This window comes from Ochrobactrum sp. AP1BH01-1 (assembly GCF_018066705.1).
Lineage (GTDB): Bacteria > Pseudomonadota > Alphaproteobacteria > Rhizobiales > Rhizobiaceae > Brucella.
Genome location: NZ_JAGPOU010000001.1, coordinates 401,058 through 458,085, shown reverse-complemented (window position 1 = coordinate 458,085; position 57,028 = coordinate 401,058). Strand labels below are relative to the sequence as shown.

The window sequence follows — 57,028 nt, the reverse complement described above, 5'->3', positions numbered from 1 at the left end:
CCCACTCGCTGAAAACGCTTACAAGCTGCCCTACTTCACGCAAGTTATCCGATTGTCGTGCAATTTGCTAACGAAAATAATGGAATAGCAAGAACCAATTGTTGTTTCATCCGTTTGGAAGCAACCGAAACAGCTGCGCATCGCCAGTTAAAAATTGGGAGCGAGTATAATTTTCAGGCAATGTTCAGCGGGCATTCATAAACGTACGGCAATGATGGCATCATTGAAAGGGAGAAGCACAGGATGAACACCTTCAAAAAGATGATGGTTGGCCTTGTCGGTGCAAGCTTTTTGATCGGCGCGATGGTTCCGGTCTCGGCTGCGCCTCTCGCGCCAACCGCCCCTGCGGAGAGCAACGAAAATGTTCAGCAGGTTCGTGATGACCGCTGGCGTCGCGGCCCGGGGCATGGACATTGGGGCGGCTACCGGCCGGGACCTCGTCCGGGCTGGCACGGTCGTCCGTACCGTCCGGGGCCAGGTTACTGGAATGGATATCGCGGTAACCGCTATTACCGCCACGGCTATCGTCGGCATAATGACGGTTGGTGGTATCCGCTCGCCGCATTCGGCGCCGGTGCAATCATTGGTGGTGCGATTGCCGCTCCGCCGCCACCGCCCGTCTATCGCGCGCCGGCTTATGGATACAGCAATTCGCACGTCCAGTGGTGCTATAATCGTTATCGGTCATATAGGGCCTCGGACAATACTTTTCAGCCGTATAACGGCCCCCGCCAGCAGTGTTATTCGCCATACTGATAGTTGAAGACTGATGAACACAATGAAGCCGCCCTTGAAGGGCGGCTTTGTTTTGTGGACTAGGCCTATCAACTGTACCACCAGTAATTGTCATTCATGGCGGTGCACCCTAAAAGGCGATCGGGGCGAATTCCGGCAGCGCAGTTGTTGAAAGGCTTTCGGTTTCCCCCTGTTACAACCGAGCGCCAAAGGAGACGGGATGCGCGAGATTTTACCCAAAGCATTAGCCGGTATAATTGTACTCGGTATATTGAGCGTAGTACTTGGTTCCTGGTACACGGTTGACGAAGGTGAGCGCGGTGTTGTTTTGCGCTATGGTGCTGTTTCCGGTGTTGCCCAGCCCGGCCTCGGTTTCAAAATTCCGGTGATCGATTCGATTGTGCGAATATCGGTGCAATCCAAAGCTGCGATCTACAACAGCATGGAAGCCTATAGCCGCGACCAGCAGCCAGCCACGATGAACCTCTCGGTCAACTATCGCATTCCGCCAGACCGCGTGGAAGAAGTCTACGCGACCTATGGCGGTGAAGATGGTCTCTTGTCCCGCCTTGTAGAACGGCGCGTTTTCGAGGAAAGCAAGACTGTTTTCGGCAAGTTCAATGCCGTGGAGGCTATCCAGGAACGAAGCCGTCTCAACCAGGAAATTGCGCAGGCGATTCAGAACAGTGTACGCGGTCCCGTTATCATCGATACGGTGCAGATCGAGAATATCGATTTTTCGGACTCCTATGAGCAGTCAATCGAACAGCGCATGTTGGCGGAAGTTGAAGTGCAGCGTCTTCGTCAGAACGCCGAGCGCGAAAAGGTCCAAGCCGAAATCACGGTAACACAGGCAAAAGCGCAGGCAGATGCTCGCCGCGCCGAAGCAGAGGCCCAGGCGGACGCCGTTCGTCTTCAGGCAGAGGCCGAAGCTGACGCGATTAGGCTGAAGGGCGAGGCGGAAGCAACCGCCATCAAGGCGCGTGGCGATGCACTTCGCGATAATCCGGGTCTTGTTGCGTTGACGCAGGCGGAAAAATGGGATGGCCAACTACCGACCACGATGCTGCCGAACGGGGCGATTCCCATGCTCAACCTGAACAGCGCCCAGACGCAGCAGAAATCGCCTGATTATTGACCCCGATTACAAAAAACAGCGTGGCCCCGAGGGGTTGGCTTGACTTGCATCCTAACCGAAAATGGTTTCCGTTTTTCGAGATGTGCTCTCACCCGCCACGCTGTTCATAGCCCTCAACATTTGCCCTATCCATTTTCTGGCGCAGGTACTGCTTGAGCCCGGCGATCTTTTCCTTATCCCAGCCCGTTACGCCGGTAACTTCCAGCCATGCGTCGACATAGTGCTCCGGAGCATACACATGCCCATGTCCTATCGGTGCGGTTGTTCCAAAGGCTATATCAAGGGCGAGTTGAAGCATCGTCACGACAGGATACCACCGCAAATCGGGTGACACATCGGGTCCGCGCGGTGCCTGCATCCAGTCGGGCTGCCGATAGAACGACAATGTGTCGAAGAAGGTCACGGGGTCGCTTGCATATTGCAGATAGACCACGCGCATCGGCCCCCAGCGTGTTCCGTTTCCGGGCGCTTCACCATTCTGGTTCATGAAACGCGCAAAGGAGCCGTCCCGGAATACCGGCAACCATTCCGGTGTTCCCGGATTTCTCCGTCTGGTCATGGCTTTCCAATCGCGGCTCGGGAAAGGGGGGCCGCTCCAAAGGGCGCCGTTAATCGGGTCATCGAGCATTTCGAAAAGCTCGGACGAAATTTCCGAGTTCATGGCACCGAGGCTCAAGCCATAGAGATACAGGCGAGGGCGCCTGTCCCGCGGCAGGTTTTTCCAGTAGTTATAAACGGCGATAAACAGTGCCCGCGACGCTTCCGCTCCATATTCGGGTTGAAAGAGCAACGACAAGGGGCTGGAAAGATAAGAATACTGCACGGCGATACTGGCCACATCTCCATGATGCAGAAATTCCAGACCGTCCATCGCGGCGGGGTCGACCCAGCCGGTGCCGGTGGGCGTGATGACGACCAGTACTGACCGGTCAAAGCCGTGTTGCCGCTTCAGTTCCTCCAGCGCAAGTTCGGCTCGTTGTTCCGGTGTGTCAGCGACGTGCAGGCCGGCATAGACCCGTATGGGGTCGATTGCTTTTTCACCGGTCATTGCCGTGATGTCGGCGGCCGCAGGGCCGGAAGAGACAAATTCACGTCCAGCCCGCCCAAGCTCGTTCCAGTGCAAAAGCGATGCGGCGCTGCCGGTTTTGTTCGTTGCCATCGGCTGGGGGCGGTCCGGCTCGATCAGAGCGTCATACTCACGAAATGAGCGGTCCAGAACCTTGAAAGCAGATTGGATGAGCAGCCCGTTGGCAATCGTCCAGACGAGTACGACCGTAATCGTGACGCCGAGGACATTGGCTACTCGGCGGGGCATGACGAGTTGTACTTTTGCCGAGACGAATCGCCCAAATCGGATGAGAAGGCGGACCAACACCAACAGAATCAGGAATGTCAGTACGGCCAAAGCCGACACGCTCATTGGATAGGCGCTTGGCACCGGCTCCATGTTCATGACAGCACGAACTGAATTCTGCCAGCTCGCGGCGAAATAAAGCGCGACGACCGCCACCGCGAGACAGATGATGCCGACAGCTAGATTGACTTGACTGCGCAGGCGGTCCCGGGGTTCCGGTAATTCGAGATAATGCCATAGCCAGCGCCACAGCACGCCGATACCATAACCTGCTCCGAAGGCGACGCCTCCGAGAATTCCCTGCATGATATGGGTACGCGGGATGAGGCTCGGCGTAAGCGCGGCGGCAAAAAACAGGGTGCCTAGTGCTATGCCGACACCGGACAAGGAGCGTCGGAAATGAAAAAGTGCCTTGGTGGCCAGAGACATCAAATACCGTGCTGTTGGGTCATTGTTATGGGCTAGCTATAGCATGACCAGGCAGCAAGGTCCCATCATGGAAGGCTCGGCGGGCTTGTTTCTATCGTCGCATGTTCAGAATCGCTATCCTGTTGAGGGTATAGAGTGCGTGGAAGAGGCATGTTCACAGGCATCTGGATGCCGCAGCGTGACGTTGAGTATCCGCGACCTGTGATTTTTTTGAATTTATGTTGGAGAAACCTGATTTTATGGTGTTGACCAATCCGTAAGCCGCCCTTATGTTCCGCCGCACTTCCGGGGGCGATTTGCTCCGACAGGGAGCGCGTAGCTCAGCCGGTAGAGCAACTGACTTTTAATCAGTAGGTCCAGGGTTCGAATCCCTGCGCGCTCACCAAAAACTCCAATAAAAACAAATAATTACAGCCAGTTGTGAGATTGCGGACACAGGCCTAATTTTCGTGTCCGCAGAATGTCCGCAAACTACGGACACGGATTCGGATAGGCGGGTTTGCGAAGCCGAGAGACAGGTGGGGATCGCGACGGGCAATCGACGCACTGCGCTGCCCAGCTTAAGTTTCTGAGGGATAGAGCGCCAAATATTGGTAGATTCCTTTGGCGCACTATAATCTCTGCCTCACCCATTGTTGAAAACGGATTACGCTGAATGGTGTTTGAAACTCAGGAGCATTGAACTTGGTTACTGCCAACGGTGGTCCGCACATACCAGCATAGGCCGTCGATTTCTAATCAACAATAATGTGTTCAGCAATAATGCCGGTTTCAAACAAGACGCCGCCTACCTTGCCTTGAATGGTAACCACGCACCCTTGTGTGCAGTTCTCTAGCAATTTTCGGCGGTCATCACGTGAAAGCTTTGAGGTTTCAACCATGATCTGAAGTGTCGAGAATTGTTTCTCGCTGATCATGGAAATATCACCAATGGACATAAAATGTCCATTAATTTCTACTTTCTTTCCTCCCAATTGTTTTAAGTCAAGCTTTAGATCTGTCAAAGAAATCTGTTCGTAATTATCATTTTTCTTTGGTTTCTTTGTGGTTGGCTTCAAATCCTGAGCAGATTTAGTGACAATTTCAAGGAAACTGGCGTCAGGTGTCTTTTTACACTGAGCGCTGATTTTGGATTCGAATGATGCAACGCCGTTGCGATCTGTGGGATCGTCCTTTTCCAATGTCTTTGCGTAATAAGCGCCTAGAATTGTTCCGAGCGCTAATTGAAGCCTCGGACTGGATTGATCCTGAGTGATTTCACCGCTCGCGAGCTTGCCATACTCGGTTGAGTACTGCTCGCAAGTGTATGTGTTAGCAACAGCAGGTGAAGCGGCTAAAAACCCAGCTGCAAAAACTAAATACTTCATATTGCCCTCCGTAGAGGGTCGATCTTGCATGACTTCTTCAGAAAGTCGAGCCGGATGATGGAGTAACATTCGACATGAGCGATTGGGCAAACCCCGACAGGCAATCGACCCGCTTGCGCCCCACGGTGGGTTGAACTTGACATTCGTTTGTTGTGTGCAAATTTCCTATACAAATGGGGGAGCGGGAAATGAGCAGACGTGGATTGGTAATCTCAAATCCGATGGCGGTTACAAACAATGGCCTGCACATAAAAAACACGAATCTTGATCGTCAGGAGTTAAGAGCAAATCTTCTGTTTTGGGATGTACTCGATTTTCCCAAGAATAATTTACTTGGAATCGGTCCTGATGACGACACAGCATTTCTCATCTCAGCGGGTGTAATTCAGCAAACTACGATCAGCTTAAATGGCTCATTTGAGATGGGCCAAGCAGCTTTAACCACTTACTTGAATGCCTTTAGGTATCGGGAAAGCCAAGAGCCGGGCGCGTGGAGTATATCCACAGGTGAAAACTCTCTGAATTTTCCATCCGATCAGGTTGATGATGGTCGCGGAGTTTTAGTGAAATTGTTTCACGCGATTCCGGTTCCGGACAAGGAAGTACCGTTGGCGGATATTCTGGAGTTTCGGACAAAACGTCGAGCGGAACTGATCGCACTGAGGCATCATTTGGAAGAAACTTATCAACGAATAATTATCTCTGGCGACGGACCTCTAGCATTGACAACTGAGCTAGAAAAACTTCAGCAAGCAATTAGCGATCACATTAAGGTATCGCGTGAAACAGGGTTCAAGCTACGATTGCAAGATTTGAGCGCTGATCTAAATCTCACAGGATTTGCTGGAACTGCTCTGACTTCATATCACTTGGGCTTACCTGTCCTTGAATCTTTGTTAGCCGGAGCCGCAAGTTCTTTGTCAATCAATATTGGCCGATCACTAAAGGGACGTGCCGTATCTTCAAACCCTTATCGGTATGTAACTTCATTTCACCAGCAATTATTTGTCTGAGTAATTCCCTATGACGCCTACGCCGCTATTTCTTAGGCGGCGTGACGACTGTTCGCTCGATTACTTGGAACTGCAACGGTTCGCCATCTGCGCCCGTTTGCTCCTGCCTTGTGACGTAGCCGCGGCCCCTTCCTTTGCGCTCAAGGTACCATCGCGTGGTTTTGAGGTCGCCTGCCAGAATGGCTTGAACAACCCGGTATTCGGCAAGATCGATAGTTTCATTTTCGATTTCGAGCCGGAGATTCTGCATTGCCGGGTGCTTTTTCATGAAACGATAGAGAGCAAGGCGGGACACGCCTAGCTTCTCGGCGGCATTTGCAATGATCGCGCCGGTGTCACGCAGCGCAAGGGCAACTCGCTCTTCTGTTAGTATCGTCATGCTGAATACCTCACAATCGATGCTCAGGACAGGATAGGGAGTCAGCGAATCCCGCCCTGAGCCAAGCGCCTTGGGACGACGCCACATCCCAAGGCGCTTTTTAAGCCGCTATAATTTTCTCGTCCGCCGCGACTGCTTCATCCCTTGCCGCCATTAGGTCGTCGGGAATGCTTTCAAGCCGGGTTTGCGGTGCGGGTTCGCCATCCTCACTAAGCCAGTTGAAGCGATGTGCGGGAACGAACGTCACCTCCCGCACGGGTAAGAGAAACGCCCTACCGCCCATGTGAATGCCGCAAATGCGCTGTGCGCGAGCCTTTTCGATGCCTTGGAAACAGTGCAGCATCTTTTCGGCAACGGGCTTGCGTGTTTTCTCATCAATCCAGACTTGAATGATCCGTTCCGAGATAACGCGCTCGGGCTGCTGGGCAAGTCGAGAGAGCATAGGGAGCGCGGTCAACTGCTCGTTCTGCGGTAGAGCCGCATTGGCTGCATTCATTGCGTCTAGAACGATCTCGCCATCTGCGAGCAGTTGGCGCAACTCAGCGGCGAGCGGAATCGCCGAATTGGCAAGTAAAGCATCCATTGCCGCCATGCTGGCTGTCACTTCATCCGCGACCACGCGCGCTTTGGTTTCGCGAAGCTTCGCTTCGGCGAGATCGGCGGTAAGTTTGTTAAGCTGCATTTTCAGGCGCTGGATATCGCGATCCTGAACGGCAAGGTCTGTGGTCAATTTTTCAACAACAGTCTTTACGTTGTAAACGCGCCCGGTCTGCGCATTTACCGCACCAATCTGCTCTTTCGGGTCTTTGTTTAGCAGCGCATCGATCTGGTCGCGCTTATCCGTGCTCAACTTGAGGTCCGCAAGCGCTTTCTGAATGGTGTTTTCAATCTCATACGTAAACATTAGCGCGCTCCCTTCCATGCATCGGCAATTCGGCGCTCGTATGCTGCCTGCCCATTGGCGTCGTCGCCCGTCCGTGCAACTGGGTCGGATTTCTGTTCATTCTTCCAAGAATCAGACACCCGATTTTCATAAGCTGCCTGTGAAAGGCTGACACCGCGCTCATGGGCACGCAGTTCGTCGGCGTCCGCAATTGTGCTCTGATCTTTCATCATCGCACGAGTACGGGTGCCATACCCGTCACGTAATACGCCATTCAACAGCGCTTCGGATGCATCGACTGTGCGACCGTCAGCCATAGAGAAATACGTTGGGCGCATTTAGGGTCTCCTTTGCAGTTTGAATTCTCTGGACAGCAACCCGGGCCAAGGTGCGAATGCCTTCTTCATTAATCATCACCGGCGCGCGTCTACCGCCGACGTTCTCTGGCAACGATCTTCGTTGGCCGGGCTTGATTTTCTGTAGTTCGGAGAAAATGCCGCTTTGATTGATACGAAAACCGAGAATTCGACATACATCTGTGCCTGTATACCAAGTTTCTGAACCACAGATGAGGCTTCGAGCATTTGTCTTTGCGACAATAACAAAGTATTCAATCTTCTTATCCATTTGTTTTTCTCTAAATGAACAACTCTGATGTAAATACATTCGCAATATATTTTCAGAGGAACACCATAAATTATAGGTTCTTCTATGGTATTGTTTGGATTATTGGAGGTGAGGTCCGAGAGACAGGTGGGGCGGCAAGGGGCAAGCAAACGCAGACGCGGCGAACAATATCAAGCCGTATCGCAATCTCGCTTATTCTCGCTCGTGACGCGGGAAACCGGTGTCAACCGTGCGATGCTAAGGCCATTCGAAGAAACGCCGTATTCGGCGAACGTGCGCGGTCGGGCAGGCGATTTAATTGCGGGTTGCGGACGTCCTGCGGACACGACAATCGCTACCGGCGTCAAAAAGCAATAAAGTGAATTAGTTAGCTGACAAGCGAGACTGACTATGGATCAGTTTCGCGAGAAAGAGGCAGGCTGCGCACCCCCACCATTCTGCTCAAGAGGATTTCCCCCACCTGTCTCTCGGATCACCTATCGTCTGACCAGCACGCGCGCGAGGCACTTTTGGAACTCTCAACCCATCGTGCGTCGGCTACTGCGCTGATGCAATCCGCAATGATCACCACAGGCGTAGGTTTTCATGCGCCAGTGAAGAATTTGCGCCAGTCCCTAAAATCCCCCCCCCCCCCAATATCCTGCGCTAGCCCCTGCTTGTCGCCCCCCTAAAGGGGGGTACGACTGGCGCAAGCAAGCAGGGGGCTGACGCATAGGGATATTGCGCCAGTTGCGCCAGTCAATTTGCGCCAATGGCGCACTGGCGCAAAGGTAGTCATTTGACCAGAGTGCCAACGACAATAAACTCACGAGGTTTGCGCTGCCCATCAGGTCGTCGTTCTTTTTTGAGCCATCCAAATTCGACCCATCGCTTGATAAGTCCAATGATCTGTTGACGGTCATCTTTTATGTCAAGTTTGAGAGTGTCGGCGATAAGGTTTCCGACCCATGTGTCCTGGGATCTCCAATCAGACCTGTAATTTCGTTCGGTTCCGATTAAATCTTGCACTTTGCGAATTGCGTTACTTTCTTCTTCTTCGCTAACCCCTGTGGACGCTTTTTCCGGCCACTCCCATGCTGTGATGACGCCTACGGCATCACCGTTGGGCAACCAAATACTTTCTAATTTATACCAGTCTGAGTTTGCAGCAGGAGGTGCTAGGTTTGCTTTGTCGGAATAAGCGCGAAAATAATGCCTACGCATCTCTGTTTCGATACCGGCTTTTTTTGCTTCTTGGTCTGTCATCCGGTTCAACGCCCGGACATCACGGGCGGCGTCAATCACCGCTTTCGCTCCCCGTCCACTCTCGGCAGTTACTTCGTCCCCGTTCTGTTTGCGGGTGTGATGCACAAGGACAATTGCCGCGTTGGTTTTATCCGCCACTTTGGCCCACTGCTTCGCCACGGCATCCATAGCTGAGTTGTCGTTCTCTGAAACGTTGTGCGAGGAAATGAACGGATCCACAATAAGTACGTCAATCTGGCGCTCGAGCATTTCGGCCGCTAAATCCTTCACTACCGGTTCGATTATTTGAAATCCATGCCCATTGCTCTTGGCTATGCAAAGTTCCTGCTCGCGTCCGGTGTCGATAAAGAGTCGGTCTCCCAATTCGGTGGGCGCAATGCAATGGTGTAGACACGCTGCCTGAATCCTCCGCTCTATCTCATCGCGAGGGTCTTCCAAATTCCAAGACCAAACGCGCAGCGGCTCCCGCACCGTTTTCCCAAGCAATTCCCTGCCTGTTACCATTGCTAGTGCTTCAGCAATCAGGAGAGACGATTTGCCAACGCCGCCGGGCGCCACAGTTACTGAAACCTGTTTGCGGATCAAATTTCGTCCATAAAGCCATTGTCGTGCTTGGATGGTCGCTGGATCGCGCCAAATATATGGTGTCGCACGCAAGTTAGAGTTGCCGTTTTGAGGCCCTTTGCTTTCCTCCCATGATCGGTATGCTTTGATCCGTTCCCACGTGCGGCGACCAAAATCAACATGATAAAGAAAGGCCGTATTGTTGTCGCGCACTCGACCGAGCACGTGATTGAAATTGCGCTCGGCCTTTGCCAAGCGCGGTTCGCCTGCCGCAGATGGCGGGGCTTTCTGCACCATGGGTGATTGCATAACGAGCCGTCGAACCTGTGTTACCGAACCCGTCACGGTATCCAATCTGCCGACGACTGCCATAAATGTCTCGGACCAGCGGCCCGGTTCACATCCAACCTGTGCATTGAAACGAGATTCAAAATCGGAATACCGTTCGGCCCTCACAAGCACTTCAACGTCATCAAGGTCGAGACGGCGGTATTTGTCAGTATCCTCCACAGGGGCATTGGTGTTTGCCAGTTGCCTCCTGCTCAATCTGGCAAACAGATCATCGATAACCCCTTGTGCGTGGGCAATGGTATTCCGTTCTTCATGAATGTTGCCGGTCATAGTGAAGAAGCGCTTGTTGTCATATATTTCGATTTGAGCCGATGTGGATTTTTTACCTCCCTTTTCCGGCAACTTGCCACGACCAATAAGATGCAGCCCTTTGCCCGATGGCGAAACCTCTGCGTAAGTATCGGTTGAAGCTAGAAGCTGTTTTAACAACTTTTGCCGCTCTTCGATGTGTTCCTGCGAGACTTTTTCCTCGCTATCAATATCGATGCCGAAGAATTCGTCCTGCTCGGTGAAAACAAACCCGATGCCGTCAGCCTTACCTTCCTTTACAACAGCGGTAGCACAATCGAACGATCCCCATGTGGTGGGGTCGGACACATTTGCGGGACTATTTGGAAAATTTGGGTAGTAAGGTGGTTTGGTCTTCATGCCACCGCGATCAACATATCGCCAGACGACCCACTGCTCCAACTCGCGCAGTTCTTGAGGGATATTCTCGAAGTTGTTCGCGGTCTGCATAGTCAGCGTCCTTTCATTCTGCGAGCGGACGCTGAAATATTCAGTGACGAATTCTGGTTTTTCCCATAATTTCATCATTGCATGTTTCGCGTCTACTTTGATTTAACCCGATAAGGACCACTAATCCTTGTCGGGTTTATTTTTATTTGTTAAAATCAACGAACTGTAACGTTCCCGCAAATATAGAAGATTATTCAAGCAATATTTGCGATAGAAGCTGTCGCCGTTATTGCGGGTGAGGGGTGCTGAGCGTTAAACTATTGCTCACCTTCGATTTCCGAGGCTGTGACGCATGACAAGGACGTCGCCCCTGTCATTGGGCGTCAGCCGCAAAGCATCGCATATGCGCTGGGGAAATTTCGAAATACGGCAATCAATCGAAATCTGCCCGCGCTCGAACTATTGAGTATTCCTTCCAACTGATGGTTCATCAGTCGCTAGATAAGTATATCTTGTTGTTTTTGTTGGATAACGAATGACTGCGTTGGGGTCAGACCCGCAATGTGTCCGCACACACCGCTAAGCGCGGCTGCTGCGGCGTGGGTTCGGACGCAGTTCATTGGCTTGTAGCCACGCCAAGACCGATGCACGGCGATAGAGGATGCGACCGCCCATCTTGGTATATGGCAAACCGTTCGGCTGATTTTGGTAGCGGATGATGGTGCGAGAGGCGACACGCAGTTCGCGCGCCAGTTCCTGTCTCGTTAGATATTCGTCAAGTATGGCCGACATGGTTTCGTTCCGTTTGTAATGGTGACAAACGAAACGTAATTGCTGACAGGCGGGAGGCGTGAGCCGGAATGGGTTGCAATGGGCAGGAATCAGGTTTCCACCCTTTTGGCAGAATATTCCCGCATGAAGTCACGGGCATAGGTCTTAATTGCTGTATCGCGCGGATCGGCTTTTATCCCCTCAAGCTCCTCAATCTGCACAACCAACCAGCGCTGAACGTCCGCTTGCCGTTGCCAACCCTTTTCGTTGTTCAAACTGGGGAAGCCAACCGTGTCGCAATACCGATTGAATGCCTTTTGCAGTTCCGGCTTCTGATATTTAGGCGGAGCGCCAGGTTCCCCTGCTGTGGCTTGTGATGCAGCGCGGCGGATGAACCGAGATGTACTTTTATCGATCAGATATTCGCCAAGGTTTTGTGCGCCATCGTTCCAACGCCCGTCATAGGCGCTATTCCGCCAATAATCGGCGGACACGTCAACGCGTTCATGTTTGGCGTTGGTAGTGATTGCCACGGCGCGACCTGCTTCTAGTTCTTGTGTAAGATGCGTCACAACTGCCACGCAACGGTCGAAGGCAGCGCGCTGACCTGCCGCGAAAGCGTCACGAGCGTCAACGGTTGGCCAGTTATCGAGAATGGCGATTTCTTCGCCGCTCCATTCGGTGGGGAACTGTTCGCGCCCGATCTGCTCGAAAGCTTCGCGAATAGGGATCATGACGCCTTACCTTTCATCGGTACGATCTCAGCGCCTTCTGTGGTCGACATGACGATTGCGCCCACGCGCTCGGTCGCCTGCCGCAGCGGGTCATCCATCAAATGCGAATAGCGGGCGGTGGTTGCAGGCTGAGAATGTCCGAGCAATGCCCCGATGACGGGCAAGGACAAGCCCGCGCTCGCCAAAACGCTGGCATAGGTATGGCGCAAGTCATGGAGCCGCGCGTTTGGCGTCACGATTACCCGTTCCTGCCCCTTGGCGTCGATTTCCGTTTTCGTGTCCACCAGATCGGCGGCAATACACAGTTCCCGCCAGTCCTTTTTCAGTTCAAGGCGATGATTTTTGTTTCCGCGACCGGGGAAGACATATTCGGAAGCAACCTTGGCTTTGTCCGCTTTGGCACGCAACGCGACAAGCAGTTGCAGGGCGGGCGCGGAAAGCGGTACGCGGTGGGTTGTCTTCTGCTTGGTCGTGCTGCCGGGCTTCGTCCAAACTCCGGCCTCAAAATCAATGTCTGCCCATTTAGCGCTCTGCACTTCATTACGCCGCGCGCCGGTCAGCAACAGCAAGCGAATGATGTTCGCCGCTTGCACATCATCGTGCTGCGCAAGCGCGCCTGTCAGTCTGGCCAGCTCTTTCGGCGTCAAATAGCGATGCCGCTTTGCCTCCTGATTCCGCTCAATGCCTTTCGCCGGGTTGCCCGATGCATTGTCTCGCCAGCCCCATTTCATGGCGAGTGAGAACATTTTGGATAGGACGGCGACAGTACGGTTAGCGAGATAGGCAGCGCCGCGCTTTGTGATTTTTCGATGCAGATCGTCAACATCGCTGAATGTGACCTCAGCGACTTTCAGATGCTTCATTGCCGGTAGAATTTCGCGCCGAATGAGCGCTTCATAATCGCGCTTGGTGGTAGGCCGCACCTTCGTCAAATGGCGCTGCTCGAACTCGTCACAAAGATCGGCCACAGTTTTCGCATTGCGATCCGCTTCGACCTCGGCCATCGGATCTTCGCCGCGGTCGATGCGCATTTTTAGCTCCGACGCCTCAGTGCGCGCGGCGGAGGCCTTCCAATCGGGAAAAGAACCTATCGTGTAGCGCCGCTCCCTGCCTGAGCGGGTGCGGTAATTCAAAATGAAAGAGCGAGCGCCCGCTGCTGTCACACGGACGCCGAAGCCTTTCACGTCCGTGTCATAGGTGATCCGCTGCCCCTTGTCGGGGGCAGGCAGGGTTTTAATTAGCGTGTCCGTTAATTTCTCAGCCATGTCCGTGTCCGCACTGTGTCCGTAACTTTACTAACACATTATGACGTGCTATGTCACGTTTTGTCACTGATGAAACGAGTTTTTTCACAATAAAAACAGTACGATATGTGCGGACACGACGAAAATGCTATGGATTTGAAGGCCTTCTAAAAGCCATTTGAAATGAACTTTTAATCAGTAGGTCCAGGGTTCGAATCCCTGCGCGCTCACCAAAAACAAGCACTTAGCTGAAATCGTTGATCTCCCGTTTTACAGTTGGGCGAATTATTGGATATGCGCCGGTTTCGTCCTTGGCGACCAATCGTCAACTGGCTGGTCGCGGCGGCAATCCGGCTCGGCTGCGCATCTTTTCCAGAAGGCTCGCGGCAATGGGCGTATAATTTTCATCGAAATGATGACCGCCAGCCAGTTTTATCACTTCCATCCCTTTCAGTTCGGCAGCAGTGCAGGCGGTGTCTTCTTCTTCCTCGCCATAGACGCAGACCACCCGGTCCAGCGGAATGGTCGAAATGGCCGGAACGACATCCTTGTCCCCGTTCATTCCAAGCCAGCCTTCAATGGAAACCTGAAAGGTGGTTGTAGTTTCAACCCCGAGAAGGCCGATCATTTTCGTCCGGTCCTGTATGGCCGCGGGTAGATATTTCCAGGCAAATGGAAATGTATCCGCGCCAAAAGAATAGCCCAGAACCGCCACCGGCAATTTATTTGTCGGATCGGCCTTCTTGATCATTGCCGTTGTATCATTGGCAATTTCCTCCGGCGTGCGTTCCGACCAGAAATAACGCAGCGAATCCACTCCGATCACGTGGACGCCATTGGCCTGCAGCCATTCGCCAATGGATTTATCGAGATCGCGCCAGCCGCCGTCTCCCGAATAGAAGACCGCAACCATATCGGCTTTCCCGCCCTTGGCTGGAAGGTCCACGACAGGCAGCGCTTCGTTCTTGGCATCCTGGTCTGCCATGGCGATGACATTGTCGACAGCCATTTTCAGTCGGGCCGGAAACGCAGGAGCAGATTGAAGTACAGCAAAGTTTTCCTGACGCGCTGTAACCGGATTGTTCGTCGGCGATCCGGCCGGTCCGATCACGAGAGCAGGGGCCGGAACTGGAACATTGAAACCATAGGTGAAGCCTCCATCGGGGGCCTTGGTTGCTTGCGCTTTCTCCGTGCAGGAAGGGAGGCGGGTCTTTGCCGGAACCGGATCGAGCGCAACGGCACCTGCAATCGTCGCATCCGGCGAGTCCGAGGCAGCAGCATAGGCAATGGTCGCGCCCTGTCCGATGCCGGTCAGAACGGGGTGAAAATAGACGCCAAGGTCAAGCCCGCGCAGAGCTTCCTTCGCTATGGCTTCAAAATCCGAGTCCAGATAGTTACACTCGCCGTCCTCCTTATCGAGGGCAGCCCGCCACGGGCCAAGGTCGACCGGCAGAACAATCATATTCCGGGCAAGCATGGCATCCATGAATTGTTTTTCCCGGTCGCCTATGCCGCCGTCGTCGCTCAACAGGATAGCAAGACCCACCGGGTCGTTCTCCGGCATATAGACAGGGATGTTGGATAGCCGTTCAGCACTGGCGTGGATGACCGGTTCGTCGGAATCGATGATTTTCGTCCAGAGCCGGGCGATTTTACCCGTGTGCACTGTGCCGTACACGCCTGCTGCTGCCAAGAGCGCCAGCCCGAGCACAATAAAGAGAACGCGTCTTTTCGTCATTTTCGGATGAACTCCAGTGGGCTGCCATTGATGAGGGTCGTGGCATCGAGAAGGGCGCGCGGCGTCTCAAGTCCGCCAGGACAAACCATGTAATGCGGGGTCCAGACAGGATCGAATTTTTCCTTGAAGGCTTTCAATCCGCCGAAATGATAGAGATCGGCGCCACGCTTGTAGATGAAGGAGCCGAAACGGTTCCATCGGGAGGCCAGTCTGCTGCCGCTTAAGCCGGAAAGCGGGGCAGCGCCAAGATTGAACCACTTGTAGCCTTCCTCCTTGCCGGCCATCAGCAGTTTCGCGAAGAGCGCGTCCATCAGGAGCTTATGCACATTGGGCATGTAGCGCATGAGGTCGACAGTGATTTCATGTTTATCCGCGCCGCGCCATATATTGGCGAAAGCCACGATTTCTCCGCCGCTTTTCAACACTGCGACATCGAAACGCGTCATGTATTCGTCGTCGAAGTACCCCAACGAGAATCCCTTTTCGCTGCCCGATTTAAAATCCAGCCAAGCGTCCGAAATCTCGCGCAGGCGTGGAATGAGCGGCGGCACATTAGCTGCCGGGATGATTTCAAAGGTCAGCCCGTCCTTGTCGATCTTCCGGTCGGCATAGCGGAACGGCTGACGACGCGGGCCATCCAGAGAGAAATCGGTGAGGTCAACGCGGGCGACTTCGCCGAGCTTCAAGGCGACAAGCCCCATGTCCAGAAACAGGGGGAGGCTTTGCGGACCGACACCGTAGAATACGGTGCGCAGGGCGAGCTTGTCGGCCAGCCCATGAAAAGACCAAGCGAGCTCTCTGCCCGTTTGTTCGTTGCCGATGGGTTCGCCAAGCGCGATCAGACTGCCTCCAGACTGGGAATACATGATGAAGGAGCTGTTGTCGGGGGCGAGAAGAAATTGCTTGTCGCCAAGCAGCGCCAGGGCGGCATCCGTGTGAGGCCATTGGGCGACGAGATCGGGCACCGCGTCGGGTATCGAATAATCAACTTTCCGCCTGCGATGACCGTTTCGGTTGATGATCGAGTAAAGGCCGACCGCAGCAACCACGGCGAAGACAAGTACGGTCGCCCGCAGGAAACGGGGTGCATTGCCGTTCCAGGCGAAATCCCACCAGAGAGTGTTGGAATATTCCACGTGTCGATAAACGAAAAATCCGAGCCATGTGGAAACGAGCACAGTCGTGCCCACTGTCGCGATCCAGTTCCAGCTGAGGTCGAACGGCCCTGAAATGGGGCGGCGATAGAACGAATCCCGGAAACCCCACAGGGTGAAAGCGAAAAGGCAGAGGGTGATGGCTTCTTCCCAATCGAGCCCTTTGGTCAGAGAAAAGGCCGCGCCGCAGAGAAGCAGGATTTGCGCGGCCACCCAAGCTCGTGCAAGCCTCTTCGAGAGGCCGCGAGCAACGATGAGCAGCGCGACGCCGACGAGACTGGCGGCGAGATGCGACATTTCCATGAAGGATTCTGGAACGATATCGGAGAGCACTTCGACGCGGTAGCGAAGGTCCGGCGTTGCGCCGGATACGAGAAGAATGATCCCGCCCAGAAAGATGATGCTGGCAGACAGGCCCGGGATGAGCGGCTCGACCAGACGCTTGGCGAAGCGGGCCTGCTTGCCGAGCATATGACGGCGGCGCATGATCTCCCATATGAGAATGCCCGCTGTAGCCACAACAAGCGGCATAATCGTGTAGATAAGCCGGTACGCAAGAAGGCCCGCAATCGCGTCCGGCTTTCCGCCAAGGCCAAGACCCGCAATGATCGTCGCCTCGAAGGCGCCCAGGCCACCGGGCGCATGGCTGGCGATGCCCAGCACGATGGCGATCACATAGACCAGTGCGAAAACCGCAAAGCTTGGCACTGCGTCGGCAGGCATGAGGACATAGAGCGTAGCGGCGGCTGCGCCGACATCCACGAGCCCGGCAAATATCTGGGTCAGCGCGCCTTTGGAATTGGGCAGGCGCAGGCTGAACGAACCTATCGTGAAGCTGCGCTGTCCATGCGACAGCCAGTAGATCAGCCAGCCGATGCCGCCCAGAATGGCGATACCGGCAACAATGTCGATACGGGAATCAATGGCAGAGAGCCAGGGAACATCCCCCGGATCGATGAGAAGCGCGGCACCGACCATGATGATCAGCGCGAACCAGATTGCGAACCATGATGTTCCAACAATCTTGCCTATGTCGGCAAGGCTCACGCCTTCCGCCGCATAGATGCGATAACGAAGAGCGCCACCGGTCAAAAGGGAAAAGCCGAGCGCATTGGAGATTGCGTAGCCGGCGGCACCTGCAACGGCTGCAATGCGTCGCGGGATCTGGTTGGGGGCAATCGTATCGACAGCCACTACATCATAGAGCGCGACAGCGGCATAGCTGAGAGCCGTGAAGAACACGGCAAGGCCCAGCGTTGCCCACGATATGTTGTGCAGCGCGGCGAGCGTGTCCTTGCGGGAGGTATGCTGGAGGAGATTCTCCAGCACATAGACTGCAAGCAAAGCAATGGCGATACCGGCTATCGGAAACAGAAAATGCTGGTAGCGCTTGAAACGTCCGCTGGTGGACGTTGCAGATGATGTTGCAGGCGCTTTATCATCAATAAGGCTCATAGGAACGTCGTCCGGTTGGAGCAATATATTATAAATCGCGCAATGATCTCGATTTAGGGCGAACTTGTGTTCGAGCGAGATGCCGCATTGAAAATATTCTAAGTAAAGCCGAAGTTGGTCTATATAAGCCTGCCGTCGGGCCGGATCGCAAGTGATTTGATGAATTGAAAGAGGTATTGGTGCTCGATATTTCCTATATGACCGCAGCGGGAGCTGGCGCCCTGTCGTTTCTTTCACCCTGCGTCCTGCCTCTCGTGCCGCCCTATCTGTGCTACATGGCAGGCGTGAGCGTCGAGGATTTCCGCGCGGAGAAGGCGACGACCGTTGCGACAGCACCTTCGGCGCGCCGTTCGCTGGCCTTTGCAGCAATCTGTTTTGTTCTCGGTTTCACGACTGTTTTTGTGGCGCTTGGCGCCGGAGCCTCCTCCATCGGCGCTTTCCTGCGCGCCTGGCAGCAGGAAATTGCGATCGTCGCGGGCGTCGTCATCATATTGATGGGACTGAATTTCCTCGGCGTTCTGCGTTTGTCGTTCTTGTCCCGGGAAGCGCGTTTTCAGGCGCGCAACGCTCCAGCGTCCCCGCTTGGGGCTTATGTCATGGGGCTGGCTTTCGCCTTTGGCTGGACCCCGTGCATCGGGCCCGTTCTCGGGCCGATCCTGACGCTCGCAGGCGGCAGCAGCACGGTCGGTGAGGGTGCGCTCTTGCTGGCAACCTATTCGCTCGGCCTCGGCATTCCTTTTTTGATTGCCGCTCTTTTTTCTGGCGCATTCATGCGATTTCTTTCGCGCTTCCGGGTGCATCTCGGCAAGGTGGAAAAAGCGATGGGCGCGCTTCTGGTTGCAGCGGGAGTCCTGTTCCTGACCGGCGGGATGCAATCGTTTTCTTTCTGGCTGCTTGAGAATTTCCCTGCGCTTGGCCGATTGGGCTAAAGGCCCGTAAGTTTTCATAGACGCTTTGATGTTATGAGCGAAGATCATCTCAATTTTCTGGACGACACCATGACAGACCGTACCTGCCTTTCCATCGTGCTTGCTGCTGGCGAAGGCACACGCATGAAATCCAGCCTCCCGAAAGTGCTGCACCAGGTGGCGGGCTTGCCGCTGGTCTCGCACGTGGTCAAGGCAGTTCAGGGCACCGGCAAAAGCGATGTTGCGCTGGTCGTTGGACGTGGTGCCGACGAAGTGCGTGCGGCGGTGGAGAAAAACGCAGGTCCCGTCTCGGCCTTTGAGCAGAAGGAACGCCTCGGTACGGCACACGCCGTTCTGGCAGCACGCGAAGCAATTGAGCGCGGCTATGACGACCTACTCATCGTTTTCGGTGATACGCCGCTGATCGAGGCGTCATCTTTGCAAAAAGCCCGCGAGCGGCTGGCCGATGGCGCCGATGTCGTTGTTATCGGTTTCCGTCCGGACAATCCGCACGGCTATGGCCGCCTGATCGAAGAGGGCGACAAGCTTGTCGCCATCGTTGAGGAAAAAGAAGCAAGCGAAGAGCAGAAGCAGATCGGTTTTTGCAATGGCGGGCTGATGGCTGTTCGCGGCCAACATGCTCTGGCGCTTCTGGATGCTGTCGATAATAACAACGCCAAAGGCGAATATTATCTGACCGATATCGTGGCCATAGCGCACGGCAAAAGCATGCGTGTGACGGCGATTGAAGTGCCGGTCGATAATGTCATCGGCATCAACAACCGTGTTGAACTGGCTGAAGCCGAAGCCATCTGGCAGGATCGCAAGCGCCGGGAAATGATGCTTGCAGGCGTGACGCTGATTGCGCCTGAAACAGTGTTCTTCTCGCACGACACGCTAATCGAGGCGGATGTGATCGTTGAACCGAATGTCTTCTTCGGTCCCCACGTGCATGTTGCGTCGGGTGCGCTCATCCATTCCTTCTCGCATCTGGAAGGTGCAGAAGTTGGGCCGAAGGCGGAGATCGGGCCGTTTGCGCGCCTGCGTCCTGGCGCAAATCTGGGGGAAAAGACCAAGGTCGGCAATTTCTGCGAAGTGAAGAATGCCACCGTGCATAAAGGCGCGAAGATCAATCACCTGACCTATGTTGGCGATGCAACTGTCGGTGCAGGGAGCAATATCGGCGCTGGCACAATCACCTGCAACTACGATGGCTACAACAAGTACAAGACGGTGATCGGCGAAAACGCGTTTATCGGGTCGAACAGTTCGCTGGTTGCACCGGTGGAAATCGGCGACAATGCCTATATCGCATCGGGCAGCACGATTACCGACAATGTTCCTGCCGATGCGTTGGCCTTTGGTCGTGCGCGGCAAGAAACAAAGGAAGGCCGGGGGAAAATCCTGCGAGAGAAGTATGCCGCCATCAAAGCGGCTAAAACCTCGGCGAAATAAATCGTCCAATAGGTTAGAGCATTTCCAGCAAAAGTGTGAAACGGTTTTGCGTTCGGAAATGCGGCAGAAACAGTGAGTTAGAGCGGTTCCAACGATTCCATTAAAACAGGAACCGCTCTAAGCGAGCGACAATCCGCTGGGTTGCCGATCTGCGTTAGAATCTTTAAACCGCGAAGCACACGTCTCAACCTCGGATCTGGAGCAGCCTATGTGTGGAATTATCGGCATAATCGGAAATAACGAAGTCGCTCCGCTTCTCGTGGATGCACTGAAGCGGCTTGAGTATCGCGGCTACGATTCTGCCGGTATCGCCACACTGCAGAACGGCAAGCTTGACCGCCGCCGTGCTGAAGGCAAGTTGGTCAATCTGGAAAAGCGACTGGCTGGCGAGCCGCTTCCCGGCGTCATCGGCATCGGACATACGCGCTGGGCGACGCATGGCAAGCCGGTGGAGCGCAATGCGCATCCGCACATCACCGAGCGCCTCGCGGTCGTTCATAACGGCATCATTGAGAACTTCGCCGAGCTTCGCGCCATGCTTGAGGCCGAAGGCTACAAATTCCAGACGGAAACCGACACCGAAGCTGTTGCCCATCTGGTGACGCGTGAACTGGCAAAGGGCAAGTCTCCGGTCGAGGCTGTCCGCGATAGCCTGCCGCTGCTGCACGGCGCCTTTGCGCTCGCGTTTCTGTTCGAAGGCGACGAAGAACTCCTGATCGGCGCACGTCAGGGACCGCCGCTGGCTGTCGGCTATGGTGAAGGTGAAATGTTCCTCGGTTCGGACGCCATCGCACTCTCGCCTTTCACCGATACCATCGCCTATCTCGAAGACGGCGATTGGGCCGTGCTGACGCGCAAGGGTGTGACCGTTTACGACGAAAACAACAACCAGGTAGAGCGTCCGATCCAGAAGACACAGACGGCAAACATGCTCGTCTCCAAGGGTAATCATCGTCACTTCATGCAGAAGGAGATGTTCGAGCAGCCTGAGGTGATTTCCCACACGCTTGCGAACTATCTTGATTTCACCACCGGCAAGGTGCGTCAGGAAGCAATCGGCATCGATTTCAGCAAGATCGACCGCCTTACGATCTCTGCCTGCGGTACGGCTTACTATGCGGCGTCCGTCGGCAAGTACTGGTTCGAGCAGATTGCGCGCCTGCCGGTCGACAGTGATATCGCTTCCGAATTCCGCTATCGCGAAATGCCGCTCTCGAAGGACTCGCTGGCGATGTTCGTGTCCCAGTCGGGCGAAACGGCTGACACGTTGGCTTCGCTGCGCTACTGCAAGTCGCAGGGGCTGAAAATCGCTGCTGTTGTCAACGTGACGGGCTCGACCATTGCGCGTGAATCGGATGCTGTTTTCCCGACGCTCGCTGGACCGGAAATCGGTGTGGCGTCCACAAAGGCTTTTACCTGCCAGCTTTCGGCCATGGCCTCGCTTGCAATCGCGGCTGCGAAATCGCGCGGCGCAATCGATGACAAGCGCGAACAGGAACTGGTGCGTCAGCTTTCCGAAGCTCCGCGTTTCATCAACCAGGTGCTGAAGCTGGAAGACCAGATCGCAGCAGTCTGCCATGAACTGGCCAAGGTCAATCATGTGCTTTATCTCGGTCGCGGCACATCCTTCCCGCTTGCCATGGAAGGCGCGCTGAAGCTCAAGGAAATTTCCTATATCCACGCCGAAGGCTACGCTGCCGGCGAGTTGAAGCATGGCCCGATTGCGCTGATCGATGAAACCATGCCGGTTATCGTCATTGCGCCGTCTGATCGTCTTTATGAGAAGACCGTTTCCAACATGCAGGAAGTTGCCGCACGCGGCGGTCGGATCATTCTTATCACCGACAAAAAAGGCGCAGAAGCTGCCAGCATCGACACGATGGCGACCATCGTCCTGCCGGACGTGCCCGAATTCATCACGCCGCTGGTCTATGCGCTGCCGATCCAGATGCTGGCCTATCACACAGCCATTCTGATGGGCACCGACGTTGACCAGCCGCGCAATCTCGCGAAGTCGGTCACTGTCGAGTAAATTCAGCTCACTATAGAAAAGACTTTATAAGTTGATAGAAATGGCGGCAGATTGCCGCCATTTTGCTATCCTGCTCGCAAGAGCCTGATCGCTTCGTCGCGCCCAAAGAGATAGAGCAATATTCGCAGCGCCTGTCCGCGCTCGGACTCCAGATCGGGATCGCTCGTCAGAATGTAGCGGGCATCCTTGCGGGCGATTTCCAGAAGATCGCCATGCGATTCGATGGAAGCCAGACGGAAACCCGGTGTTCCTGATTGCCGCGTGCCAAGCAGTTCACCTTCGCCACGCAGTTTCAGGTCCTCCTCGGCAATGCGGAACCCGTCTTCCGTCTCCCGCATGACCTTCAATCGGGCTTGCGCGATTTCACCCAGCGGCCCCTTGTAAAGCAGAAGGCAGGTCGACGGTTTATCGCCGCGGCCTACGCGCCCGCGCAACTGGTGCAACTGCGACAGGCCGAAACGTTCGGCATGTTCAATGACGATGATCGTGGCGTCCGGAACATCCACGCCGACCTCGATCACGGTCGTCGCGACCAGAACCCGCGTTTCGCCCTGTTTGAATGCCCGCATGGCCTCGTCTTTTTCTGCTCCGCTCATGCGGCCATGGATAAGGCCAATGCGCTCTCCAAAAACGGGTTTGAGGCTCTCAAAGCGCTCTTCGGCGGAAGTCAGTTCTACGACTTCGGATTCTTCGACAAGCGGACAAATCCAGTAGATTTTCTGTCCTTCTCCGACAGCTTTTCGGATGCGTTCGACAAGTTCACCCATGCGCTCCATTGGCACGATAGCTGTTGTGATGGGTTGCCGTCCGGCTGGCTTTTCGGTCAGTTTCGACACGTCCATATCGCCAAAGGCGGTGAGGACAAGGGTGCGTGGAATGGGTGTCGCCGTCATGACCAGCATATCCGGTGCTGAACCCTTGGCAGTCAGCATCAGGCGCTGATGCACACCGAAGCGATGCTGTTCATCAATGATAACCAGAACAAGGTCGTGATACTCAACCTTTTCCTGAAACAACGCGTGGGTGCCGATGACAATATGGATCTCGCCGCTTTTCAAACCTTCAAGCACGGCATTCCGGTCGCGCCCCTTTTCGCGGCCAGTCAGAAGGGCGGCTTTCAGTCCCGCCTTCTCTGCAAGCGGCGCGATGGTCGCAAAATGCTGGCGGGCAAGAACTTCCGTTGGCGCCATCAGTGCGGATTGGCCGCCGGATTCGGCTGCGTGCGCCATGGAAAGCAAGCCCACCACCGTTTTGCCGGACCCGACATCGCCCTGCAAAAGCCGCAACATGCGCTCAGGCGATTTGAGGTCTGCAATGATCTCGCGAACCGCCTGATCCTGGCCTTTGGTCAGGCGATAGGGCAGGTCGCGCATGATCTCAGTGACGATACGCCCCGTGCCCTCCAATGGGCGACCGGAAAGCCGCCGCGTCTTGGCGCGCACGAGAGCCAGCGCCAATTGTCCGGCCAGAAATTCGTCATAGGCAAGCCTGCTCCGCGAAATGCTTTCAAGTGCGATGTCGGATGGGTCGTCGGGGAGGTGAAGCGTGTTGAGCGATTGCTGGAAACTGGTGAAACGCTCGCGCGCCAGCAAGGGTGCGTCGATCCATTCAGGCAGCGGCGGCACGCGGGTCAATGCTTCCTTGACGGCACGCGCCAGCGTCTTGGGCGACAAGCCCGCCGTCAGCGGATAGACGGGCTCTACCATCGGTAGATTGGCCGCATCTTCCAGGCTCGCAATATAGTCCGGATGAACCATGGAGGCGCGCCCGTTGAACCACTCCACCTTTCCGGAGACAATGACGGTCTCGCCTTCGGGCAGCATTTTTTGCAGCCATGGCAATTGTGCGTGGAAGAAGGTCAGCGCGATTTCGCCGGTGTCGTCATGAGCGAAAACGCGATGCGGAACATTGCCGCGTCCGGGCGGCGCCGGTTGGTGCTGGTCGACGGTGACTTCCAGCGTGACGATCGCACCCTCCGGCGCGTTGACGATGCCGGGACGGTTTCGCCGGTCGATCACGCTATGCGGCGCCAGAAACAGAAGCTGGCCGACTTTCGGCTCCGCGCCTGGTATGTCAGTGCCGAGCAGTTTGCCAAGCAGGGCGGCGACCTTCGGGCCAATGCCTGAAAGCGAACGAACGGAGGCGAAAAATGGATCGAGAACGGATGGACGCATGGCGGGAGCATTAACTGCTTCGTCCCGCCGTGCAAGGGCGATGCGCAATCTTTCTGTGCTCTTTTTGTTCCTGTTGGATAAACGGGTTCCCGTTTGCGGCGCAGATGCTATATACCAGCAGCAATTTGGAACTGACTGGAGCTTACCGAGGATGACTGGCAGCACATTGGCGACGGAAAATCTGGATGTAAGACGCCGCAAGCTTCTGTTTCGCGCGTGGCATCGCGGTATGCGCGAGATGGATCTGATCCTTGGGCAATATGCGGATGAGTATATAGTCGGCTTCACCGATCCGCAGCTTGATGAATTCGAGCATATTCTCGAAGTGCTCGACCGCGATCTTCTCAAATGGGTGACGGGCGAAAGCCAGATCCCGGCAGATTACGACACACCATTGTTTCGCGATATTGTCGCCTTCCGCGACCGCATAGAATTCTGAGTTCAAGGTTCCCATGCCCGTTTTCAGCAAACTAGGTCTCAAGTCCTCCGACGCGCTCGGGGCAAATCGTCATATCGTGATCGACGGCGTTGCCGACGGTTACGAGGCGTTCTGTCTCGCCCGGCTGGTGGAAGAGATCGGCGAACGCGGGCCGATCATGTATATCGTGCGCGACGGGCAGCGCATTGCCGATCTGGAACAGGTGTTGAGCTTCGTGGCGCCAGATATGCCGGTTCTGCATCTGCCTGCATGGGACTGCCTGCCTTATGATCGCGTGTCACCGGGGGCGGATGCGGCTGCGCGCAGGCTGACAGCGCTTGGCGCATTGGCCGCGCTAAGGAAAGCGCCGCATCCAGCGATCATTCTGACGACTGCCAACGCCGTTCTGCAAAAACTGCCGCCGCAAGCGGCGATTGCCGAACAGGTGATTTCCGCGCGTCCCGGCAATCAGCTCGACATGAACGACCTGGCATCCCGGCTGGAGCGCAACGGTTTCGAACGTGTGTCGACCGTGCGCGATATTGGTGAATTTGCGGTGCGCGGCGGCATTCTCGATCTTTATGCGCCGGGCGCGGAAGAACCACTGCGACTGGATTTTTTCGGCGACACGCTGGAAACAATCCGCGCTTTCGATCCCGCTTCGCAGCGCACCACCGGGACCCGCAAGGAATTTGTCCTACAGCCGATGAGCGAAATCACGCTCTCGCCGGACATGATCAGCCGTTTCCGCAAGAATTACGTCGCTATGTTCGGTGCGCCGCAACGCGACGACGCGCTTTATCAGGCGATCAGCGAAGGCCGTCGCTTTGCCGGCATGGAACACTGGCTGCCGCTGTTCTACGATACACTCGATACCGTATTCGACCATGCGGGCAATATGCCGGTGGTCTTCGATCATCTGGTCCATGAGGCACTGACCGAACGCCACACCATGGTCGTCGACCATTACGAGGCGCGGCTGAGACAGGCGGAAGGCAAGGAGCCCGGAAGCGATGCCGTGCCCTACAAGCCGGTCAAGCCGGAGACGCTTTATCTCACACCGTCAGAGGTTGAGAAGCACGCCGAAGCCGGTGGCATGCGCATCGACTTGACGCCATTCGGTGCGCCGGAAGTTACGGGGCGGACGATTGTTCATGCCGATGTGCACAAGGGCCGTAGCTTTGCCGAGGAGCGTGCCGCCACCGACGTGAATTTGTTCGAGGCTGTGGTGAAGCATATTGCCGAGCTGCGAGCTTCAGGCAAAAAGGTGCTGGTTGCTGCGTGGACGGAAGGCTCGCTCGACCGTCTTTTGCAGGTGCTCGACGAGCACGGACTGGAAAAGATCGAATCGGTCGACCGGCTTTCCACCGTCAAGGCGCTGTCACGCGACAAGGTGACGGCGGCGGTGCTTGCCGTTGAAAGTGGCTTCGATGCTGGCGATCTCGTCATCGTGGCTGAGCAGGATATTCTGGGCGACCGTCTTATCCGCCGTTCCAAGCGCCGCAAGCGGGATCAGGATTTTATCTCGGAAGTCGCCTCGCTGACTGCTGGCGATATCGTCGTCCACGTCGATCACGGTATCGGTCGTTTCATCGGCCTCAAGACGATCACGGCGGCAGGTGCTCCCCACGATTGCCTTGAAATCCATTATGCAGGCGACGACCGTCTATTCCTGCCGGTGGAAAATATCGAGCTTCTGTCGCGCTATGGTTCGGAAGGCTCCGATGCGGTTCTCGACAAGCTTGGAGGTGGCGCATGGCAGATGCGCAAAGCCAAGCTCAAGAAGCGCCTGCTTGAAATTGCCGGTCATCTGATCCAGATCGCCGCCGAACGCCAGATGCGCGGCGCGCCGGTCATGACGCCGCCCGATGGTCTCTATGCCGAGTTTGCCGCTCGCTTCCCCTATGATGAAACCGACGACCAGCTAACGGCCATCGAATCCGTCGCGGACGATCTGGCTGCTGGCAAGCCGATGGATCGACTGATCTGCGGTGATGTCGGCTTCGGCAAGACGGAAGTGGCGCTGCGCGCTGCCTTTATTGCGGCGATGAGCGGCGTTCAGGTTGCGGTCGTCGTGCCGACGACGCTTCTGTCGCGCCAGCATTTCAAAACCTTTTCGAAGCGTTTCCATGGCTTGCCGATCAATGTTGCCCATGCATCGCGCCTTGTTGGCGCAAAGGAGCTTGCAGCGGCCAAGAAGGGGCTGGAGGAAGGAACCGTCGATATTGTTGTCGGCACCCATGCGCTGCTTGGTAGCTCGATCAAATTCAAGAATCTCGGACTGCTCATCATCGATGAGGAGCAGCATTTTGGCGTCAAGCACAAGGAACGGCTGAAGGAACTGAAGTCGGATGTGCATGTGCTGACATTATCAGCTACGCCGATCCCGCGCACCTTGCAGCTCGCGCTAACTGGAGTGCGCGAACTGTCCCTCATCACGACGCCGCCGGTTGATCGCATGGCGGTGCGGACCTTCGTTTCACCGTTCGATCCGCTCGTGATCCGCGAAACGCTTCTGCGTGAGCGCTATCGCGGTGGCCAGAGTTTCTATGTCTGCCCGCGTATTTCCGATCTGGGTGAGATCGAAGAATTCCTGAAAAACCACGTGCCTGAGCTGAAAGTGGCCGTCGCTCATGGCCAGATGGCGCCGGGCGTGCTGGATGACATCATGAACGCCTTCTATGACGGCCAGTATGATGTACTTCTATCCACGACGATCGTGGAATCCGGCCTTGATATTCCGACGGCCAACACGATGATCGTGCACCGCGCCGATATGTTCGGGCTGGCACAGCTCTATCAGCTGCGCGGTCGTGTCGGCCGTTCCAAGCAGCGTGCCTTCGCGCTGTTTACGTTGCCTGCTGGCAAGATGCTGACTCAGATGGCCGAGCGCCGCTTGAAAGTGTTGCAGTCGCTCGACACGCTGGGCGCTGGCTTCCAGCTTGCAAGCCACGACATGGATATTCGCGGTGCGGGCAATCTGCTTGGCGAAGAGCAGTCGGGCCATATCAAGGAAGTGGGTTTCGAGCTCTACCAGCAGATGTTGGAAGAGGCCGTGGCAACACTCAAGGGCACTGTCGAAGTGGAAGACAGCCAGTGGTCGCCGCAGATCGCGATTGGTACGGCGGTGATGATTCCGGAAGCCTATGTGCCCGACCTGCAACTGCGCCTTGGCCTTTATCGCCGTCTTGCCGATCTGGAAGAGCCGCAGGATATCGATGCTTTCGGTGCGGAACTCATCGACCGTTTCGGTCCGATGCCTGAAGAAGTGCAGCATCTGCTCAAGATCGTTTACATCAAGGCGCTCTGCCGCCGTGCGAATGTCGAAAAGCTGGATGCTGGGCCGAAGGGCGTTGTCATCCAGTTCCGCAATGCGACGTTCAACAATCCGGTCGGATTGGTGAAGATGATCGGCGAGCAGGGCTCCATGGCCAAGATCAGGCCAGATCAGAGCATTGTTTTCATCCGCGACTGGGCAACACCGGAGAAGCGACTCAACGGCTCGGCAGTCATCATGACGCAACTGGCAAAGATCGCGACGGGGTAATTACCGATCTTCGGCAATTCCCGGCTCGAAACCTTCCGCCGTCTGGCGAATGGCGTCGGCAAGGACATCTGCCGTCTGCGCGCCCATGACGGCATATTTCTGGTCGATAATGAAACACGGCACGCCGCGCACGCCGATGCGGTTGGCAGTGTCGATCTCCTCGCGAATTGTCGTCTTGTCGGCGTCGCTTTGCAGAAGCCGGGCGACGACTGCTGCGTCCATGCCGACGCTTGCCGCCGCATCGACCAGCACTTCATGGTCGCCGATGTCCTGTCCCTGCTCGAAATAGAGCGAGAACAGCATGCCGACCATCCTATCCTGTGTGTCGGGAGCGGCCTGCGCGGCCCAATGTATGAGCCGATGTGCATCAAGGGTGTTCGGCGCGCGCGCAATGGCATCGAAATCGAATACGACGCCGTTTTCCTCGCCAAGTTCGGTCAGCTGTTTGTGGACGTCATCGATCTTTCCGCCGGTGCCGAATTTCTCCCGCATATAGGCTTGGCGATCCTTGCCCTGTGGAGGCAGGGTAGGGTCCAGTTGGAAGGGGCGCCAGCGCACCTCGGCCTCCACATCCGGCACCATTGCGAGAGCCGCTTCGAGGCGCTTGCGCCCCAGAAAACACCATGGGCAGACGACGTCCGAAACGACATCGATAGTTATCTTTCTGGCAGCCATGGTTCGATCTCCGTGCAGGAACCGGAGGCTCGGCCTCCCGTTAAATACTCATCATATATTGGGTGGATGTAGGGCGAATTACACTGACGTTAAAGCCCGGTCATGGTTTTGAGCGCCACCAGGTCGGCAGCTGATAGCCGTAAAGTGAGGTCTTCTGCGGGTGTTCGATACGATCCCAGCGCGCTACCCATTGATAGGGAAGGTAGTAAAGCGGAACGTAGTAGTCGCCAGAGATAAGCACGCGATCCAGCGCGCGAACCGCACTGACGAAATCCGCGCGGCTTCTTGCGGCCAGCAGCGCTTCAATCATCGCATCAACGGCTGGATCGGCCACTCCCGGATAGTTGAAGCTTCCCTGGACATCCCGCGAAGCCGCACCCCAGCGCATCCATTGTTCATTGCCGGGCGAAAGCGAGCCGGTCAGTGCGCCGAGTATCATGTCGTAGTCGAATGTCTGCAGGCGTTGCTGATATTGGGCGTCGTCAGCCGTACGGATTTCTGCCGTAATGCCAAGCCGCGCAAGGTTGCGTTTGTAGGCGAGAGCGACCTTTTCTTCGTCGGGCGAGCGCGTCATGATTTCGAACGTCAGCGGCTTGCCGGAGGGATCGACTGCCAGGCCGTGCTCAAACCGGAAACCGGCTTCTGTCAGCAGATCATAGGCTTTCTTTGCTGGTATGCGATCATGGCCGCTGCCGTCCGTTACCGGCGGATGCCACGTACCATTCATGACATCTTCGCGGACAGCGTCGGGGAAAGGTGCAAGCAATTGCTTCTCGCGGTCGTCAGCCGGCTTACCCACGGAAGAAAGCTCCGATCCTTCCCAATAACTCTGCGTGCGGCGATATTGATCGGCGAAGAGATTGCGATTGGCCCATTCAAAATCGAACAGCAGTCCAAGAGCCTGTCGGACGCGACGGTCGGCGAAGATCGGGCGGCGCGTATTGAACACGAATCCCAGCAGATTGGCTGGGGTGCCTTTTTCAAAGTTGTCCTTGATAACCCGTCCCTGTTTGACCGCCGGGAAATCATAGAGCTTTTGCCAGCGCGTCGGGTTTGCTTCGATAAAGACATCGAGCAGCCCTTTCTTGAACGACTCGAACAGGGAAGTCTCATTGCGATAATATTCGACTGTCAGAGTGTCGAAATTGTTGAGGCCGCGCTGTGACGGCAAATCCTTGCCCCAATAGCTATGGTTACGCTTGTAGATGATGCGTTGGCCGGGCTGCACGCCGGAAACAAGATACGGCCCGCTGCCGACAGGTGGTTTCAAGGATGAATTACCGAAGGTCTCTCGATCAATGGCGTGTTTAGGCAGCACGGGCATCGAAGACGCAACGAGCATCGGAAACTCCCTGTCCGACTTGTCGTTGAAGGTAAAGCGAACGGAGCGTTCTCCTGTCTTCTCGATCTTTTCGACACGGCTCATCCGGTTGTTGTAGGGGGGACGCCCCTTTTCCGTCAGGATGTCATAGGTGAAGAGCACGTCGTCCACGGTCACCGGCTGGCCGTCAGACCATTTCGCCTTCGGGTTCAGGGTGAATTCGACCCATTTGCGTTCGGGATCGACTGCAACCTTTTCAGCCAGCAGGCCGTAAAGGGTAAAGGGCTCATCCCGCGAGCGCTGCATGAGGGTTTCATAAACCAGATTTCCGAGGTCGACGTCCCCGAAAAGACCGCGCGCCGTGGTACGCATGCTTTTCAGCACAAATGGATTGAGGCTGTCGAAGGTGCCGACAACGCCCATTGTAAGCGTGCCGCCCTTCGGCGCGTCGGCATTCGCGTAAGGAAAATGGGTGAAGTCGGCTGGCAGAGCCACGTCTCCGTGCATGGACAGCGCATAGTCCGGCTGGGTTTGCGCGATTGCTTGCACCGGCATCGCGGTAATGGCCGCTCCGGTAAAGCTCGCAACAACCGCTTTGCGGAGATAGGCAATCAATCCGTTCAACTTCAATCGTCCATTGTAAACAAGTTTGATGGTCGTCGCAGGGAAGCGTCGATTCGGAACCGAAAACTAGCATGATCGTACATTAAGTGCGGAATTAGGGCGTGTCCGTCACGTGACAGTGGGAGCTAAAACAAAGATTTTGACGGATTCCGAGCACGGAATGTCGAAACTCATCTGGATTCATACCCATAGTCGTTGTAACACGGCTCCGGATTGGGCCCCGATCGGGCCTGAATGGGGGCTAAAACCCTCAAGGTCACGCTGTTGCCGCATTTTCAAACCAGTGACGGTCTATCGCTGACTTAAATACAGAACGGGAACTATAGATCAGAGTGTTGAAAGGAACCTGTTGATCATGTCCAGCACGAAGACAATCGCTGCCGCATCTGCCATTGCTGGCGCGTTCGCCCTGCTTGCCTCCGCGACGATGCCTGCATCGGCGCAGCAGCCGCCACAGGGCTGGTTCAAGGTCTGCTCGAAGCAGGAAGATAACGATATCTGCAACACGCAGAACATCGTCACCGCGGATTCCGGCCAGCTCCTGACCGCCGTCAACCTCATCGAGATCAAGGGCAAGATCAACCGCAAGATCTTTCAGGTGACCGTTCCTATCGGCCGTCTGATTCCTGCCGGTGTCGGCCTGCAGATCGACAACAACAAGCCGGTCAAGCTTGAATACGGCATCTGCTTCCCGGATCGCTGCATCGCCGAAGCTCCGCTGACCGACGATCTCATCAATGCGCTCAAGAAGGGCGGCAAGCTGACCCTGACTTCGGTCAACTATCAGAACAAGCCGAACCCGATTCCGGTTGCTCTCACCGGCTTCTCCGGCGCTCTGACCGGCCCGGCCCTCAAGCAGTCGGAACTGGAAGAACGCCAGAAGGAACTTCAGGACGCCGTCCAGAAGAAGCAGAAAGACTTTGAAGCCAAGATGAAGGCTGAACAGGACAAGGCAAAGGGCGCGGCCAACTAAGCTGCAGTCCGGTCTGTCATGACAAAGGGGCGCTTCGAGCGCCCCTTTTATTTTAAGGCGTCACTTTAAAACAGAACTCTATCTCAATTCGAATGCTGGGCTTTCACGCGATAGGAGCCGTTGTCCAGCCGGTCGAACATTTCTTCAATCTGCGGATGACGCAGGGGCTCACCGCTCAGATCCGGCACGAGGTTCTGTTCCGACACGTAGGCGACATATTCGGATTCCGCGTTCTCAGCGAGCAGATGATAAAAGGGTTGATCGCGGTGCGGACGCGCTTCCTCGGGAATGGATTCATACCATTCTTCCGTATTCGCGAATTCCGGATCTACGTCGAAGATGACCCCACGGAAGGGGAACAGCCGGTGCTTGACGACCTGACCGATCTGAAATTTCGCGTGCTTTATCTGTGTCATACCCATGCAACATTATTTAGTTCACTGCGCGACAAATTAAAGTCGGCGGGAACCGGCAATTCTGTCAGTTTGATGTCTCTGGTGATCCGAAAATCAGCTTAGCTGGAACGTTTTCCGTCGCCTCTGTGCGGAAGGCTCGGCAGTTTCGGAAGAAGATGCGAGAAACCGCTGCCGGGACGAAGCCCTTCACGCATGAAGAATGCGCGCAGCGGCGCGAAAGAGCGAAGCATTTCCAACCCCACGCCGCGCACGATCTGCGCCGGAAGCATGCCGGACAGGAGCGACCGATTGAGCGCATCGACGGAGCCGGTGCGGGCCAGAATATCCGGGCGTCTCGCACGGTCATAGGAACGCATGACACGATCCGAACCGGGATCGACCGGATCGTTTTCTATGGCCTTGACCAGCATTTCGACATCGCGTGAGCCCAGATTGAGGCCCTGTGCGCCAATCGGCGGAAAAACGTGCGCGGCTTCGCCGATAAGGATCGTGCGTCTGGCTGCAAAGGCATGAGGCACGAGGCCGGAAAGTGGCCAGGCCTGCGGCTTGATTTCGAGCTCGATCTTGCCAAGCATGGACTGCATCATGTCCTCGATACGCTTCGCGAGCGTGGTGTCCTCAAGCGCAAGAAGCGCTTCGGCGCGACCGGGATTGACCACCCAGACAAGGCTCGAGCGTTTGCCTTTGAGGGGAACCTGGGTGAAAGGGCCTTCCTCGGTGTGGAACTCCGTCGAAATGTTCTCATGATCGACAGTGTGCGAAAAGGAAAGCACGACGGCGGTCTGCGGATAACTCCAGCGGCGTGTGCGAATGCCGGCCGCTTCGCGAGCCATCGAATTGCGTCCATCGGCTGCAACGACCAGCCGTGTATGCAGCGTGTCGCCGCCTGACAGGGTGACGGTCACGTGGTCGCCATTGTGACGATATTCGATAACAGGTGCATTGATACGCTGGATGTTCGGATTTCGTGCAACGGCTTCGGAGAGCTTCTCGTTCAAAACGGCGTTGGGGATGTTGTAGCCGAACGCGGCCTCGTCGATTTCACCGGCCCGGAAAGTCACGACAGGGCTTCTCACAAGTCGTCGTGTCGCGTCGACAATGCGCATGGAGGCGAGGGCGGCGGCTTCCGGCTCGATATCGGGCCAGACGCCCAGTTCCTCCAGCAACCTGATGGCCGGCATCATGAGCGCGGTGGTGCGACGATCCCCCTTGTCGGTCTCAGGTCCCAGCAACACGGTGCGATAGCCTTTCGCGCCAAGTGCCAGCGCGGCCATCATCCCGGCAGGCCCGCTACCGCTGATGACAATGTCGGTGAGTGGCTTGTTCACAACAAGATCGTTCATCGTATTTCATCCCCGGCCCGACATTGCGGGCCTCGTGCATCGTCTGATGATTCCAGCCGCACTTAAACCGAAATACAGCCAAAAGGCCATTCTTCCGTGGGATTATGGCGGATTTGCCTCACGCCTTACTTGCTCTTTTGCGCTTATTCAGGGAAAGCTGCTGCAGGATCATGGCTTTTTCCCGAGGGACAAACGTTTCGATGATCATAAGTTTTGGGGATGTCAGTTTGTGTGGTGTACGCGTTCCCCGATAGATTAGATATGCTCGCCGCCTCGGGGATTGTCTTGGGCGGGATAAGCGCGGCGACAAACTGAAATGGCGGACGGCGTGAAAACCAAACTGACCGGAAAACTCAAAGCCAAGAAAGTCACCGCGCCGCAAGCCAAGGCGTTTTCGGTACATCTTCTGACGGCATCGGGTTCGTTTCTGGCATTCCTTTCCATCGTGGCGGCCAGCGACGGGCGCTACACGGCGATGTGGTGGTGGCTGGGGCTGGCGCTTTTCGTCGATGGCATCGACGGTCCTATCGCGCGCAAGCTCGAGGTCAAATACGTTCTTCCGAATTGGTCTGGCGAGCTTCTCGACAACATCATCGATTACGTCACCTATGTTCTGATACCGGCTTTCGCGCTCTATCAAAGCGGGTTCATGGGAACCTATCTGTCGTTCATATCCGGCGCAATCATCGTGGTTTCGAGCGCAATCTATTATGCCGACACGGGCATGAAGACGAAGGAAAACTTCTTCAAGGGCTTTCCGGTCGTCTGGAACATGGTTGTCTTTACGCTCTTCATCGTCAGGCCGGGCGAGTGGGTGGCATTCGCAACGGTCGTCGTATCGGCAATCCTGTCGTTTCTGCCGATCAACTTCCTGCATCCGGTGCGGGTCGTCCGCTTGCGTCCGCTCAATCTGACCGTTTTCCTGCTCTGGTGTGCCTTTGGCGCTGCTGCGCTCTATTATACTCTGGACGCCCCGTTGTGGGTCCGCGTCGGCATTTCCGTGACGGGGCTTTACATCTATTTCATCGGGGCGATCATGCAGCTTTTCCCGAGCCTGGGGCGTGAAGCCGCGCTTGCCAAGGCTCGAAGGGTTGTCGAAAAGAAGCAGAAGAGCGGAGAAGCACCATGATCAATGCCATTCGCGTCCATCAGACCGGTGGTCCGGAAGTCATGAAGTATGAACAGATCAAGATCGGCGAACCCGGTCCGGGCGAGGCGAAGGTGCGGCACGAAGCCGTCGGTCTCAACTTCATCGATGTCTATTTCCGCACGGGGCTTTACAAGGCCGCCCAGATGCCGTTCACGCCTGGAAACGAAGGCGCGGGCACGGTCGTGGCGGTTGGTCCGGGCGTGGCTGATGTTCGCGTCGGCGATCGCGTTGCCTATGTGGCAACACCGGGCTCCTATGCAGACGAGCGCATTTTGCCGGCCGACCGGCTGGTCAAGGTTCCGGATAATGTCGACCTGAAGACTGCCGCCTCCATGATGCTGAAAGGTATGACGGCGCAATATCTTCTGCGGCGCACATTCAGGGTCGAGCCGGGGCAGACGATCCTTTTTCATGCCGCTGCCGGCGGCGTTGGGCTGATTGCAGGGCAGTGGGCGAAACACCTTGGCGCCACCGTCATCGGTACGGCGGGATCGGAGGAAAAGATCGCGCTGGCCAAAAAGCACGGCTATGACCACGTCATCAATTACCGCACCGAAAACTTCGCCGAAAAGGTGAAGGAGCTGACGGGTGGAGCGGGCGTAGACGTGGTCTATGATTCCGTTGGCCGCGATACCTATATGGGTTCGCTGGATGTGTTGAAGCCGCTCGGCATGTTTGCCTGTTTCGGCCAGTCGTCCGGTGTCATTCCGCCGTTCGATCTGGGCATTCTGGCGCAGAAGGGGTCGCTTTTCGCCACGCGTCCGACCTTGTTCAATTACATCGCCAAGCGAACGGACCTGGAAAAGACCGCCGCCGAGCTTTTTGATGTGGTCGGAAGCGGTGCCGTCAAGATCGAGATCAACCAGACCTATGCGCTCAAGGATGCAGGCAAGGCGCATGAGGATCTGGAAGCCCGCAAGACGACCGGGACGACCATTCTGCTACCCTGAACTGATTGATGATTGCAGCGGTGTGCATATGTCCACCGCTGCTTGCTTTTGGGCTTTTCAAGAGCAGACTGGCTGGCTAAGGTCATTCAAAAATACAAACGGGGAACAATGACAGCGCCTTTAACCGACCGGCCTCTTCTGGATGTCCGCCGGCTCACGAAAGTATTTGGTCAGCTGCGGGCCTGTGATGGTGTCGACCTCACCATCGGGCAAGGTGAGATTCACGCGCTTCTGGGTGAAAACGGCGCCGGAAAGTCCACCCTGGTCAAAATGCTGTTCGGCGCGCTGCAACCCCTTGAAGGCGAAATTTCCTGGAAGGGGAAGCCTGTCGCGATAGACGAACCCGCTGCCGCAAGAAAACTCGGCATTGGCATGGTTTTCCAGCATTTTTCGCTGTTTGATTCACTTACCGCTGCTGAAAACATCGCCTTGTCGCTGGACCGTTCGCTTTCGCTTTCAGAGGTTGCAAAACGCGCGCGTGAGGTTGGCAAGACCTATGGCCTTCCTGTGGACCCGCAGGCTCATGTCGGCGATCTGTCCGTTGGCGAGCGCCAGCGTATCGAGATTGTGCGCTGTCTCCTACAGGAACCCGATCTCATCATCCTCGATGAGCCGACATCGGTGCTGACGCCGCAGGAAGCCGACAAGCTGTTTGAAACGCTGGAGCGCCTGAAAGCCGAAGGCAAGTCCATCCTCTACATCAGCCATCGTCTCGAGGAGGTTAAGCGCCTGTGTGACCGCGCGACCGTGTTGCGGCATGGGAAGGTCGTCGCCCATTGCGATCCACGCAAGGAAACCGCCGCATCGCTTGCCCGCATGATGGTTGGTAATGATATCAATGTCGTGGCGCGCACTCCCGTTGCGACGGCAAATGTCGGCAGCAATGCTCTTTTTGAAATCAGCTCTTTGTCACAGCCGCCACGCGGACCATTTTCGACGGCATTGAAGGATATTTCTCTATCGGTTGCCGCTGGCGAGGTCGTTGGTATCGCGGGCGTTGCGGGCAACGGGCAGGGTGAATTTTTTGAAGCCGTTTCCGGTGAGGTGTTGCAGTCCAACGCCTCGAATGTGCGTATTCGCGGAAAGGATGCAGGCAAGGCCGGCATCAGCGAGAGACGCATGATGGGGGCGGCCTTCGTTCCGGAAGAACGGCTTGGTCATGGTGCCGTGCCGACGATGACGTTGACCGACAATCTGCTCTTGTCCCGATACAGGACCGATGCAAAGGTGTTCCAGCGCGGCGGCAAGCTCAAGTTGATCACGGAAAGCGCGCTTCGCTCGGCTGCAAAACGCATCATCGAACGCATGGATGTGCGCAAGAGCGCCGAAAACCCACCTGCTTCAGCACTTTCTGGCGGAAATCTGCAGAAATTCATCATCGGGCGCGAGCTTGACCGTTCACCGTCTGTCATGGTGGTGAACCAGCCGACATGGGGCGTCGATGCCGGTGCCGCGGCGCATATCCGGCAGGCGCTTGTCGATCTTGCGCGCTCAGGTTCTGCAGTTCTCGTCATCAGCCAGGACCTTGATGAACTTCTCGAAATCAGCGACCGCATTGCCGTCATGAACCATGGCCAGCTTTCCGACCCCATGCCGATTGCCGATGTGACGCTGGAAAAGATCGGGCTTCTCATGGGCGGTATTTCCGGAGAGGCTGCGTGATGCGGATCGAACTCGTCAAACGCCAGCAGCCGTCGAAACTTTTCAGTGCGCTATCGCCATTGCTTGCGCTGTCGCTGACGCTGATTTTCGGCGGGCTTGCTTTCGCGCTGATGGGCAAGGACCCGCTGCATGCGCTTTACGTCTTCTTTGTCGAGCCTTTGCTCGACATCTGGTCATGGCATGAATTGCTCGTGAAAGCCGCACCGCTGATCCTGATCGCGGTCGGCCTCTGCGTCTGTTTCCTGTCCAACAACTGGAATATCGGTGCCGAGGGGCAGTTCATCGCAGGTGCTATAGCAGGATCGATCCTGCCCGTCATGTTCCCCGATCTGCAGTCATGGGTGGTTCTGCCCTTGATGATGCTGATGGGCATGGCAGGCGGGATGGCTTACGCATCCATTCCCGCTTTGCTGAAAGTGCGCTTCAACACCAATGAAATTCTGACGAGCCTCATGCTTGTCTATGTCGCGCAGCTATTTCTCGATTGGCTTGTGCGCGGGCCGTGGCGAAACCCGGAAGGCTATAATTTCCCCGAAACCCGCCAGTTCAACGATAGCGCCATTTTGCCGGAAATCTGGAGCGCGTCCGGCCGCGCGCATTGGGGCTTCATCTTTGCGCTTGTCGCGGCGCTTGTCGTCTGGTTTCTGCTCAAGCACACGCTGAAAGGTTTTGAGGTCAAGGTTATAGGCCAAAGCCCGAGAGCAGGGCGCTTTGCAGGGTTCAGTGCGGGCAAGATGGTGTTCTTCGTCTTTGCGGTTTCGGGTGCTCTTGCCGGTCTTGCTGGCATTGCTGAAACTTCCGGCGCTATCGGCCAGCTTCGTCCGGTCATATCTCCGGGTTACGGTTTTACGGCGATCATCGTCGCATTTCTGGGGCGTCTCAATCCGCTCGGAGCTATAGCGGCCGGTCTGGTGCTGGCGCTTTCCTATCTTGGCGGCGAAGCGGCACAGGTTTCCATCGGTATCTCGGAAAAGTCCGCGCGTGTGTTCCAGGGCATGATCCTGTTCTTCGTTCTCGCTTGCGATACGCTCATCCTCTATCGCATTCGCTTCATATCCGCAGCCCGAGCGGGAAAGGCCTGATCCCATGGATTTGACACAGGCTATTCTCCTCACGATTGCAACCGCAGCAACGCCGCTCCTGATCGCAGCGATCGGAGAACTGGTGGTGGAGCGCTCCGGCGTGCTCAACCTCGGTGTCGAAGGCATGATGCTGATGGGAGCGGTTTCAGGTTTCGCCATCGCGCAGATGACCGGTTCGGCATGGCTGGGCTTGTTTGCCGCCGTTCTGGTGGGCGCTCTCTTTTCCGCCGTCTTCGGCTTCCTGACGCTCATACTCGTCACCAATCAGGTGGCAACCGGCCTCGCGCTCACCATTCTGGGCGTTGGCGCGTCGGCTCTGCTTGGCGAAAGTTTTGTCGGACTTCCGGGCGTTCGGCTGGAGGCCATTCATATTCCCTATCTGACCGATCTACCGCTCGTCGGGCGGTTCATCTTCGGTCAGGACCCGATCTTCTATATGTCCATCCTGCTGGTTATCGGCGTGGCGTGGTTTCTGTTTCGCACGCGCGCCGGGCTTACATTGCGCGCCATCGGCGACAGTCATGGCTCGGCCCATGCGCTCGGCGTGCATGTGGTGCGCACACGCTATCTGGCCGTGCTGTTCGGCGGTGCCTGTGCCGGACTTGCCGGCGCCCAATTGTCCCTCGTCTATGTGCCGCAATGGGTAGAAAACATGACTGCCGGTCGCGGCTGGATCGCGCTTGCCCTCGTGGTATTCGCTTCTTGGCGGCCGTGGCGGGTACTGATCGGCGCTTATCTCTTCGGCGCGGTGACCATCGGCCAACTCCACGCGCAGGCGCTCGGCTTTGGCCTGCCGTCGCAGTTTCTGTCTGCGCTGCCTTATCTTGCGACGATTGTGGTGCTGGTCATCATCTCGCGCAACAAACGCCTGACGATGATGAATACGCCGGCTTCGCTCGGCAAGCCGTTTGTGCCGGACAGGTAAAGCGAACGGCTGAGGGGTAAACGAAGATCACTCCCAAGGATTTTCGTTTCGGTTAGTGGGTAAAAAACAAGGAGTGCAGGGAACATGAAAAAGACGCTTATGGCGATTGCCACCGCGGCGAGCTTTATGCTCGGCGGCGCGGCGCATGCAGAAGAAAAACTGAAGGTCGGCTTCATCTATATCGGACCTCCGGGCGATTTCGGCTGGACCTATCAGCACGATCAGGCCCGCAAGGAGCTTATCGAAGCGCTCGGCGACAAGATCGAAACCACCTTCCTGGAAAACGTGCCGGAAGGTGCGGATGCCGAACGTTCGATCGAACGTCTGGCGCGTGCAGGCAACAAGCTGATCTTTACGACGTCGTTCGGTTACATGGACCCGACGCTGAAGGTCGCCAAGAAGTTCCCGGATGTGAAGTTCGAGCACGCGACCGGCTACAAGACCGCCGACAACATGTCCGCCTACAATGCGCGCTTCTATGAAGGCCGTTATGTGCAGGGCGTGATCGCCGCCAAGATGTCCACCAAGGGTGTCGCCGGTTACATTGCTTCCGTACCGGTGCCGGAAGTCGTGCAGGGCATCAATGCATTCATGCTCGGCGCGCAGTCCATCAATCCGGATTTCAAGGTTAAGGTGATCTGGGCCAATTCCTGGTTCGATCCGGGCAAGGAAGCTGATGCCGCCAAGGCTCTGATCGATCAGGGCGTGGACATCATCACCCAGCACACCGATTCCACCGCTGCCATTCAGGTTGCGCATGATCGCGGTATCAAGGCGTTTGGTCAGGCTTCTGACATGATCAAGTTCGCGCCCGACACGCAGCTTACCGCCGTCGTGGACGAATGGGGGCCGTACTATATCGACCGTACCAAGGCCGTTCTCGACGGCAGCTGGAAGAGCCAGAATGTCTGGTGGGGCATGAAGGAAGGCCTCGTCAAGATGGCGCCATACACAAACATGCCGGACGACGTGAAGAAGCTGGCGGAAGAAACCGAAGCCAAGATCAAGTCGGGCGAATTGAAGCCTTTCACCGGCCCGATCAAAAAGCAGGACGGTTCCGTCTGGCTCAAGGAAGGTGAACAGGCTGACGACAAGACCTTGCTCGGCTTGAATTTCTACGTCGCCGGCGTGGACGACAAGCTGCCGCAGTAAGCGTTTCAACACGGAAATTGAAAAGGGCGCCAAAAGCGCCCTTTTTGTTTTCTTACAATTTATTGAGGTCGCATATTAAAGCGATAGCTTAAGTCCTTCGTGACTGTCGGTAAAGCCAAGCGACTGATAGAAGCGCAGTGCGTCGGAGCGCGATTTGTCCGTCGTCAGCTGCACGAGGCCGCAGCCGCGTTCGCGGCATTGCTCGATTGCCCACTCGATCATCCGCCGACCGATCCCGCCGCCGCGAATATGGCTTGCAATCCGCACGCTTTCGATCTGTCCGCGCCACATGCCCATCCGCGAGAGACCGGGTATGAAGCTGATCTGCATGCAGCCGATGATCTCGCTATCCTGTTCCACGACAGCCAGAAGCTGATTGCGGTCGGCGTCGATGGCGGCAAAGGCGTTGCGATAGGAATCCCGCAAGGGGAGGCTCGCATCTTCGCGCTTTGCGCCCAGCGCATCGTCGGCCAGCATGGTGACAATCGCCGCCACGTCAGCCGCGACAGCCTTTCTGATCACTATGGCCGCTTCCGCCGTCATCAGACCGCGATGCCGTGCAGATCGTAAGCGTCGCTCGCTTCGATCTTCACCGTCACAATGTCGCCTACGCGAAGCGGGCGGCGGGACTGAATGTGGACGCTGCCGTCGATTTCAGGAGCATCGTAGCGCGTGCGGCCCTTGCCGATTGTGCCATTTGCTTCATCGATAATGACCGGCAGGCGCTTGCCGACCTTCTTCTTGAGAAGGTTGGTCGAAATCTGCTGCTGCTTGGCCATGAAACGATGCCAGCGCGCTTCCTTGATTTCTTCGGGGACCTGCTCAAGTCCGAGATCATTGGCCTTCGCGCCCTTGACCGGTTCATATTTGAAGCAGCCGGCGCGTTCGATCTTGGCTTCGTCGAGCCAGTCGAGCAGCATCTGGAAGTCTTCTTCCGTTTCACCGGGATAGCCGACGATGAAGGTGGAACGAACGGCCAGATCAGGGCAGGTCTCACGCCATGCCTGAATGCGGCGCGAGGTCTTTTCCTGATGAGCAGGACGGCGCATGTTCTTCAGCACCGCAGGCGAGGCGTGCTGGAAGGGAATATCCAGATAAGGCAGGATCTTGCCTTCGGCCATCAGCGGAATGACTTCATCGACATGCGGGTAGGGGTAGACATAGTGCATGCGCACCCACACACCCATCTCGCCCAGCTCGCGCGAGAGATCAAGGAACTTGGTGCGAACCGCGCGGTCCTGCCACATCGCTTCCTGATACTTGATATCGAGGCCGTAAGCGCTCGTATCCTGCGAGATGACAAGGATTTCCTTCACGCCTGCATTGACCAGCTTTTCCGCTTCACGCAGCACCTGATCGATCGGGCGCGACACCAGGTCACCGCGCAGGGCCGGAATGATGCAGAAGGAACAGCGGTTGGAGCAGCCTTCGGAAATTTTCAGGTAGGCATAATGGCGCGGGGTCAGCTTCACGCCCTGCGGCGGCACCAGATCGACAAACGGGTCGTGCGCAGGAGGGGCTGCTTCATGCACCGCGCTCATCACGCTTTCATAAGCCTGCGGGCCGGTGATGGCGAGCACGTTCGGGTGGCGCTGGCGGATAACTTCGGGCTCTGCGCCCAGGCAGCCGGTCACAATCACCTTGCCGTTTTCATTGAGGGCAAGGCCGATGGCATCCAGCGATTCATCGCGCGCGGAATCGAGAAAGCCGCAGGTATTGACGATCACCAGATCGGCACCGTCGTGCTTGCGGGAGATTTCATAGCCTTCGGAGCGAAGGCTGGTGATGATGCGTTCGGAGTCGACAAGCGCCTTCGGGCAGCCAAGAGAAACGAAACTGACGCGCGGTGCGCTCATTGGGGAAACCTTGCAAATATCGGAAATTGCGCGCGCAATATCACGATAAAGGGGCAACGGTAAAGTTGAGATGACAAAAAAAGCCGGAGCGCAGGGCTCCGGCTTCCAATTGCAAAGCGGGGGTCGGCTTACTCAGCCTGATCGGCTGGCGCCGCGTTGAGCTGGCCGTAACGCTCTTCACCGATCTTGGCGAGGAGGTCGAGCTGGGTTTCGAGGAAATCGATATGACCTTCCTCGTCAGCCAGAAGCTCATCGAAAAGCTGCTTTGAAACGTAGTCTCCCAGTTCGTCGCAGATTTCGCGGGATTTCTTGTACGAAGCGCGGGCGTCGTATTCACCTGCAAGATCGGCTTCCAGAACTTCCTTGACGTTCTGGCCGATGCGCAGCGGAGCAACGGTCTGCAGATTCGGATGACCTTCGAGGAAGATAATGCGGTCAATCAGCTTGTCAGCGTGATGCATTTCTTCAATCGACTCTTCACGTTCCTTCTTGGCAAGACGCGTGAAGCCCCAGTCGTTGAGGAGGCGGTAGTGCAGCCAATACTGGTTTACAGCGCCAAGCTCGAGGAAAAGTGCCTCGTTAAGCCGCTCGATGACCTTTGGTTCGCCTTTCATTCCATGAACTCCCGAATTTGTCGCGTAGAGAACGTACACGATCCATGAACTGGACCACGTTTTCGTCCATTTGGTTATGACGAAGATGATACTCTTCAGTCACCCTTATGATCGTTTCCACGACGTTTGGGAAGCAGCCGCAGCAACGGCCGCGCTTGGACATGATGTTATAGACGGTGCCAGGAACAATAAGTTGCCAGCAATCCTGATCGAGAAGCTCGATAACGACGGCTTCGATGTCCTTATCGGTAATAACGTTGCAGCTACACACTAGCATGAGGAACTATCTCCCATGCCAGAATAGCAGAAATCAGATGCGGGAAGCATCAAAAGGAGAGACTTTACCGGCTCACTCTGAACTTCAACTGTGTGGCTGCGCAGAAAAACTGACAGCTTTATTTCACTCGTGGCGCAAGGCCGAACTGAACCGGTCAATGGTTCCTCCAACTGCAAGGGTTAAAGGCCCGAACATTAAAGGCATTACTTAAGTAGGTTATAAAACCCACCTATTTATGTCAGGTTATGGGCGCGAGAGCTCCGTTCTGTCAATTTTTATGTTTTTGAAATGTTCTAAAAATCAATAACTTGGAATCATTCTAAATATGAGTTAACCACCCATCTTTAAAAGATAATTGGCGTTTGGCGGTGACAATGACGGCGCTGAAATGGCGCCGCCGGGACGTTATGCGCTATTTCGCCGCACCTCTGTGGATAGGCGGATGCTCATGCATCAGGAACCCAGAACGGCGCTGAACCCTTCAAACTGCGGAGGGCCGAGATAGAGCGGCTTGTTTTCCCCGGCGTTGCGATGTGCATCGCGGAACTGTTCTGATTTGGTCCAGGCCACGAAATCATCGCGATCGCGCCAGACGGTGTGCGAAGCATAAAGCGTGTAGCCTTCCTCTTCGTTGGTCGCCCCGCGAAGCAGGTGAAAGCTTTCGAAGCCGGGGAGCTCCGACAATCTGGAGTCACGGTTTTTCCAGACGGTCTCGAAATCGGCCTCGCTGCCGACGCGAACCTTGAAGCGATTCATGGCTATGAACATTGCTGATCCTTTTCCATCAGGTTTGGGACTGGCTATAGCGCATCCCGGAAAGTGCGAAGTGGAATGCTCTAACTATATAAGTTCCGGCGAGTGCAGCGGTAGGGGCTGCACTCGCCGCGTCACATCTCGGGATCAGAAGGCCGCCGCGGTCAGGTTGGTCGGCCTTAGCAGATGTGACGATCCTGAACGAGAGGCGAGAACGCCTCCCGAAGTTTTAGAACTGGAACTGGGTCGAGACGAGGAACGTGCGTCCGCGACCGGAGCCATAAGTGCTGAGGGCAGGCGTATATTCCTTGTCGGCAATGTTGAGTACCTGAAGCGAAAGATCGACCGTATCGGTGAACTTGTACTTCGCGAAGACGTCAACCAGGGTGTAGGGGTCGGTATCGTTCCCGCTGATGGTCCGTCCGCTTGAAACGTGCTGGACCCGCAGGCCGCTTTCGAGCTTGCGCTCGAAGAAGCGCGCACCGGCAGTAACCGTTACGACATCTTCAGGCAGATACTGGTTTGCACCCATTCCGGCTGTCTGTTCGGGCAGTTCGGAGGTGGAGTGCGTATAAGCAATGCCGCCGAACGCGAAGCCAGCATCATAGCGCGCGTCAAGCTCGAAGCCTTTGACTGTCGAGGTGCCGTCGACATTGATGAACTGGCTGTAGTCGGATGCAGCCGTGATGTAGTCCTCGACGCGCATTGTGTAATAATTCGCCTTCAGGCGCAGACCATCTTCGGCGGTCAGAATGCCATCTCGGGCGATATTGACGCCGAATTCCCAGCCGCGCTGCTTTTCAGGGCGAAGATTGGGGTTGCCATGCATCATCCCTGTTCCGGCATGCGCTATGCCACCAAGGAATGTTTCCTGCAGGCTCGGCGAACGCATGGAATGCGCATAGGTGATATAAGGCTGCAACCAGTCGGTCAGGTTATAGGCAACGGTGACCTTGGGACTGAACTCGCTGTCGCTGTTCGAGATCGAGCTGTCTTCGCTTTCGAGCTTGAAGTAGTCATAGCGAAGGCCGGTAACGACTTGCAGGGCCTGATACTTCCAGGTCGCTTCCGAAAACACCGCGCCGCGATTGGAGTTGGCGTCCGTCGGGTTGACACCCGTCGAGGTGCCGCCCGCATTGTCGTGATTGATTTCAAAGCCGTTTTTCCACGCGACCGCCACGTCACCAAAGGTAAACCGCGACGTGTTCGAGGCGGTCATGCCGGTGGTTTCGGTCGAGACCTGCCGTCCCACGAAACTGCCGTTACCATCCACCCAGTTCTGCAATGTGCTGTTGTGGTAGAGGTTGACGTCGATGCCGATGAGATCGTTGTCGGACGGGTTATAGTTATACTGCGCGAAGAACGTGCGGTTCTGCAGGAACATGTCGTAGATCGTATAGGTTCCCGGACGGTAGCCGTTCGCATATGTTCCGTAGTGGTTGTTGTAGAGAACCCCGCCAAGCGTCAGCTTCTGGTCTTCGCCGAGGCCGAATTCAGCCTTGAACAGGCCGGAAGTTAGTTCTTCGCCGGTCTTCTCGACAGTCACGCCGTCGCCGTTCTTGTAGTCGTTGGAATCGTGACGGCTGATGGCCGCGACAAGCCCGATGGAATTGACGCGAGCCGCACCTGCCAGCATTTCGGAGAAACCGGTTCCATTGCTGCCCCAGGAGGCACGGCCGAGAACGCCCTTGTCCTTGCCGTCGAGAATGACATCGTCCACGCCAAGCGTGCGGAAATTCACACTGCCTGCAAGCGCAGTACCGCCTTCGGTCGTTACAGCGCCGCGCGCCACATCGATTTCCGACAGCAGATTGGGGTCGATATAGGCATAGCCCTGCGCATCATGCGCGGTGTTGCGATAGTTTTGCGGTACGCCGTCGATCATCATGTTGACGCGACCGGAGCCTTCAAAACCCCGGATATTGACCGCGACGCCCGGATTGGAGGCATTTTGAAGCGTGAACACGCCTGCCGTGCCGCGCAGCACGTCGTCAAGTTTCGCGCCGCCAAAACGATTGATTTCTTCGCGATCGACCTTGCCGACAGGTGCCGTAACGGAGGTCGGCGCCTGCGCGTCGGTCGCCCGGCGAATGGTGATCGTCTTCAGCGCGACGCCTGCTTCCTCTTCAGAGGCTTTCTGTTCCTGCGCAAATGCTTGTGACGCCATCGCCACCAGAATGACGGCAAGCCCTGTGCTCGCCAGAATTGACCGTTTGTGAACCCCACCAGTCGCCCGCATTTCCTATTTTCCTTCATGAGCCAGACGCGCTTCGTCAGCCCGGCGGGCGACGAAGAAATCCAAAAATTCAATTACTTATGACTTCCCCCACAAGAGAAGGCCGCGTGCTGGCTGGGAAGATGGCTTCTTCCGGGCTTGCGCTGAAAAAGCGAGATTTAAACTTGACTCGTTTAATCCAGTAATGCAGTGATTAATAAACATGACCATTGATGTCAACAAAACAAATTTGCTGTCATCACCGTGTGGAAAGTCGATGCTGAGGCGAGAAAATGAACAGGCGAATCCATATCGACATGCAGGTGCGGTTACCGCGCGGACCCGTTTCCGAAAGAACTGCAAATCGCATTCCTGAAAGCCAGCTCAGAGGCGATTCAAACGGATCTGTCCCGGCTCAGATAAAACCCTGCTTCGGCAAGAGCGCGCTTGAGCCGCAACTGAAAACCTATGGCAGCCGCGAACTGTTCGACGGCTCCCGGGAAGTGGGCATAGAGCACGGCGGCTCGCTCTATCGCCTGAAGATCACCCGCCAAGGCAAGCTCATCCTAAACAAGTAGGCAACCATCAGATGACGATCCATACCAAGTCCTCCCCAGAGGAGATTCTCAAGGCACGGGCTGATAATCCGAAAATGCGCGAACGCGATTTTGCGCAGAGCCTCGATATATCAGAAGCCGATTTTGTAGCAGCGCATTGCGGACAGCCCGAGACCGTGTCGATTTCGGCGCGGCGTATTCGCGTCGACGTTGAAACGCTGTTGAACCGCATTGGAGCTGTCGGTGAAATCATGGCGCTGACGCGCAATGAAAGCGTGGTCCATGAAAAGATCGGTCCCTTCGAAAAGACGATTTGGGGGCCGCACGCCTCGCTGGCGCTCGGCAAGGAAATCGATCTTCGCATTTTCCCGAAACATTGGGTTCACGGTTTCGCCGTTGCCAAGCAGGATGGTGAAGCAACGCGTCGCAGCCTGCAGTTCTTCGACTCCACGGGCGAGGCAGTCTTCAAGATTCATCTGCGCCCGGCATCCGACGTTGAAGCCTATGAGGCGCTTGTCGCCGATTTGCTGCTGGACGATCAGTCACCTTCCATCGAGACCAGCGCTCTTGCGCCAAAGGGACCAAAGGCGGACATATCGCTTCTCGATCTCGACGCATTCCGCGAGCGTTGGGGTGCTCTTACCGACGTGCATCAGTTTGTCGGCTTGCTGAAGGATTTTGGCGTGGACCGCCATCAGGCCGTGCATCTTGCCGGTCATGATTTCGCGTGGCAGGTCGATACGTCGTCGGTCGAAGCCATGATGAACCACGCAGTGCAGGAAAAGCTCCCGATCATGTGTTTTGTCGGTAGCCGCGGCTGCATCCAGATCCACACGGGGCCGATCCATGAGATCAAGATGATGGGGCCGTGGCTGAACGTGCTTGACCCGACCTTCCATATGCATCTGCGCCTCGATCACATTGCTGACGTGTGGGTTGTGCGCAAGCCGACGAAGGACGGGCATGTGACCTCGCTCGAAGCTTATGATGCCAGGAGCGAATTGATCGTTCAGTTTTTCGGTGAGCGTCATGAAGGCGAAGCGGAATTGGCCGATTGGCGCATGATCGTGGAAAATCTTCCGCGCCTGCCGCAGTCGTCTGCTGCTTAGGGTGACGGCAATGTCGTTCATTTCCTCGCACTTCAGGTGCGGAGCCGCCCTTGTCGCCCTCGTATTGTCGCTTGCGACCGGTGCTGCGCGCGCCGAGACTGTCGATCGTTTCACCGATACGTCGCGCATCGTCTCCGTCGGCGGATCGCTGACGGAAATAGTTTTCGCCCTCGGCGCGGAAGATATGCTCGCCGGGCGTGACCAGACGAGCGTTTATCCCGATACGGTGAAGAAGCTGCCCGACATAGGATATATGCGCCAGCTCGCGCCCGAAGGCGTGCTTTCGGTCAATCCGACCGGCATTCTGCTCCTGGAGGGCAGCGGTCCGCAGGACACGCTCGATGTCCTGAAAAAAGCGTCCGTGCCGATGATCGTCGTACCGGAAGCCTTCACCGGCGAAAGCGTCGTCAGGAAAATCGAGATCGTGGGCAAGGCTCTCGGTCTGGAAGACAAGGCCGGGACGCTTGCTGCCGAAGTTTCGCGCGATATCGAAACGGCTGAAAAGGCTGCAACTGGCCACAGTTCGCGCAAGCGTGTGCTTTTCGTCCTGTCGGCTCCCGGCGGGCGCATGATGGCATCGGGCACCGGCACCGCGGCGGATGGCATGATCAAGCTTGCTGGTGGCGAAAACGTCATTTCCGAATATCACGGGTATAAGCAGCTCACCGACGAGGCCGTTGAGAAGGCCGCGCCCGACATGATCCTGATCATGGATACAGGCGCGGATGGGATGATGCCGGAAACGCTCATGAAAAACCCGGTTATCGCGGCAACACCGGCGGGTCGTAACGGCAACATCGTTTCGATGGAGGCGTCCTATCTGTTGGGTTTTGGGCCTCGGACCGGCGCTGCCATCCGTGACCTGTCGGCAAAACTCTATGGCGCTCCTGCGGGGCAGTAACAAGGTCGGGCTTGCGCGGTTCAAGCGCGAGCCCGATGCAAGGATTATTGGAAATGACGATCCAGGGTCGCGTGGCGCGCGAACAGCGTTTTGTAGCGCGTCATTCAGCAAACGATACAGATGGTGTGGTGGGTGATCGGGCAGCACGCGCGCGGCTCACCATCCTGCTGCTTGCAGTTGCTCTATGCATGGCAGCATTGTTCAGCCTCACGGCTGGCGCTTCGGATGCATCCGTGCTCTCGGTTCTGCGCACATTGACCTCCGGTGCAGCCGAAGGCGCGGATGCATTTCGCCGCGATCATCTGATTATCATGGAAATCCGTTTGCCGCGTGTCGTCATGGGGATGCTGATAGGAGCGGGGCTCGCTGTTTCCGGTGCGGTGATGCAGGGCCTTTTCCGCAATCCGCTTGCCGATCCTGCGCTTGTCGGTGTGTCTGCCGGTGCAGGACTCGGCGCGGTAGCCATGATCGTTCTCGGCGGCACCGTTCTTGCGCCTGTCATCGCAATTCTCGGCGTCTATGCGCTGCCGCTGGCCGCATTTCTCGGTGGGCTGTGCAGCACTTTTCTGCTCTATCGTGTAGCGACGCGGAGGGGCAGAACCTCTGTTGCGACGATGCTGCTGGCAGGCATTGCACTGGGGGCGCTGGCAGGCGCGGCGACCGGTGGACTTATCTATCTGGCCGACGACCGCCAGCTACGCGACCTGACATTCTGGGGCCTTGGCTCGCTTGCGGGCTCCACCTGGGCGAAAATCGGCGCTGCGGGGCCGGTCATCGCCATTATCCTGATTGTTTCGCCGCTTCTTGCGCGCGGCCTCAATGCGCTGGCTCTTGGAGAAGCTGCCGCTGGCCATCTCGGCATCAAGGTGCAGCGCATCAAGAACATCGCCATCGTCACGGTCGCTGCCGCCACCGGCGCGACGGTCGCGGTAGCTGGCGGGATCGGCTTTATCGGCATCGTTGTGCCGCATATGCTGCGCCTCAGCATAGGCCCGGATCACCGCTATCTCCTGCCGGAATCCGCCTTGCTGGGTGCGACCCTTCTGCTTCTGGCGGACGCCGTGAGCCGCACGATTGTCGCTCCGGCGGAACTGCCGATCGGCATCATCACGGCGCTCTTCGGCGCGCCGTTCTTCCTCTGGATATTGCTGCGCCAGCGCGGTCTGCTTGATCTGTGAGGTTATCATGATCGAAACAAATTCATTGGGCGTAAGCCTCTCGGGCAAGATCATCATCAGCGACATTGCCTTTTCCGCGAAGCCGGGTGAGGTGACTGCAATCGTCGGGCCGAACGGTTCGGGCAAGTCCACGCTGTTGCGTGCGCTTTCGGGGGACATTGCATACACAGGGACTGCCTGTCTGGACGGCAGGTCCTTCGCCGAAATCAAGCCGTGGCAGATGGCGGCGCGCCGGGCAGTGCTGCCGCAGGCCAGTGCCCTGTCATTTCCTTTCACGGTTCGCGAGATCGTGAAGATCGGGCTCACCGGCGGCTATAGCGGTGTTTCTCGCGAGGAAGAAAAGCGGTTGCCCGATCTCGCCTTGCAGAAGGTCGATCTTGGCGGCTTCGGCGGGCGGCTTTATCAGGAGCTTTCCGGCGGAGAGCAGCAGCGCGTTCAGTTCGCCCGTGTCTTATGTCAGGTCTGGAAGCCGGTCGTGGACGGGAAGGCGCGTTATCTGTTTCTGGACGAGCCGATTTCAAGCCTCGATATCCGGCATCAGATCATGGTGATGGAGATTGCGAAGGATTTTGCGGCAGCGGGCGGCGGGGTGATCGCGATCCTGCACGATCTCAACCTGACTGCCATGTTCGCCGACCGTATTGCGGTGATGAACAAGGGCAAGCTCGATATTATGGGCACGCCACACGAAGCGTTGACCGACGAGCGGCTCGAACGTGTCTATGAATGCACATTGCGCGTGGGCGTTCCGCCGGAAAAGGGCGTACCTTTTGTCCTGCCGCAATCGGCTTATCGCGCAGCCGCAGAATAAAAAAGTCCGGCATAAAGCCGGACTTTTCGTTTCACACCTTGCAGGGAACTCTCAGCTCGCTACACGCGCTTCGTCCATTTCGTCGAGACCGAGCAGGTGCCGCACATTCGGGCGCGCCTTGACGAGGTCTGCAATGCTGTACTTCATCAGCACGGCGAAGAACGCATTGAGCGCTTCGCGCAGCGCCGAGTTCAAAGCACAGCTGTCAACCAGCGGGCATTCCGTGGCATCATTTTCGAAGCACTCCGCCATGGCGAAGTTTTCTTCCGTCACCCGCACGACGTCGAACAGCGAAATGTCCTGCGCCGCACGTCCAAGCCGCACGCCGCCATTACGGCCGCGCACCGTTTCCACCAGCCCATGCTCGACGAGAGGCTGAAGAATCTTGAACAAAAACAGTTCAGAAACGCCGTAGGCGCGCGCAATTTCCGGAATGCGGCTAAGCTTGCCGTCATTGGCTGCGCAGTACATGAGCATACGAACGGCATAATTCGTCTGGCGGGTAAGACGCATCACTGTTCCTTTCAACACGTCTCGGAGCAATGCACCTCCATGCAGAGGTAGATGATGCTCCAATCCTTGGGTTCGCAGTTCCAACCGAAAACGGTCCATCCCTGTTTCGGAACTGCTTCGAAATTCTGGTCTTGTCGCATTGGTAATCCGGAAAGGTTCAAGGCTCGATCGGATCATGCGCTAAAGAAGGGTATCTGTTTCTTAACCCACTTTAGAATCATTCTTAAAATATATGAAGTCTTTTCTCACCTTTAAAGGGGAAAAGTTGTTGCCGGCATCAATTAACTGCGAGTTCCTCCCAGACACGCTGTAAATGTCTCACTGACAGACATCTATCCACTCTGCGCTGACGAGTTCAGCCATTTTGTGCGGAGCGATGCGCACGGCGCTATTGGTAGCCCCGGCCGCAGGCACGACTTCCTCGAAGCTCTTTAGCGACACATCGCAATAGACGGGCAGGGCGCTTGGCAGACCGAATGGGCACACGCCGCCGACCGGATGGCTGGTTTCGGCAAGGACAGTTTCCGCATCCAGCATGCGGGGCTTGGTTCCAAACTGATCCTTGAACTTGCGATTATCGATACGCGCATCGCCGCGGGTGACGATGAGAATGGTCTGGTCCTTGGCGGAAAAGGAAAGCGTCTTGGCGATCTGGCCCGGTTCCACGCCGTGCGCTTCGGCGGCGAGAACAACGGTGGCGGTGCTGGTCGGCAGTTCGATCACTTCGATTTCAGGCGCTTTGGCAGCAAAAAAGGCCTTTACGGAATCCAGACTCATAGCTTCCCATCTTCTTATTCTGATTATGAAACTCAAGTTTAAGCCGCAATATGGCAAAGGACAAGTCCGGTTGTTTCCTTGCGGCGTTTTGGCATGGAATTACTATCAGATCGCCGTCGGGATCTGCAACAACGTCCAAAGATGATGATGGGAAGCGCAACGGGACGTTCCATAACACGGCAACCAGCGGCTCCGTGTTATGGCTGGCTTGAGGCCCGTTTCAGAGATCGACCGGGCGACCGGAATCTTCTTCTTCCAGTGTCACCGCGACATTTGCGTTGGCGGACAGTCTTACCTTGTCGCCTTCGACGTCGGCAACGAAGCCGAGTTCGATATAATGGTGATGGTCGGCGTGGAGACCGGAATTATCGGTCTTTTTCAGCTTTATGCGATTATCTTCAATGTGGTCGACTGTGCCGACATGCACGCCATCGGCGCCGATGACTTCCATATTTTCGCGGATTTCGTGCTGCATGGGATTTCTCCGTGTTGGAATTCTGCCGAAATAACAGAGGCTGCCCGCTAGAACCTAGCGCGCATTCACGCCACGGCCATGGCGTCGATATCGAAAGTTGCGTTTTGAGCGGCGGATCGAGCTGTTGTCGCTGAAGCTTGCTGCTGTTTTATTCTCTGATGTTCAGAATGCTGGCAAATGAAACAGCGCACGTTGACGTGAAAAGAAAAACTGCTAAGAAGTCACTCGCTGAGCGATTGGTCGCAAATCAGGAGCCTGCTCCGGTTTCTGCTTTTCTATTTTTGAGAAAGCATATCCAATCAATCACCTTGGAGGGGTGGCCGAGCGGTTTAAGGCACCGGTCTTGAAAACCGGCGTGCGAGAGATCGTACCGTGGGTTCGAATCCCACCCCCTCCGCCAGTCCCCATCCACGTTTCCCAGATCAAGCGTGCCGCCCGTGGTCGAGGCTGTACACACGTGTTGTTACGTGCAGGCATTTGTTGCGGTCAAGCACGCAATATCGGATCGGCAGCTTTGCGAAAGTGATCCGAAAATATTCACAATGTCCCATTGGTGTTGATGCCAATAAAAATCATGAACATTATCACTATGACCACCGCAAGTAACGCAATAGATTGGATAACGGAGAATGTTTCAAATTCCATATTCGTTAATCCTAAAATATAAATATCTTTCAATAATACCATGAAGCAAAGTATTGTGCCAGTAGTTCATTTTACACTGTGGGAATGCTCATCGTGGGAGTAATAATTCCGCATTGCGAGACTATCTTCTCCCAGATGGTATCGTCCGTGGGCGGCCCGCGCTGTCATGCGCGAGTTCGTGGTTTCGATAGCTGACAAAGCCTGGAAACCGGCTTAAGGATGTGACGCAGCTGAAAACGCTCAGGAAGCTTCTTCTTCGATCGCATTCTGCGCGACCTGTTCGATACCGCTATTCAATCGTTCGGCGGCAAGCAGCCCGAGCCATACGGCGATGAGGCACAGTACGACTGAAAAACCGATATTGAAAAGCGCCTTGCCCGGCTGTCCGGTGCGGAGGAGGTCCATTGTCTGCAGGCTGAACGACGAAAAGGTGGTGAAGCCGCCGCACACGCCGATCATGAAGGCGATGCGCCAGATTTCTGGTACAGGAAAGCGGCCTTGTTCCAGCGTCAGCGCGCCGAAGAACGAGATTGCAAACGAGCCGATAATATTGATGACGATGGTGCCCCAGGGAAGTTGGCGGCTTATCGGCAGCATCAAAAGAGCCAGCCAATATCGCGCAACGCTTCCGACCGCTCCGCCGAGCGCCACAATGAGGGTTGCTTGCATTGTTTTGTGTCCATTCAATAATGGATAGAGGCTCACTCCCTGCATCTCGAAGCTTGATCAGATACTGCTTCGAGGGCGATTGCGGCGCGCTCTTCTCCTGTTTCAATTCAAGCAGGAGTCATCAGCCAGTTGCCGGCGGTTTCGGGAGAACCCCATTCCCATCACGTATGGCGAAAGCCATCGTGGATTTATAATGAAAAGTGAGGCTTCCCGTCAATCTGGTGGGCGAGGTCCGCGAAGGCGCAATTAGTTAAGGGCACCGCTCTTCCGGCGTCCCAGCCGGCGTTTCGCGGCGTCGCTTGCCCGGTAAATGAATGAAGCCGGTGCGGGCAAAGTTCGCCGCATGAAGGCGACCTTCCGCAGATAGTTGTCGATTTTCCAGGTTGCCCATGTGCCGCCGCGGAAATAGGCAACATCGCCCGCCCGCAAGGTGCGGGTGCCGCCGTCCGTATCGGTGACGTGGACTTCGCCCTCAAGTATATAGACGGTCTCGTCCCAGCCGAAATACCAGCGGAAGGTGCCTGCGGTGCAATCCCAGATGGCGGTGTAGGCGGCTCCATCATTGCTTGCCGATTGCTCGCTGGAACGGGCCTGCGGATTGCCATCCAGCACCCAGTCAGGATTGATTGGCGCAGGTTTCAGTTCCATTTCCATCGCATTGTCGGAGACCACGGCCGGTCCTTTCGGTGCGACGAATACCCGTGGCATCGTCCGGGCTACAGCAAGGACGGTACTTGCAAGCATAAATTTCCAAGCCATGATTTCCCCCGATCGGCTCTGAACAACCCTTCAGATAACGGCTGATCGTCAGGAATAGGTTAAAAGCGCGGGAGAAATTGACGTCTTGATGCAATTAATGGGTTAGGCGAGGGCGGCAGAACGCCGGAATGGCGGTTGCGAACCGTCCCGCGTCCGGATCGAGGTCAACCGATTTCGCGTGATACGGTCGGTGTATGATAATAAAGCGGGAAGATCAGGCCGTAGGGAATGGTGACGACATCCGCCATCTGGTCGTCGGTCGGGCGATCATCGCTCATGCTCTCCCCATCCGCAGAACCGGCGTCGACATCCAGTTCCGACAGCATGACGATAATCGTGCTCCAGAGCAGAAACGGAAGCAGGGCGATGACGATATAGATATAGTTCGTGTCCATGCCGTGATGGTGAGCCACGAACTCTTCTCCATCAAGGAACAGACTTCTCAAGTTTGACGGCTTTGCAGTCGGATTTTGCTTTTGCCTCGGGTGCCACCGGAATTGCGCCGGTGGCGAAAATCATGCAGAGACTATTGCGTCATTGGGGGCGGGCAGTTCGAAAAGCCGGGCACCGTTTTCAGTGCCCTTTTCCTCATAACCGATGATCCGGAACCATTTCACGATGTCCGAACGGTCGAGCCAGCTTCGCGAATGGACTGGCAAATCGCCTGCCAGCGCCTGAATCTGCCGGATATGGTGCTTGCAGAAGCGCACGGTGTTGCGGCTGAAGAACTCTTCCTTCGCCGCAAAGAGCGTGTCGGTAGCGCCGTCCGCCTCGTGCCACGCGATGATTGCCACCACCTTGTCGTTTTGCAGCAAGGCATGTGCACGGCCTTCCCGCAGGTTCATCATCAGGTTGTCATAGGCGGCTTTGGTATCCTTGCCCGCGGCGATGTATTCGATTGCCATGCGCCTCGAAAGGTCATGAAAAACGCTCTCAAGATCACCGACGGTCGCTGTGCGTGCCTTCATTTTTCTGACCTTCCTTCGTTTCACTCCCGTCGTGCGGAGACCACGACAGCACCATAATGGCCTCTTTCAGCCACCGCTTTCAACGTGAAAAGCCTGTGCCGGTTCCGGGCTGGCAAAGTGAATTCTGCCTGCCGAAGCGGGTGGAGCGCGTTGCAGGGCAATATTCGGTGGGCAAGTCTTGCATTCACGTGATTGTGAAAATGACGCATGAACCGGCTTCATCAAGCCGGTTTTTGGTCATCTGCGGGGCTTTCCCGAACGGGCCGAGTCCACGGTTTTATGGAGAACCGAGCATAGTTATGCACAACTAGGGTACAAGATATTTGAACTATTCTGGAGGTATGTGTATCCAGCGTGTATGTTTCTCGTCTGCGTATCGTGGAATTTTCTCGGAAACACCTCAAAAAGTCTTACCCACCTAATCGGCAGGAAACGACAATGACCGACCTCCCCGGATATCCGAGTCGTCGCAGTTTTCTGAAAGCCTCCGCGGCAAGCGTGATGCTTTCAGGGCTCGCTGTCTCAGCAAAAGCGGAACCGCAAACTCCCCCGGTTCCACTCGAACAATATGAACGCCAGTATTTCAATGAACTCGAATGGGCCTTCGTTCTTGCCGCGACGGCAAGACTGATACCGTCCGAAGGCGACGGCCCCGGCGCCATCGAAGCCCGTGTTCCCGTATTCATCGATCTCCAGCTCGCCGGCGATTTCGGCCGCGCGGATGACTGGTACATGGTCGGCCCCCACGATCCGTCCGCAGATCCGACGCGCGGCTGGCAGACGCCGCTCAACCCGGCGCAGATTTACCGGCAGGGCATTCCTGCGTTCAACGCATGGTGCGAGCAGAAGTACGGCGCGGCTTTCTCCGCCCTGACGGCGGAACAGCAGGATGCGGCGCTGACCTCGCTCCAGAAAGGGGAGGTCGGTTTGCAGCCTGAACTGCGCGACTTCTTCACGCTTCTCTTGCAGAACACCAAGGAAGGCTATTTCGCCGATCCGATGTATGGGGGCAATCACGGCATGCAGGCGTGGAGCTATATCGGCTTCCCCGGTGCGCGCGGCAGCTACAAGGAATGGGTCGAACGCTACAACGTCCGCTACCCGCTGGGCCCGGTTTCGATCAAGGGCGAAAGGGCTTAACAATGGCACGTCAGGAAAAGAAAAAAGACGTGGTTGTGGTCGGCCTCGGCTGGACCGGAGCCATTCTGTCCATGGAACTGGCGCAGGAAGGGCTTGAGATCGTCGCGCTTGAGCGCGGGCATGACCAGAACACGGTCCCGGATTT

The 57,028-nt window shown here is 56.2% G+C and carries 52 protein-coding genes, 2 tRNA genes and 1 riboswitch (1 of these 55 running past the window's edge); of the genes, 24 read left to right on the top strand and 30 right to left on the bottom strand.

Annotated features, from left to right (window positions below):
* Positions 1-243 precede the first annotated feature (243 nt).
* The gene (locus tag J9800_RS02045; RefSeq protein WP_210845415.1) at positions 244-756 is read left to right on the top strand and encodes a BA14K family protein; all 513 of its coding nucleotides are present in this window, start codon (positions 244-246) and stop codon (positions 754-756) included.
* 199 nt (positions 757-955) lie between these two features.
* Complete coding sequence (locus J9800_RS02040; protein ID WP_114214911.1) at positions 956-1,873, top strand: prohibitin family protein; 918 nt, start codon at positions 956-958, stop codon at positions 1,871-1,873.
* Positions 1,874-1,961: 88 nt separating this feature from the next.
* On the opposite strand, the gene J9800_RS02035 is transcribed toward J9800_RS02040, so the two are convergent.
* Complete coding sequence (locus J9800_RS02035) at positions 1,962-3,656, bottom strand: alpha/beta hydrolase (RefSeq protein WP_114214912.1); 1,695 nt, start codon at positions 3,654-3,656, stop codon at positions 1,962-1,964.
* Positions 3,657-3,965: 309 nt separating this feature from the next.
* On the opposite strand from J9800_RS02035, the gene J9800_RS02030 reads away from it, so the two are divergent.
* Positions 3,966-4,041 (top strand) — tRNA-Lys (locus tag J9800_RS02030).
* 349 nt (positions 4,042-4,390) lie between these two features.
* Here J9800_RS02030 and J9800_RS02025 read toward each other — a convergent pair.
* Positions 4,391-5,023, bottom strand: a complete 633-nt coding sequence (locus J9800_RS02025; RefSeq protein ID WP_210845413.1) for a hypothetical protein — start codon at positions 5,021-5,023, stop codon at positions 4,391-4,393.
* 188 nt (positions 5,024-5,211) lie between these two features.
* Between J9800_RS02025 and J9800_RS02020 the strand changes: the two genes are divergently transcribed.
* Positions 5,212-6,036: a DUF6236 family protein gene (locus tag J9800_RS02020; protein ID WP_210845411.1), complete on the top strand. Its 825-nt coding sequence runs from the start codon at positions 5,212-5,214 to the stop codon at positions 6,034-6,036.
* Between the two features lie 25 nt (positions 6,037-6,061).
* Here J9800_RS02020 and J9800_RS02015 read toward each other — a convergent pair whose 3' ends face one another.
* The 10 genes from J9800_RS02015 to mprF all read right to left on the bottom strand — a co-directional run bounded on the left by J9800_RS02015 (position 6,062) and on the right by mprF (position 17,859).
* Complete coding sequence (locus J9800_RS02015) at positions 6,062-6,502, bottom strand: hypothetical protein (protein ID WP_210845409.1); 441 nt, start codon at positions 6,500-6,502, stop codon at positions 6,062-6,064.
* A 13-nt stretch (positions 6,503-6,515) separates the two neighbouring features.
* Positions 6,516-7,337 (bottom strand): hypothetical protein, encoded by an 822-nt coding sequence (locus tag J9800_RS02010; RefSeq protein WP_210845407.1) that lies wholly within the window; start codon positions 7,335-7,337, stop codon positions 6,516-6,518.
* Positions 7,319-7,615, bottom strand: a complete 297-nt coding sequence (locus tag J9800_RS02005; RefSeq protein WP_210845400.1) for a hypothetical protein — start codon at positions 7,613-7,615, stop codon at positions 7,319-7,321. Before J9800_RS02005 ends, J9800_RS02010 begins: the two co-directional genes overlap by 19 nt.
* On the bottom strand, positions 7,608-7,925 hold the full coding sequence (locus J9800_RS02000) for a hypothetical protein (RefSeq protein WP_210845399.1): 318 nt from the start codon (positions 7,923-7,925) through the stop codon (positions 7,608-7,610). The genes J9800_RS02005 and J9800_RS02000 overlap by 8 nt, the downstream gene beginning before the upstream one ends.
* Positions 7,926-8,699: 774 nt before the next feature.
* Positions 8,700-10,901, bottom strand: coding sequence for an AAA family ATPase (locus J9800_RS01995; protein ID WP_210845397.1), 2,202 nt, complete (start codon positions 10,899-10,901; stop codon positions 8,700-8,702).
* A gap of 441 nt (positions 10,902-11,342) precedes the next feature.
* Complete coding sequence (locus tag J9800_RS01990) at positions 11,343-11,555, bottom strand: helix-turn-helix domain-containing protein (protein WP_029927346.1); 213 nt, start codon at positions 11,553-11,555, stop codon at positions 11,343-11,345.
* 89 nt (positions 11,556-11,644) lie between these two features.
* Complete coding sequence (locus J9800_RS01985; protein ID WP_210845395.1) at positions 11,645-12,268, bottom strand: hypothetical protein; 624 nt, start codon at positions 12,266-12,268, stop codon at positions 11,645-11,647.
* On the bottom strand, positions 12,265-13,533 hold the full coding sequence (locus J9800_RS01980) for a tyrosine-type recombinase/integrase (protein WP_210845393.1): 1,269 nt from the start codon (positions 13,531-13,533) through the stop codon (positions 12,265-12,267). Before J9800_RS01980 ends, J9800_RS01985 begins: the two co-directional genes overlap by 4 nt.
* Before the next feature lie 304 nt (positions 13,534-13,837).
* Entirely contained in the window at positions 13,838-15,250 is a 1,413-nt protein-coding gene (locus tag J9800_RS01975; protein ID WP_205315889.1) for a virulence factor family protein, read from the bottom strand.
* Positions 15,247-17,859: a bifunctional lysylphosphatidylglycerol flippase/synthetase MprF gene (mprF, locus tag J9800_RS01970; RefSeq protein WP_205315890.1), complete on the bottom strand. Its 2,613-nt coding sequence runs from the start codon at positions 17,857-17,859 to the stop codon at positions 15,247-15,249. Before mprF ends, J9800_RS01975 begins: the two co-directional genes overlap by 4 nt.
* Before the next feature lie 179 nt (positions 17,860-18,038).
* Here mprF and J9800_RS01965 point away from each other — a divergent pair, with 179 nt between their 5' ends.
* The 3 genes from J9800_RS01965 (at position 18,039) to glmS (ending at position 22,254) form a co-directional block, all read left to right on the top strand.
* On the top strand, positions 18,039-18,788 hold the full coding sequence (locus J9800_RS01965; protein ID WP_114215063.1) for a cytochrome c biogenesis CcdA family protein: 750 nt from the start codon (positions 18,039-18,041) through the stop codon (positions 18,786-18,788).
* A gap of 69 nt (positions 18,789-18,857) precedes the next feature.
* Entirely contained in the window at positions 18,858-20,222 is a 1,365-nt protein-coding gene (gene glmU, locus J9800_RS01960; RefSeq protein WP_114215064.1) for a bifunctional UDP-N-acetylglucosamine diphosphorylase/glucosamine-1-phosphate N-acetyltransferase GlmU, read from the top strand.
* 208 nt (positions 20,223-20,430) lie between these two features.
* On the top strand, positions 20,431-22,254 hold the full coding sequence (gene glmS / locus J9800_RS01955; protein WP_114214914.1) for a glutamine--fructose-6-phosphate transaminase (isomerizing): 1,824 nt from the start codon (positions 20,431-20,433) through the stop codon (positions 22,252-22,254).
* Positions 22,255-22,319: 65 nt separating this feature from the next.
* Here glmS and recG read toward each other — a convergent pair whose 3' ends face one another.
* A complete protein-coding gene (recG, locus tag J9800_RS01950) occupies positions 22,320-24,428 on the bottom strand; it encodes an ATP-dependent DNA helicase RecG (RefSeq protein ID WP_114215065.1) in 2,109 nt (702 codons plus the stop codon).
* Between the two features lie 151 nt (positions 24,429-24,579).
* On the opposite strand from recG, the gene J9800_RS01945 reads away from it, so the two are divergent.
* Positions 24,580-24,867, top strand: coding sequence for an FAD assembly factor SdhE (locus tag J9800_RS01945; protein WP_112587647.1), 288 nt, complete (start codon positions 24,580-24,582; stop codon positions 24,865-24,867).
* A 13-nt stretch (positions 24,868-24,880) separates the two neighbouring features.
* On the top strand, positions 24,881-28,393 hold the full coding sequence (gene mfd / locus J9800_RS01940) for a transcription-repair coupling factor (protein ID WP_114214915.1): 3,513 nt from the start codon (positions 24,881-24,883) through the stop codon (positions 28,391-28,393).
* On the opposite strand, the gene J9800_RS01935 is transcribed toward mfd, so the two are convergent.
* Both J9800_RS01935 and J9800_RS01930 read right to left on the bottom strand, forming a co-directional pair.
* Positions 28,394-29,068 carry a DsbA family oxidoreductase gene (locus tag J9800_RS01935; protein WP_114214916.1) on the bottom strand — a complete coding sequence of 225 codons (675 nt, stop codon included), beginning with the start codon at positions 29,066-29,068 and terminating at the stop codon, positions 28,394-28,396.
* A 100-nt stretch (positions 29,069-29,168) separates the two neighbouring features.
* A complete protein-coding gene (locus tag J9800_RS01930) occupies positions 29,169-30,944 on the bottom strand; it encodes an extracellular solute-binding protein (RefSeq protein ID WP_286167448.1) in 1,776 nt (591 codons plus the stop codon).
* Positions 30,945-31,368: 424 nt separating this feature from the next.
* On the opposite strand from J9800_RS01930, the gene J9800_RS01925 reads away from it, so the two are divergent.
* Positions 31,369-31,986, top strand: a complete 618-nt coding sequence (locus J9800_RS01925) for an invasion associated locus B family protein (RefSeq protein ID WP_006471370.1) — start codon at positions 31,369-31,371, stop codon at positions 31,984-31,986.
* Positions 31,987-32,069: 83 nt separating this feature from the next.
* Here the strand turns inward: J9800_RS01925 and hspQ are convergent, their stop codons facing one another.
* Together hspQ and J9800_RS01915 are read right to left on the bottom strand one after the other, a co-directional pair.
* Positions 32,070-32,408: a heat shock protein HspQ gene (hspQ, locus tag J9800_RS01920; RefSeq protein ID WP_006468906.1), complete on the bottom strand. Its 339-nt coding sequence runs from the start codon at positions 32,406-32,408 to the stop codon at positions 32,070-32,072.
* Positions 32,409-32,500: 92 nt separating this feature from the next.
* Positions 32,501-33,745: a UbiH/UbiF family hydroxylase gene (locus tag J9800_RS01915; protein WP_114214918.1), complete on the bottom strand. Its 1,245-nt coding sequence runs from the start codon at positions 33,743-33,745 to the stop codon at positions 32,501-32,503.
* Between the two features lie 316 nt (positions 33,746-34,061).
* Here J9800_RS01915 and pcsA point away from each other — a divergent pair, with 316 nt between their 5' ends.
* From pcsA to J9800_RS01885, 6 genes are all read left to right on the top strand, one after another.
* Positions 34,062-34,874 carry a phosphatidylcholine synthase gene (gene pcsA, locus J9800_RS01910; protein ID WP_112587658.1) on the top strand — a complete coding sequence of 271 codons (813 nt, stop codon included), beginning with the start codon at positions 34,062-34,064 and terminating at the stop codon, positions 34,872-34,874.
* Positions 34,871-35,845, top strand: coding sequence for a quinone oxidoreductase family protein (locus J9800_RS01905; protein ID WP_114214919.1), 975 nt, complete (start codon positions 34,871-34,873; stop codon positions 35,843-35,845). The genes pcsA and J9800_RS01905 overlap by 4 nt, the downstream gene beginning before the upstream one ends.
* Before the next feature lie 108 nt (positions 35,846-35,953).
* Positions 35,954-37,507 carry an ABC transporter ATP-binding protein gene (locus tag J9800_RS01900; RefSeq protein ID WP_114214920.1) on the top strand — a complete coding sequence of 518 codons (1,554 nt, stop codon included), beginning with the start codon at positions 35,954-35,956 and terminating at the stop codon, positions 37,505-37,507.
* A complete protein-coding gene (locus J9800_RS01895; RefSeq protein ID WP_114214921.1) occupies positions 37,507-38,589 on the top strand; it encodes an ABC transporter permease in 1,083 nt (360 codons plus the stop codon). Before J9800_RS01900 ends, J9800_RS01895 begins: the two co-directional genes overlap by 1 nt.
* 4 nt (positions 38,590-38,593) lie before the next feature.
* A complete protein-coding gene (locus J9800_RS01890; protein WP_114214922.1) occupies positions 38,594-39,514 on the top strand; it encodes an ABC transporter permease in 921 nt (306 codons plus the stop codon).
* 84 nt (positions 39,515-39,598) lie between these two features.
* On the top strand, positions 39,599-40,666 hold the full coding sequence (locus tag J9800_RS01885) for a BMP family ABC transporter substrate-binding protein (protein ID WP_114214923.1): 1,068 nt from the start codon (positions 39,599-39,601) through the stop codon (positions 40,664-40,666).
* Between the two features lie 75 nt (positions 40,667-40,741).
* On the opposite strand, the gene J9800_RS01880 is transcribed toward J9800_RS01885, so the two are convergent.
* The 6 genes from J9800_RS01880 to J9800_RS01855 form a co-directional block, all read right to left on the bottom strand.
* Entirely contained in the window at positions 40,742-41,209 is a 468-nt protein-coding gene (locus J9800_RS01880; protein WP_114214924.1) for a GNAT family N-acetyltransferase, read from the bottom strand.
* Positions 41,209-42,522: a 30S ribosomal protein S12 methylthiotransferase RimO gene (rimO, locus tag J9800_RS01875; RefSeq protein WP_112587672.1), complete on the bottom strand. Its 1,314-nt coding sequence runs from the start codon at positions 42,520-42,522 to the stop codon at positions 41,209-41,211. The genes J9800_RS01880 and rimO overlap by 1 nt, the downstream gene beginning before the upstream one ends.
* A gap of 128 nt (positions 42,523-42,650) precedes the next feature.
* Positions 42,651-43,136 (bottom strand): bacterioferritin, encoded by a 486-nt coding sequence (bfr, locus tag J9800_RS01870; RefSeq protein WP_010658824.1) that lies wholly within the window; start codon positions 43,134-43,136, stop codon positions 42,651-42,653.
* Positions 43,102-43,413, bottom strand: a complete 312-nt coding sequence (locus tag J9800_RS01865) for a (2Fe-2S)-binding protein (protein WP_109986605.1) — start codon at positions 43,411-43,413, stop codon at positions 43,102-43,104. Before J9800_RS01865 ends, bfr begins: the two co-directional genes overlap by 35 nt.
* Before the next feature lie 453 nt (positions 43,414-43,866).
* Entirely contained in the window at positions 43,867-44,181 is a 315-nt protein-coding gene (hmuQ, locus tag J9800_RS01860) for a heme-degrading protein HmuQ (RefSeq protein WP_114214925.1), read from the bottom strand.
* Between the two features lie 214 nt (positions 44,182-44,395).
* Positions 44,396-46,405: a TonB-dependent receptor domain-containing protein gene (locus tag J9800_RS01855; protein WP_114214926.1), complete on the bottom strand. Its 2,010-nt coding sequence runs from the start codon at positions 46,403-46,405 to the stop codon at positions 44,396-44,398.
* Between the two features lie 395 nt (positions 46,406-46,800).
* On the opposite strand from J9800_RS01855, the gene hemP reads away from it, so the two are divergent.
* The 5 genes from hemP to J9800_RS01830 are packed head-to-tail and all read left to right on the top strand — an operon-like array spanning position 46,801 to position 50,937.
* Complete coding sequence (gene hemP / locus J9800_RS21995; RefSeq protein ID WP_286167449.1) at positions 46,801-46,959, top strand: hemin uptake protein HemP; 159 nt, start codon at positions 46,801-46,803, stop codon at positions 46,957-46,959.
* A gap of 11 nt (positions 46,960-46,970) precedes the next feature.
* The gene (locus J9800_RS01845) at positions 46,971-48,047 is read left to right on the top strand and encodes a hemin-degrading factor (protein WP_114214928.1); all 1,077 of its coding nucleotides are present in this window, start codon (positions 46,971-46,973) and stop codon (positions 48,045-48,047) included.
* A 10-nt stretch (positions 48,048-48,057) separates the two neighbouring features.
* On the top strand, positions 48,058-48,948 hold the full coding sequence (locus J9800_RS01840) for a heme/hemin ABC transporter substrate-binding protein (RefSeq protein ID WP_114214929.1): 891 nt from the start codon (positions 48,058-48,060) through the stop codon (positions 48,946-48,948).
* A 53-nt stretch (positions 48,949-49,001) separates the two neighbouring features.
* Positions 49,002-50,126, top strand: coding sequence for a FecCD family ABC transporter permease (locus tag J9800_RS01835; RefSeq protein ID WP_114214930.1), 1,125 nt, complete (start codon positions 49,002-49,004; stop codon positions 50,124-50,126).
* A 7-nt stretch (positions 50,127-50,133) separates the two neighbouring features.
* Positions 50,134-50,937 (top strand): heme ABC transporter ATP-binding protein, encoded by an 804-nt coding sequence (locus J9800_RS01830; RefSeq protein WP_114214931.1) that lies wholly within the window; start codon positions 50,134-50,136, stop codon positions 50,935-50,937.
* Positions 50,938-50,988: 51 nt separating this feature from the next.
* Here the strand turns inward: J9800_RS01830 and rirA are convergent, their stop codons facing one another.
* The 3 genes from rirA to J9800_RS01815 form a co-directional block, all read right to left on the bottom strand.
* Entirely contained in the window at positions 50,989-51,450 is a 462-nt protein-coding gene (gene rirA / locus J9800_RS01825) for an iron-responsive transcriptional regulator RirA (protein ID WP_114214932.1), read from the bottom strand.
* A gap of 318 nt (positions 51,451-51,768) precedes the next feature.
* Positions 51,769-52,227 carry a YbaK/EbsC family protein gene (locus J9800_RS01820; protein WP_109986614.1) on the bottom strand — a complete coding sequence of 153 codons (459 nt, stop codon included), beginning with the start codon at positions 52,225-52,227 and terminating at the stop codon, positions 51,769-51,771.
* Between the two features lie 220 nt (positions 52,228-52,447).
* Complete coding sequence (locus J9800_RS01815; RefSeq protein WP_112587688.1) at positions 52,448-52,702, bottom strand: DUF2171 domain-containing protein; 255 nt, start codon at positions 52,700-52,702, stop codon at positions 52,448-52,450.
* Positions 52,703-53,012: 310 nt separating this feature from the next.
* Here J9800_RS01815 and J9800_RS01810 point away from each other — a divergent pair.
* Positions 53,013-53,102 (top strand) — tRNA-Ser (locus J9800_RS01810).
* 485 nt (positions 53,103-53,587) lie between these two features.
* Here J9800_RS01810 and crcB read toward each other — a convergent pair.
* From crcB to J9800_RS01790, 4 genes are all read right to left on the bottom strand, one after another.
* Positions 53,588-54,016: a fluoride efflux transporter CrcB gene (crcB, locus tag J9800_RS01805; protein WP_112587710.1), complete on the bottom strand. Its 429-nt coding sequence runs from the start codon at positions 54,014-54,016 to the stop codon at positions 53,588-53,590.
* Between the two features lie 105 nt (positions 54,017-54,121).
* A riboswitch (Fluoride riboswitch) is annotated at positions 54,122-54,185 on the bottom strand.
* Positions 54,186-54,262: 77 nt separating this feature from the next.
* The gene (locus tag J9800_RS01800) at positions 54,263-54,775 is read right to left on the bottom strand and encodes a cupin domain-containing protein (RefSeq protein WP_114214933.1); all 513 of its coding nucleotides are present in this window, start codon (positions 54,773-54,775) and stop codon (positions 54,263-54,265) included.
* Positions 54,776-54,939: 164 nt separating this feature from the next.
* On the bottom strand, positions 54,940-55,188 hold the full coding sequence (locus tag J9800_RS01795; protein ID WP_114214934.1) for a hypothetical protein: 249 nt from the start codon (positions 55,186-55,188) through the stop codon (positions 54,940-54,942).
* 102 nt (positions 55,189-55,290) lie between these two features.
* Positions 55,291-55,743: a hypothetical protein gene (locus J9800_RS01790; protein ID WP_114214935.1), complete on the bottom strand. Its 453-nt coding sequence runs from the start codon at positions 55,741-55,743 to the stop codon at positions 55,291-55,293.
* Between the two features lie 438 nt (positions 55,744-56,181).
* Between J9800_RS01790 and J9800_RS01785 the strand changes: the two genes are divergently transcribed.
* Both J9800_RS01785 and J9800_RS01780 read left to right on the top strand, forming a co-directional pair.
* Positions 56,182-56,883: a gluconate 2-dehydrogenase subunit 3 family protein gene (locus J9800_RS01785; RefSeq protein ID WP_114214936.1), complete on the top strand. Its 702-nt coding sequence runs from the start codon at positions 56,182-56,184 to the stop codon at positions 56,881-56,883.
* Positions 56,884-56,885: 2 nt separating this feature from the next.
* A protein-coding gene (locus J9800_RS01780) for a GMC family oxidoreductase (protein ID WP_114214937.1) crosses the window boundary here: on the top strand, positions 56,886-57,028 show its 5' end (the start). 1,627 nt of this gene lie beyond the right edge of the window; 143 of the gene's 1,770 nt are visible here — the first part of the coding sequence; it begins with the start codon at positions 56,886-56,888; its stop codon lies beyond the right edge, outside the window.

What these genes read in the sequence shown, in the direction of transcription:
- J9800_RS02045 (WP_210845415.1), top strand. Translation starts at nt 244, where the DNA reads ATGAACACCTTCAAAAAGATGATGGTTGGCCTTGTCGGTGCAAGCTTT.
- J9800_RS02040 (WP_114214911.1), top strand. Translation starts at nt 956, where the DNA reads ATGCGCGAGATTTTACCCAAAGCATTAGCCGGTATAATTGTACTCGGT.
- J9800_RS02035 (WP_114214912.1), bottom strand. Translation starts at nt 3,656, where the DNA reads ATGTCTCTGGCCACCAAGGCACTTTTTCATTTCCGACGCTCCTTGTCC.
- J9800_RS02025 (WP_210845413.1), bottom strand. Translation starts at nt 5,023, where the DNA reads ATGAAGTATTTAGTTTTTGCAGCTGGGTTTTTAGCCGCTTCACCTGCT.
- J9800_RS02020 (WP_210845411.1), top strand. Translation starts at nt 5,212, where the DNA reads ATGAGCAGACGTGGATTGGTAATCTCAAATCCGATGGCGGTTACAAAC.
- J9800_RS02015 (WP_210845409.1), bottom strand. Translation starts at nt 6,502, where the DNA reads ATGTGGCGTCGTCCCAAGGCGCTTGGCTCAGGGCGGGATTCGCTGACT.
- J9800_RS02010 (WP_210845407.1), bottom strand. Translation starts at nt 7,337, where the DNA reads ATGGAAGGGAGCGCGCTAATGTTTACGTATGAGATTGAAAACACCATT.
- J9800_RS02005 (WP_210845400.1), bottom strand. Translation starts at nt 7,615, where the DNA reads ATGGCTGACGGTCGCACAGTCGATGCATCCGAAGCGCTGTTGAATGGC.
- J9800_RS02000 (WP_210845399.1), bottom strand. Translation starts at nt 7,925, where the DNA reads ATGGATAAGAAGATTGAATACTTTGTTATTGTCGCAAAGACAAATGCT.
- J9800_RS01995 (WP_210845397.1), bottom strand. Translation starts at nt 10,901, where the DNA reads ATGATGAAATTATGGGAAAAACCAGAATTCGTCACTGAATATTTCAGC.
- J9800_RS01990 (WP_029927346.1), bottom strand. Translation starts at nt 11,555, where the DNA reads ATGTCGGCCATACTTGACGAATATCTAACGAGACAGGAACTGGCGCGC.
- J9800_RS01985 (WP_210845395.1), bottom strand. Translation starts at nt 12,268, where the DNA reads ATGATCCCTATTCGCGAAGCTTTCGAGCAGATCGGGCGCGAACAGTTC.
- J9800_RS01980 (WP_210845393.1), bottom strand. Translation starts at nt 13,533, where the DNA reads ATGGCTGAGAAATTAACGGACACGCTAATTAAAACCCTGCCTGCCCCC.
- J9800_RS01975 (WP_205315889.1), bottom strand. Translation starts at nt 15,250, where the DNA reads ATGACGAAAAGACGCGTTCTCTTTATTGTGCTCGGGCTGGCGCTCTTG.
- mprF (WP_205315890.1), bottom strand. Translation starts at nt 17,859, where the DNA reads ATGAGCCTTATTGATGATAAAGCGCCTGCAACATCATCTGCAACGTCC.
- glmU (WP_114215064.1), top strand. Translation starts at nt 18,858, where the DNA reads ATGACAGACCGTACCTGCCTTTCCATCGTGCTTGCTGCTGGCGAAGGC.
- glmS (WP_114214914.1), top strand. Translation starts at nt 20,431, where the DNA reads ATGTGTGGAATTATCGGCATAATCGGAAATAACGAAGTCGCTCCGCTT.
- recG (WP_114215065.1), bottom strand. Translation starts at nt 24,428, where the DNA reads ATGCGTCCATCCGTTCTCGATCCATTTTTCGCCTCCGTTCGTTCGCTT.
- J9800_RS01945 (WP_112587647.1), top strand. Translation starts at nt 24,580, where the DNA reads ATGACTGGCAGCACATTGGCGACGGAAAATCTGGATGTAAGACGCCGC.
- mfd (WP_114214915.1), top strand. Translation starts at nt 24,881, where the DNA reads ATGCCCGTTTTCAGCAAACTAGGTCTCAAGTCCTCCGACGCGCTCGGG.
- J9800_RS01935 (WP_114214916.1), bottom strand. Translation starts at nt 29,068, where the DNA reads ATGGCTGCCAGAAAGATAACTATCGATGTCGTTTCGGACGTCGTCTGC.
- J9800_RS01930 (WP_286167448.1), bottom strand. Translation starts at nt 30,944, where the DNA reads ATGCCGGTGCAAGCAATCGCGCAAACCCAGCCGGACTATGCGCTGTCC.
- J9800_RS01925 (WP_006471370.1), top strand. Translation starts at nt 31,369, where the DNA reads ATGTCCAGCACGAAGACAATCGCTGCCGCATCTGCCATTGCTGGCGCG.
- hspQ (WP_006468906.1), bottom strand. Translation starts at nt 32,408, where the DNA reads ATGGGTATGACACAGATAAAGCACGCGAAATTTCAGATCGGTCAGGTC.
- J9800_RS01915 (WP_114214918.1), bottom strand. Translation starts at nt 33,745, where the DNA reads ATGAACGATCTTGTTGTGAACAAGCCACTCACCGACATTGTCATCAGC.
- pcsA (WP_112587658.1), top strand. Translation starts at nt 34,062, where the DNA reads ATGGCGGACGGCGTGAAAACCAAACTGACCGGAAAACTCAAAGCCAAG.
- J9800_RS01905 (WP_114214919.1), top strand. Translation starts at nt 34,871, where the DNA reads ATGATCAATGCCATTCGCGTCCATCAGACCGGTGGTCCGGAAGTCATG.
- J9800_RS01900 (WP_114214920.1), top strand. Translation starts at nt 35,954, where the DNA reads ATGACAGCGCCTTTAACCGACCGGCCTCTTCTGGATGTCCGCCGGCTC.
- J9800_RS01895 (WP_114214921.1), top strand. Translation starts at nt 37,507, where the DNA reads ATGCGGATCGAACTCGTCAAACGCCAGCAGCCGTCGAAACTTTTCAGT.
- J9800_RS01890 (WP_114214922.1), top strand. Translation starts at nt 38,594, where the DNA reads ATGGATTTGACACAGGCTATTCTCCTCACGATTGCAACCGCAGCAACG.
- J9800_RS01885 (WP_114214923.1), top strand. Translation starts at nt 39,599, where the DNA reads ATGAAAAAGACGCTTATGGCGATTGCCACCGCGGCGAGCTTTATGCTC.
- J9800_RS01880 (WP_114214924.1), bottom strand. Translation starts at nt 41,209, where the DNA reads ATGACGGCGGAAGCGGCCATAGTGATCAGAAAGGCTGTCGCGGCTGAC.
- rimO (WP_112587672.1), bottom strand. Translation starts at nt 42,522, where the DNA reads ATGAGCGCACCGCGCGTCAGTTTCGTTTCTCTTGGCTGCCCGAAGGCG.
- bfr (WP_010658824.1), bottom strand. Translation starts at nt 43,136, where the DNA reads ATGAAAGGCGAACCAAAGGTCATCGAGCGGCTTAACGAGGCACTTTTC.
- J9800_RS01865 (WP_109986605.1), bottom strand. Translation starts at nt 43,413, where the DNA reads ATGCTAGTGTGTAGCTGCAACGTTATTACCGATAAGGACATCGAAGCC.
- hmuQ (WP_114214925.1), bottom strand. Translation starts at nt 44,181, where the DNA reads ATGTTCATAGCCATGAATCGCTTCAAGGTTCGCGTCGGCAGCGAGGCC.
- J9800_RS01855 (WP_114214926.1), bottom strand. Translation starts at nt 46,405, where the DNA reads ATGCGGGCGACTGGTGGGGTTCACAAACGGTCAATTCTGGCGAGCACA.
- J9800_RS01845 (WP_114214928.1), top strand. Translation starts at nt 46,971, where the DNA reads ATGACGATCCATACCAAGTCCTCCCCAGAGGAGATTCTCAAGGCACGG.
- J9800_RS01840 (WP_114214929.1), top strand. Translation starts at nt 48,058, where the DNA reads ATGTCGTTCATTTCCTCGCACTTCAGGTGCGGAGCCGCCCTTGTCGCC.
- J9800_RS01835 (WP_114214930.1), top strand. Translation starts at nt 49,002, where the DNA reads ATGACGATCCAGGGTCGCGTGGCGCGCGAACAGCGTTTTGTAGCGCGT.
- J9800_RS01830 (WP_114214931.1), top strand. Translation starts at nt 50,134, where the DNA reads ATGATCGAAACAAATTCATTGGGCGTAAGCCTCTCGGGCAAGATCATC.
- rirA (WP_114214932.1), bottom strand. Translation starts at nt 51,450, where the DNA reads ATGCGTCTTACCCGCCAGACGAATTATGCCGTTCGTATGCTCATGTAC.
- J9800_RS01820 (WP_109986614.1), bottom strand. Translation starts at nt 52,227, where the DNA reads ATGAGTCTGGATTCCGTAAAGGCCTTTTTTGCTGCCAAAGCGCCTGAA.
- J9800_RS01815 (WP_112587688.1), bottom strand. Translation starts at nt 52,702, where the DNA reads ATGCAGCACGAAATCCGCGAAAATATGGAAGTCATCGGCGCCGATGGC.
- crcB (WP_112587710.1), bottom strand. Translation starts at nt 54,016, where the DNA reads ATGCAAGCAACCCTCATTGTGGCGCTCGGCGGAGCGGTCGGAAGCGTT.
- J9800_RS01800 (WP_114214933.1), bottom strand. Translation starts at nt 54,775, where the DNA reads ATGGCTTGGAAATTTATGCTTGCAAGTACCGTCCTTGCTGTAGCCCGG.
- J9800_RS01790 (WP_114214935.1), bottom strand. Translation starts at nt 55,743, where the DNA reads ATGAAGGCACGCACAGCGACCGTCGGTGATCTTGAGAGCGTTTTTCAT.
- J9800_RS01785 (WP_114214936.1), top strand. Translation starts at nt 56,182, where the DNA reads ATGACCGACCTCCCCGGATATCCGAGTCGTCGCAGTTTTCTGAAAGCC.